The sequence below is a fragment of the Streptomyces sp. NPDC005574 genome (genome assembly GCF_040605435.1).
Taxonomy (GTDB): Bacteria; Actinomycetota; Actinomycetes; order Streptomycetales; family Streptomycetaceae; genus Streptomyces.
In genome coordinates this window covers 1-52730 of record NZ_JBEXCW010000058.1, presented here as the reverse complement: position 1 = coordinate 52730, position 52730 = coordinate 1, and the positions used below count along the sequence as shown (strand labels likewise).

The 52730-nt window shown below is 70.8% G+C and carries 44 protein-coding genes and 5 pseudogenes; 23 read left to right on the top strand and 26 right to left on the bottom strand.

What is annotated here, in order from left to right; all coding sequences use genetic code 11:
- The coding region (locus ABZT03_RS29355) for a hypothetical protein (protein ID WP_356044765.1) at positions 1-663 on the bottom strand (663 nt) is incomplete at its 3' end.
- Here ABZT03_RS29355 and ABZT03_RS29350 point away from each other — a divergent pair.
- The gene (locus tag ABZT03_RS29350) at positions 556-1743 is read left to right on the top strand and encodes a hypothetical protein (protein ID WP_356044763.1); all 1188 of its coding nucleotides are present in this window, start codon (positions 556-558) and stop codon (positions 1741-1743) included. The two genes, ABZT03_RS29355 and ABZT03_RS29350, sit on opposite strands and share 108 nt — an antisense overlap.
- A 341-nt stretch (positions 1744-2084) precedes the next feature.
- Here ABZT03_RS29350 and ABZT03_RS29345 read toward each other — a convergent pair whose 3' ends face one another.
- The gene (locus ABZT03_RS29345) at positions 2085-2321 is read right to left on the bottom strand and encodes a hypothetical protein (protein ID WP_356044757.1); all 237 of its coding nucleotides are present in this window, start codon (positions 2319-2321) and stop codon (positions 2085-2087) included.
- Positions 2322-2641: 320 nt separating this feature from the next.
- Positions 2642-3511, bottom strand: coding sequence for an SDR family oxidoreductase (locus tag ABZT03_RS29340; RefSeq protein WP_356044754.1), 870 nt, complete (start codon positions 3509-3511; stop codon positions 2642-2644).
- 104 nt (positions 3512-3615) lie between these two features.
- Here ABZT03_RS29340 and ABZT03_RS29335 point away from each other — a divergent pair, with 104 nt between their 5' ends.
- Entirely contained in the window at positions 3616-4047 is a 432-nt protein-coding gene (locus ABZT03_RS29335) for an Rrf2 family transcriptional regulator (protein WP_356044751.1), read from the top strand.
- 836 nt (positions 4048-4883) lie between these two features.
- Entirely contained in the window at positions 4884-6107 is a 1224-nt protein-coding gene (locus ABZT03_RS29330; RefSeq protein ID WP_356044749.1) for a glycoside hydrolase family 3 N-terminal domain-containing protein, read from the top strand.
- A 268-nt stretch (positions 6108-6375) separates the two neighbouring features.
- Here ABZT03_RS29330 and ABZT03_RS29325 read toward each other — a convergent pair.
- A pseudogene (locus tag ABZT03_RS29325) lies at positions 6376-6518 on the bottom strand (IS5/IS1182 family transposase); the annotation flags it as partial.
- Between the two features lie 255 nt (positions 6519-6773).
- On the opposite strand from ABZT03_RS29325, the pseudogene ABZT03_RS29320 reads away from it, so the two are divergent.
- The 7 genes and pseudogenes from ABZT03_RS29320 to ABZT03_RS29290 form a co-directional block, all read left to right on the top strand.
- Positions 6774-7589, top strand: a pseudogene (locus ABZT03_RS29320) (ABC transporter permease subunit); the annotation flags it as partial.
- A gap of 348 nt (positions 7590-7937) precedes the next feature.
- The gene (locus ABZT03_RS29315) at positions 7938-8726 is read left to right on the top strand and encodes a GntR family transcriptional regulator (RefSeq protein ID WP_356044746.1); all 789 of its coding nucleotides are present in this window, start codon (positions 7938-7940) and stop codon (positions 8724-8726) included.
- 33 nt (positions 8727-8759) lie between these two features.
- A complete protein-coding gene (locus ABZT03_RS29310) occupies positions 8760-8987 on the top strand; it encodes a ferredoxin family protein (RefSeq protein ID WP_356044744.1) in 228 nt (75 codons plus the stop codon).
- A 14-nt stretch (positions 8988-9001) separates the two neighbouring features.
- On the top strand, positions 9002-10345 hold the full coding sequence (locus ABZT03_RS29305; protein WP_356044742.1) for an ABC transporter substrate-binding protein: 1344 nt from the start codon (positions 9002-9004) through the stop codon (positions 10343-10345).
- Positions 10342-11274 (top strand): ABC transporter permease, encoded by a 933-nt coding sequence (locus ABZT03_RS29300; RefSeq protein ID WP_356044739.1) that lies wholly within the window; start codon positions 10342-10344, stop codon positions 11272-11274. Before ABZT03_RS29305 ends, ABZT03_RS29300 begins: the two co-directional genes overlap by 4 nt.
- Positions 11258-12052 carry an ATP-binding cassette domain-containing protein gene (locus ABZT03_RS29295; RefSeq protein WP_356044736.1) on the top strand — a complete coding sequence of 265 codons (795 nt, stop codon included), beginning with the start codon at positions 11258-11260 and terminating at the stop codon, positions 12050-12052. Before ABZT03_RS29300 ends, ABZT03_RS29295 begins: the two co-directional genes overlap by 17 nt.
- Positions 12053-12063: 11 nt before the next feature.
- Complete coding sequence (locus tag ABZT03_RS29290; protein ID WP_356044733.1) at positions 12064-14802, top strand: fumarate reductase/succinate dehydrogenase flavoprotein subunit; 2739 nt, start codon at positions 12064-12066, stop codon at positions 14800-14802.
- 297 nt (positions 14803-15099) lie between these two features.
- Here ABZT03_RS29290 and ABZT03_RS29285 read toward each other — a convergent pair whose 3' ends face one another.
- The 3 genes and pseudogenes from ABZT03_RS29285 to ABZT03_RS29275 all read right to left on the bottom strand — a co-directional run.
- Positions 15100-15558 carry an Rrf2 family transcriptional regulator gene (locus tag ABZT03_RS29285; RefSeq protein WP_356044730.1) on the bottom strand — a complete coding sequence of 153 codons (459 nt, stop codon included), beginning with the start codon at positions 15556-15558 and terminating at the stop codon, positions 15100-15102.
- A gap of 48 nt (positions 15559-15606) precedes the next feature.
- Positions 15607-16824: an acyl-CoA dehydrogenase family protein gene (locus ABZT03_RS29280; protein WP_356044728.1), complete on the bottom strand. Its 1218-nt coding sequence runs from the start codon at positions 16822-16824 to the stop codon at positions 15607-15609.
- 487 nt (positions 16825-17311) lie between these two features.
- Positions 17312-17473 (bottom strand): annotated as a pseudogene (locus tag ABZT03_RS29275) (FMN reductase (NADPH)); the annotation flags it as partial.
- 299 nt (positions 17474-17772) lie between these two features.
- On the opposite strand from ABZT03_RS29275, the gene ABZT03_RS29270 reads away from it, so the two are divergent.
- Complete coding sequence (locus ABZT03_RS29270) at positions 17773-18309, top strand: hypothetical protein (protein ID WP_356044725.1); 537 nt, start codon at positions 17773-17775, stop codon at positions 18307-18309.
- A gap of 356 nt (positions 18310-18665) precedes the next feature.
- On the opposite strand, the gene ABZT03_RS29265 is transcribed toward ABZT03_RS29270, so the two are convergent.
- Together ABZT03_RS29265 and ABZT03_RS29260 are read right to left on the bottom strand one after the other, a co-directional pair.
- Entirely contained in the window at positions 18666-19334 is a 669-nt protein-coding gene (locus ABZT03_RS29265; RefSeq protein ID WP_356044722.1) for a TetR/AcrR family transcriptional regulator, read from the bottom strand.
- A 225-nt stretch (positions 19335-19559) separates the two neighbouring features.
- Positions 19560-23468, bottom strand: a complete 3909-nt coding sequence (locus ABZT03_RS29260; protein WP_356044719.1) for an acyltransferase domain-containing protein — start codon at positions 23466-23468, stop codon at positions 19560-19562.
- A 432-nt stretch (positions 23469-23900) separates the two neighbouring features.
- Between ABZT03_RS29260 and ABZT03_RS29255 the strand changes: the two genes are divergently transcribed.
- The 4 genes from ABZT03_RS29255 (at position 23901) to ABZT03_RS29240 (ending at position 29694) form a co-directional block, all read left to right on the top strand.
- The gene (locus tag ABZT03_RS29255) at positions 23901-25862 is read left to right on the top strand and encodes an FAD/NAD(P)-binding protein (protein ID WP_356044716.1); all 1962 of its coding nucleotides are present in this window, start codon (positions 23901-23903) and stop codon (positions 25860-25862) included.
- A 31-nt stretch (positions 25863-25893) separates the two neighbouring features.
- A complete protein-coding gene (locus ABZT03_RS29250; protein WP_356044713.1) occupies positions 25894-27618 on the top strand; it encodes an AMP-binding protein in 1725 nt (574 codons plus the stop codon).
- A gap of 152 nt (positions 27619-27770) precedes the next feature.
- Positions 27771-28229 carry a cupin domain-containing protein gene (locus tag ABZT03_RS29245; RefSeq protein ID WP_356044710.1) on the top strand — a complete coding sequence of 153 codons (459 nt, stop codon included), beginning with the start codon at positions 27771-27773 and terminating at the stop codon, positions 28227-28229.
- 154 nt (positions 28230-28383) lie between these two features.
- Positions 28384-29694 carry an MFS transporter gene (locus ABZT03_RS29240; RefSeq protein ID WP_356044707.1) on the top strand — a complete coding sequence of 437 codons (1311 nt, stop codon included), beginning with the start codon at positions 28384-28386 and terminating at the stop codon, positions 29692-29694.
- A gap of 364 nt (positions 29695-30058) precedes the next feature.
- On the opposite strand, the gene ABZT03_RS29235 is transcribed toward ABZT03_RS29240, so the two are convergent.
- The gene (locus ABZT03_RS29235) at positions 30059-30901 is read right to left on the bottom strand and encodes an NADP-dependent oxidoreductase (RefSeq protein ID WP_356044704.1); all 843 of its coding nucleotides are present in this window, start codon (positions 30899-30901) and stop codon (positions 30059-30061) included.
- A gap of 209 nt (positions 30902-31110) precedes the next feature.
- Here ABZT03_RS29235 and ABZT03_RS29230 point away from each other — a divergent pair.
- Positions 31111-31239, top strand: a pseudogene (locus ABZT03_RS29230) (IS5/IS1182 family transposase); the annotation flags it as partial.
- 79 nt (positions 31240-31318) lie between these two features.
- Here ABZT03_RS29230 and ABZT03_RS29225 read toward each other — a convergent pair.
- The 3 genes from ABZT03_RS29225 to ABZT03_RS29215 all read right to left on the bottom strand — a co-directional run bounded on the left by ABZT03_RS29225 (position 31319) and on the right by ABZT03_RS29215 (position 33107).
- Entirely contained in the window at positions 31319-31777 is a 459-nt protein-coding gene (locus ABZT03_RS29225; protein ID WP_356044701.1) for a hypothetical protein, read from the bottom strand.
- Between the two features lie 399 nt (positions 31778-32176).
- Positions 32177-32497 carry a hypothetical protein gene (locus ABZT03_RS29220; RefSeq protein ID WP_356044698.1) on the bottom strand — a complete coding sequence of 107 codons (321 nt, stop codon included), beginning with the start codon at positions 32495-32497 and terminating at the stop codon, positions 32177-32179.
- A 457-nt stretch (positions 32498-32954) separates the two neighbouring features.
- The gene (locus tag ABZT03_RS29215; protein WP_356044695.1) at positions 32955-33107 is read right to left on the bottom strand and encodes a hypothetical protein; all 153 of its coding nucleotides are present in this window, start codon (positions 33105-33107) and stop codon (positions 32955-32957) included.
- Between the two features lie 7 nt (positions 33108-33114).
- Between ABZT03_RS29215 and ABZT03_RS29210 the strand changes: the two genes are divergently transcribed.
- Entirely contained in the window at positions 33115-33864 is a 750-nt protein-coding gene (locus ABZT03_RS29210; RefSeq protein WP_356044692.1) for an IclR family transcriptional regulator C-terminal domain-containing protein, read from the top strand.
- Between the two features lie 12 nt (positions 33865-33876).
- Here the strand turns inward: ABZT03_RS29210 and ABZT03_RS29205 are convergent, their stop codons facing one another.
- A complete protein-coding gene (locus tag ABZT03_RS29205; RefSeq protein ID WP_356044689.1) occupies positions 33877-34671 on the bottom strand; it encodes an IclR family transcriptional regulator in 795 nt (264 codons plus the stop codon).
- 170 nt (positions 34672-34841) lie between these two features.
- On the opposite strand from ABZT03_RS29205, the gene ABZT03_RS29200 reads away from it, so the two are divergent.
- The 5 genes from ABZT03_RS29200 to ABZT03_RS29180 all read left to right on the top strand — a co-directional run bounded on the left by ABZT03_RS29200 (position 34842) and on the right by ABZT03_RS29180 (position 39348).
- Positions 34842-35744, top strand: coding sequence for an ABC transporter substrate-binding protein (locus ABZT03_RS29200; protein ID WP_356044687.1), 903 nt, complete (start codon positions 34842-34844; stop codon positions 35742-35744).
- On the top strand, positions 35741-36571 hold the full coding sequence (locus ABZT03_RS29195) for an amino acid ABC transporter permease (RefSeq protein WP_356044684.1): 831 nt from the start codon (positions 35741-35743) through the stop codon (positions 36569-36571). Before ABZT03_RS29200 ends, ABZT03_RS29195 begins: the two co-directional genes overlap by 4 nt.
- Positions 36571-37320 (top strand): amino acid ABC transporter ATP-binding protein, encoded by a 750-nt coding sequence (locus ABZT03_RS29190; RefSeq protein WP_356044760.1) that lies wholly within the window; start codon positions 36571-36573, stop codon positions 37318-37320. The genes ABZT03_RS29195 and ABZT03_RS29190 overlap by 1 nt, the downstream gene beginning before the upstream one ends.
- Positions 37317-38228, top strand: a complete 912-nt coding sequence (gene mmuM / locus ABZT03_RS29185) for a homocysteine S-methyltransferase (RefSeq protein ID WP_356044681.1) — start codon at positions 37317-37319, stop codon at positions 38226-38228. The genes ABZT03_RS29190 and mmuM overlap by 4 nt, the downstream gene beginning before the upstream one ends.
- 136 nt (positions 38229-38364) lie before the next feature.
- Entirely contained in the window at positions 38365-39348 is a 984-nt protein-coding gene (locus ABZT03_RS29180) for a 2-oxoglutarate and iron-dependent oxygenase domain-containing protein (RefSeq protein WP_356044679.1), read from the top strand.
- A 252-nt stretch (positions 39349-39600) separates the two neighbouring features.
- On the opposite strand, the gene ABZT03_RS29175 is transcribed toward ABZT03_RS29180, so the two are convergent.
- The 3 genes from ABZT03_RS29175 to ABZT03_RS29165 form a co-directional block, all read right to left on the bottom strand.
- Positions 39601-40275 carry a LysE family translocator gene (locus tag ABZT03_RS29175; RefSeq protein WP_356044677.1) on the bottom strand — a complete coding sequence of 225 codons (675 nt, stop codon included), beginning with the start codon at positions 40273-40275 and terminating at the stop codon, positions 39601-39603.
- 222 nt (positions 40276-40497) lie between these two features.
- Positions 40498-41082, bottom strand: a complete 585-nt coding sequence (locus ABZT03_RS29170) for an aminotransferase class III-fold pyridoxal phosphate-dependent enzyme (RefSeq protein WP_356044675.1) — start codon at positions 41080-41082, stop codon at positions 40498-40500.
- 263 nt (positions 41083-41345) lie between these two features.
- Positions 41346-41924, bottom strand: coding sequence for a TetR/AcrR family transcriptional regulator (locus tag ABZT03_RS29165; protein WP_356044672.1), 579 nt, complete (start codon positions 41922-41924; stop codon positions 41346-41348).
- 90 nt (positions 41925-42014) lie between these two features.
- Between ABZT03_RS29165 and ABZT03_RS29160 the strand changes: the two genes are divergently transcribed.
- Complete coding sequence (locus ABZT03_RS29160) at positions 42015-42461, top strand: DUF1772 domain-containing protein (protein WP_356044670.1); 447 nt, start codon at positions 42015-42017, stop codon at positions 42459-42461.
- Between the two features lie 202 nt (positions 42462-42663).
- Here ABZT03_RS29160 and ABZT03_RS29155 read toward each other — a convergent pair whose 3' ends face one another.
- The 9 genes and pseudogenes from ABZT03_RS29155 to ABZT03_RS29115 all read right to left on the bottom strand — a co-directional run bounded on the left by ABZT03_RS29155 (position 42664) and on the right by ABZT03_RS29115 (position 52611).
- Positions 42664-43197, bottom strand: coding sequence for an SRPBCC family protein (locus ABZT03_RS29155; RefSeq protein ID WP_356044667.1), 534 nt, complete (start codon positions 43195-43197; stop codon positions 42664-42666).
- A 3-nt stretch (positions 43198-43200) separates the two neighbouring features.
- The gene (locus ABZT03_RS29150; protein ID WP_356044664.1) at positions 43201-44265 is read right to left on the bottom strand and encodes an alkene reductase; all 1065 of its coding nucleotides are present in this window, start codon (positions 44263-44265) and stop codon (positions 43201-43203) included.
- Positions 44266-44291: 26 nt separating this feature from the next.
- Positions 44292-45242, bottom strand: a complete 951-nt coding sequence (locus tag ABZT03_RS29145) for an alpha/beta hydrolase (RefSeq protein WP_356044662.1) — start codon at positions 45240-45242, stop codon at positions 44292-44294.
- Between the two features lie 9 nt (positions 45243-45251).
- Positions 45252-46193 carry an NADP-dependent oxidoreductase gene (locus ABZT03_RS29140; protein WP_356044661.1) on the bottom strand — a complete coding sequence of 314 codons (942 nt, stop codon included), beginning with the start codon at positions 46191-46193 and terminating at the stop codon, positions 45252-45254.
- A gap of 176 nt (positions 46194-46369) precedes the next feature.
- On the bottom strand, positions 46370-47197 hold the full coding sequence (locus ABZT03_RS29135) for a helix-turn-helix transcriptional regulator (protein ID WP_356044659.1): 828 nt from the start codon (positions 47195-47197) through the stop codon (positions 46370-46372).
- A gap of 214 nt (positions 47198-47411) precedes the next feature.
- Positions 47412-47657, bottom strand: a pseudogene (locus ABZT03_RS29130) (hypothetical protein); the annotation flags it as partial.
- Positions 47658-47993: 336 nt separating this feature from the next.
- Positions 47994-49424, bottom strand: a complete 1431-nt coding sequence (locus tag ABZT03_RS29125) for a glycoside hydrolase family 43 protein (protein WP_356044658.1) — start codon at positions 49422-49424, stop codon at positions 47994-47996.
- Between the two features lie 58 nt (positions 49425-49482).
- Positions 49483-51129 carry an RICIN domain-containing protein gene (locus tag ABZT03_RS29120; protein WP_356044657.1) on the bottom strand — a complete coding sequence of 549 codons (1647 nt, stop codon included), beginning with the start codon at positions 51127-51129 and terminating at the stop codon, positions 49483-49485.
- Positions 51130-51273: 144 nt separating this feature from the next.
- Entirely contained in the window at positions 51274-52611 is a 1338-nt protein-coding gene (locus tag ABZT03_RS29115; RefSeq protein ID WP_356044655.1) for a ricin-type beta-trefoil lectin domain protein, read from the bottom strand.
- Positions 52612-52730: the final 119 nt, after the last annotated feature.

The following is a 52730-nucleotide window of genomic DNA, read 5'->3' as shown; positions in this document are numbered from 1 at the left end:
GATGTCTCCCCGGTGGTCCAGGCCGTCCCGCCCGGGGCCGCTCTGGTCGAGCTGAAGGGGGCGCTGCGCTACCACCGCCTCAGCCCCGGACGCCTCGGTGAGCGGGTGCGGGTGCGGTCGGTGGCCCTGCTGGGAGTGGACCTGCGTATCGGGATAGGCCCGAGCATCACGGTCGCGGCCACCGCCTCGGCACAGATCGACCAGCCCGGTGGCGTCCTGCTGGTGACCCCGCACGAGACCGCGGACTGGCTCGGGCCGCTCCCGGTGGAGGCCCTGCACGGCATCGGCCCACGCCAGGGCCAGATCCTCCGGGACTACGGCGTGCACTGCGTGGGACTGCTGGCCGCGATCCCCTCCGCCACCGCGCAGCGCCTCCTCGGCGGCCGCGCGGGACGCCAGGCGGCCGAGCGGGCGCGAGGCAGTGACCCCCGCCCGGTCGTCCCGCGCGAGCTCCCGCCCGCAGTCACCGTCCGCCAGCGGTTCACCGGCCGGCACGCACTCGACGGCCCCGCGGTGCGGGCCACGCTCCTGGACCTGGTCGTGCAGCTCGGCGCCCTGCTGCGCTCCCGCGACCAGGCGGCCGGAGAGCTGACACTCTCCCTGGGATTCGCGGGCGGCACGAAGTGGGAGACGACGCGGCGCCTGCCGGAGGTCTCCGCGCACGACGAGGACCTGCGCACCGTGGCCTACCGGGCGATGGACGCCGCAGGACTCCAGCGGGCACGGCTCGTGTCCATCACGCTGCGCGGCGGTCACCTGGTCGCCGGCGAGCAGGTGACCGAGCAGATCAGCCTGGACCAGGCCCGGGAGAACCGGCTACGCGTCGAGACGGTCGTCGACCGGGTGCGCGGCAAGTACGGGCACCGCGCGATCGGGCCAGCCGCGACCCTGCTTTCACCCTGCGGCGTTCCTCACGCGCCGCCTTGTTGGCGGCGCGGTCCTGGTCGCGGTCCTTGCTGCGATCGGCGAGGTTGGCGGCCTGGTTCGCGCCGCGCCGCTGCTGCCGGGCGGCCTGGCGGGAGGCGGCGCGTTCCTGGCGGCCGCGGGACCGCTCCGCCCGGGGGCTGGAAGCCGGAGAGTCCTTCCGGCGGCTGGAGGCCGGCGAATCCTTCGACTTGCCGCCGTCCCCCTTCCCTTTGCCCGACCCGGAGCCTCCAGAGCCGTTTGGGCGGCCTTTGGAGTCCCCAGATGGCTTATTGCCCTTCGGACCGCCCCTGCCTCCGCCAGCGGAACGATCAGAGCCCTTCCCGGTGCCCTTGGGGGAGTTGCCACCCCCGGAGCCGCGCCCGGAACTGCCGGACCCGTTGTTGCGGCCTGAGCCGCCGGAGCTGCCGCCGCCCCCACGCGTACCGCCCCCACCGCCGGCCTTCGAGCGGCCGCCCTTGTCGGCGCCTGTACCGGAACTGGAGGACCGCGCCGCGTCGGCCTTGCCGCGCGCCGTCGCCTTGTCGGCTTTCGCTTTCATCTGCGCGGTGTGGAGCTTCGCGTTCTGCTCCATCATTGCCGTTTCCTGGGCGGTACGGGCCTCCAAAAGCGCGGCTTTGCGCGCTATTTCAGCCTCACGGAACGGGGCTTCCCCCGCGTGCCGGTCCCGTGCCACTTCGAGCCGGTATTCCAGCCAGTCACCGAGGCGATCGGCGAGGGACCGAGGTTGCCCGTATTCCCCTTCCTCATATTCTTCGTCGTCAGAGTCCGGAACGTCAGGCATTCCCGTTTCACGCAAAGCCATTTCCGGAGAAATAGGCCCGCGTACAGCCGGGAGTTCCATTGTCGTCTCCGCCGGGGACTCCGGTGGGACGACGCTGCCCGGACCACTGTCGGGTGGTTCGGAATAGAAGAGATCCCCGCCGTCGGGAGCATCCGGCATTCCGCCGGAATCACTGCCCCTGGTGGGGAGGTTGATCACGTTGCTGTCGGTGTCGTCGGACACGCGACTCCCTCCTCCTGGGCTTGACAGTCGGCACGCGCCTCGCGTACGCGCGTGCGCGCCACGCGCGACACGCGTCACGCGCGGCACGCGTTGGGATCGCCGAAGGGCCGTCCCCGGGATCGGAGACGGCCCTTCGTGACGAGACGCGAGGTGGCTAGCCGGAGTGACGGCGGTGGACGTTCTGCAGGGCGAGCACGGCGTCACGGATGTACGCCGTGTCTCCGCCGCGGTAAGCCTGCGTGCCCCGGATATTCACAACCCGGAGCCAGGCATAGAAAGTGCCGAGTTCATTTCCGTGCTGCGCAATCAAATCCTGTTTGATTTTCCGCTCGTGTTCCGCACGGTTGAACGCCTTCCGCTCTGCCTTTGTGAGCGGGCGACCTGCACTCACGCCGACTCCTTGCGGTCCAGGTTGTAAATCGACGTGGGGCCACCATAGCCCGTATTCGGGCTCTGCGCACCCTGCTGTCCAGGGTCCGGTGCGCCCTGGAGTGACGGGTTGTTTTTACGCGCCTTGAGCTGCTCCTTTTCCTTTCGACTTTTCTTGACCTCCAAGCTTCACCGGTGAGGCCATGACCTTCTCCTTCTCCGTCTGTTTCTGCCATGCGCACGCTTGTGCGGTCGGTCATGGCGGATTGAGCATGGTCGTGCCGGCTCTTTCCAGGCCCGGGAGCTTCCAGCCCCCAGGACCTGGACGGCAGGCGGCCGGGTCTATGCCGAGAGCTCGGCCCGGTGGGCCTCCAGCACGTCGCGGAGGGAGACCGGCGCGCGGCCGGTGAGGTCCTGGACCGCGGTGCTCGGCTGGTCGAGCCAGCCTTCGCGCGAGGCGACCCCGAAGGACGCGATCCACGGGGCGACCGGCTCGGGCAGTCCGGCTGCGACAAGCCCGGCGATCAGCGCGTCGTCGTCGACCTGGACGACCTCGACCGGTGCGCCGGTGAGCGTCGTGCCGAGTGCGGCGAGGTCGGCGGCGGAGACCGCGGCGGGCCCGGTGATGTCGTAGGCCACTCCGGCGTGCCCCTCGCTCGTCAGTACGGCGGCGGCCGCCGCGGCGCAGTCCTCGCGGGCGACGTAGGCGATGGCGCCGTCCCCCGCGTTGGTCACGAGCCGGCCCGAGGCGACGGCCTGGGCGACGGTCTGGATCTGGTTCTCGGCGTAGAGGTTGTTGCGCAGGAACGTCCACGCGAGCGGGCTCGCACGCAGTGCCTCTTCGGTCTCCCGGTGCGCGTCGGCGGCGGCGGCCGGGTTGCCCTTCTCAGGGCGGTACAGCGACGTGTAGATCACGTGTTTGACGCCGGCGGCGACCGCGGCGTCGATGGCCGACCGGTGCTGCGCCACGCTCTGGCCGACCGCGTCGGTGCTGATGAGCAGCAGGCGCTCGACGCCGGCGAGCGCCACGGCCAGCCCGGCCGGATCGTTGAAATCGGCCGGCCGGACGTCGGCACCGCGGGCAGCGGCGTCGGCCAGCCCGTCCGGGCTGCGCGTGAGCAGGACGACGTCGGCGGGCGAGACCTGGTCGAACAGAAGGGCGGTGACCTGACGGCCGAGGTGGCCCGAGGCGCCGGAGACAGCGAGCTTCACTGGGTGCTCCTATTTGTAGCCAACATGAGTGCGAATATTTGTAGCCGCCTTGACTACGAATAGAACTGTAGCAGGTGCGGATGCGAATCTGAGAGAATGGCTGGATGAGCCGCCCCACCAACACCCAGTTCGCCGTCGGCGTGCACGTCCTCACGCTCCTCGCGGGCCGGCCCGACCAGCCGATGAGCTCGGACGCCACGACCGACAGCGTCAACGCCAGCCCCGTGTACGTCCGCCGGGTACTCGGCCAGCTGCGCGAGGCCGGGATCGTCATGTCCCGCTCCGGGCCGCACGGCGGCTGGACACTCGCCCGCGCCGCCGCCGACATCACGCTCGGCGACGTCTGGCGGGCGATCCAGGGAAACGATCCGGTGCTCGCCCTGCACACCCCGGCCCCCGACTGCCGCGTCGGCCGGTCGGTGCAGTCCTCGCTCGCCGACCTCGAGCGCCGCACGGCGCACGCCGTCGAAAACGAGCTGGACAGCGTGACGCTGCAAGATGTGGTCCGCGACGCGATCGCCGCGACGCGGTCCTAGCCCGGCTCGCCGTCCACCGCCGTCCAGGCCACCATCGAGACGCTCCTCGGCAACTGGCACGCCACGCTGCGGCTCTGCCAGTTCGACATCCAGCCGATGGTCAAGCTGTACGGCACTGCTTTCGGCCTGTCCGACGAGGACCTGGCCATCGCCGCCAAGCAGTACAAGGAACTGCTCGCCTCCTTCGCCGCCTGAGCGCACTCTCACGTCGAGAGCGGCCCTCGCCGATCTCGACGCAGCGGTGACGGGCCCTACCAGCCTCCGGTCGCTCTTCGCCGGATCGGCGCCGAGCGACCGGAGACCAGTATCGGCGGCGACCGTGTCGTGAAACAGCGACCGGTCGTCGCCGAGCACCGTCGGCACGGCGACTCTGGAGTCGCAGCGTGAGCACGTCCGCCGACCCGGGCTCCCTATCTCCACCCGGGCCGGTCTTCGTAGCGGATGGGCACATATCAGGAGCGTGACCTCGGCTCGGTGTGTCGGGCTCGTGAGGGCAGGGGCCAGACCCTGCGACAGGGTCCGGCCTGGACGTCAGCGAGACTCACTGCGCTTATGCGCGCTTGTCGCCCGGCGGCGGCCGACAGGTGGTACCTGAACGCGGGCGGTATCGGCTCTCCGGTTACAGCGGCTACCAGCGCCTCAGCGACGGTCCGCGCCTCTGTGCTGCCGTGCTGCCGTGCTGCCGTGCTGCCGTGCTGCCGTGCTGGGACAGACGCGCACATTCAGACGGCGCGGCGTAGCGTATGGGGCGCAGCGGACCGGCCCGCCCCGCGAGGGTCGAACAACGGCCGGCCCCGTGCGCAGCCGTCCACTTCCCCGACGATGGAGCGCCCTCCATGACAGCACGTCTTCGCCAGCTCGGAGGAGGCCGTGCGGCGGCCCTGCGTACCGGTGTCCCGCTCGTCACCATGATGCTGGCCGCACTCACCTGCGCCGAACCGGCCGCCCAGGCGCAGGCCGGACACCTGCCGCCCGCCATCGCGGCGTCTGCCCCGGCCTCCTCGGCCACCACCTGCGCCAATCGGTTCTACGACGGCATGACCCAGGCGCAGCGCATAGGCCAGCTCTTCATGGGCGGGGTGTCCGCAGCCCGTCCCAGCGCGGTCGACCTGCGCACGCTCCGCGATCACCACGTCGGCTCCGTCATGCTGACCGGGCGCAGCAGCGCCGGCACCAGGGCGACGCGCAAGCTGGTGGACGGCTTCCGCGGCCAGGCGGACACCGTCTCCGGCCGACGGGTGGGTCTCCTGGTCGCGACGGACCAGGAGGGCGGCCAGGTGCAGGTGCTGAGCGGCCCCGGCTTCTCGGTCATACCGAACGCCCTGACGCAGGGCAGCTGGTCGACGTCGACGCTGCGCAGCCGGGCCGCGGGCTGGGCGGGCCAGTTGAAGTCCGCCGGGGTCGACCTCGACCTGGCCCCCGTCGCGGACGTGGTGCCGGCGAGCCTCGGCACACGCAACGCGCCCATCGGGCGCTACTACCGCGAATACGGCCACACGCCCGACACCGTCGCCTCGCACAGCGGAGCGTTCGCCTCCGGGTTCAAGCAGGCACGTGTGATGACCACGCTCAAGCATTTCCCCGGACTGGGCCGGGTGATCGGCAACACCGACACCACCGCGAACGTCGTGGACTCGGTGACGTCCGCCACCAGCACCTACCTCACGCCCTTCCGGTCCGGCATCAAGGCCGGTTCGCCGTTCGTGATGGTCTCCTCGGCCACCTACACCAAGATCGACGCACACCACATCGCGGCGTTCTCACCCACGGTCATCCGCAAGCTGCTGCGCACCCAGCTCGGCTTCAAGGGCGTGGTCATCTCCGACGACCTCGGACAGGCCGTCGCTCTACGGTCCTTTACGCCGGCCCAGCGAGCGGTCGACTTCCTCGCCGCGGGCGGCAATCTGATCCTCACTGTGAAGCCGTCCACCGTGCCCGCTATGGCGCACGCCGTCAGCGCCCGGATGCAGAGGGACTCCGCATTCCGCGCCGACGTCGCCGACAGCGTGCACCGGATCCTCATGGCGAAGGCCGGCGCCGGACTGCTCAGCTGCGGCTGAGCAGCCGGACAGCGGCCGGGACGGCGTTCGTCACGCGAGATCACACGGACACCTACTCCGCGCTCCGCAGTCCGGGCGGTGGGAAGAAGCGGCTTCGCGGGTCGGCACGTGGCGTCCAGTGCTCCCGCCGCGCCGCCAGTCGGCCATGGCCCACTGCAGCCAGTGCGGTACCGCTTGGTCCCCGTCTCGGAGTCCTTTTCAAATGTCACGCCCAGATCAGGAGCGATGCGACGGTGAGGGCTGCCTGGAAGGACGCGATACCGCGTCACTGCTTCCGGCGGTAAAGCACCGTTCCACTACGTGGCGACCTTTGTAGAGCTGCCTGTCGAAGGTCGGCGGGCGTCCTCCTCGGCTGCCGCGTCCGAGCCGGTTACGGACCTGGTCGGCCCGCTCGGGGATGGTGTGGCCGATGTTGTGCCGTCGCAGCCAACCGCATCGCCGGCAGCCGCTGGGCGGTGGAGGAATGCGGTCGCCGAACTGTCCGTCGAGATCACCGAGGAACTGCGTGGCGAGATCCGACGCCAGGGCCAGCACTGACGCTGGCGCCGACACCGAGAAGGACGCCTCCCGGCAGCGGCAGACACAGGACGCTCACAGTCAGGCGGGGCTGGAAGCACGCGCGCGGGGAGGCGCTCGAGCTGGCCGCGCGCTTCGACGAGCGCAACGGCAGACCTCGACGCCCTGGATACGGTGCAGGCCGGCCGTACGCCGCTGCGCGAGACTCCGATACGCAAGGTCCTGCCCCCCGTCACCGCCCTGGCAATGGTGCCGGTCGTCTGGCACCTGCTGATGTGAGCGAACTCGCCCCCGACTACGAGCGGTCCGCCCTCTCCGACGTCTGGGGCGAGGCGCGCGATGCCTGGGTTCAGGGCACTCTGCTCGACTACATCCGGACCAGCGTCTCGTGTGGTCTGCTCGGCTTCGTGCTGGCGCTCGCCATCGGCACGCCGCTCGGTCTGCTGGTCGCCCGGGTGGCGTTCGTCCGGGCGGCCATCGGCCCCGTCCTGTCCGGCCTGCAGTCGCTGCCGTCCGTGGCCTGAGTGCCGCCTGCGGTGGTCTGGTTGGGCCTGAGCGACTCGATGACGTACGTCGTGACCCTGTTCGGCGCGGTCCCGTCCATCGCCAACGGCCGTCGCGGACATGGACTCAGATCCCGCCGCTGTTCCTGCGGGCCGGCCGGACGATGGGCGCGACCGGCCTGCGCGGGGCCTGGCACATCGTGATGCCCGGGCGCTGCCCGGCTGTCCGGCGGGACTCGGGCAGGGCTGGGCGTTCTCCTGGTGGTCCCGGACGGCCGCCGAGATCATCGCCTCCTCGCCCGCCCTGGGCGTCGGTCTGGGCCAGTTGCCGGAGAACGGGCGACACCACTCCAGCATGCCGCGGGTGTTCCTGGCCCTCTTCCTGATCCTGCTCGTCGGTACTGCCATCGACCTGCTGATCTTCAGCCCGCTGGAGCGGTGGGTGCTGCGCAGCCGCGCTCTGCCGGCCACCCTCTGGGCGAACGAAGCCGATCGAGAAGGGGCGCGCGCCCGATCCCGTCAGCCATCGAGGCACCACCCCCGGCACCGGCCCGCGCAGGCATCATCGCCTCACAGCGGAGCCTGATGGTGAGCAGGTGGGCCCCGACCACCTGGGGCGCGTGCGGAGAGTCAGCTTCGGCAACTCTCGCGCTGAGCGCGTCGCCGGTTCGCGTGGACCGTAGACCCGCAGCTGGCAGATCTTCCCGTCAGCCCGACACAACACCAGGTCAGCGGGACATCTGGTGATGTGCCAGGTGGCGCAACACTCCGGCAACACCGCTTTCCCTACCGGATGGGTATGGTCCGCAACATGTCTTCCACCGACCGCATCCGAGACCACGCCGGCCAGGGCGCGACCACCGTCGCCGCCCACCGTGCGCGGCGTCGGCTGCGTGCGGACCGGGCACGCCAGCTCGCCGACCTGCTCCGCCACCAACTCCTGGCCGGGCAGTTCCCGGACGGCGCGCTTCCTCACGAGACGACCCTCGCCACGGACTACAGCGCCTCCCGCAACACCGTGCGCGAGGCCCTCGACCTTCTTCGCGCCGAGGGCCTGGTCGAACGCCTCCCCGGCGTCGGCACGGTCGTCGTGGCCCAGAAGTACCCCCACGGACTCGACCGGCTGTTGGGCCTCGCGGAAACGCTGCGCGAACACGGCCACGTCACCAACGAGATCCGCACCATGGGCCCCGTCCCCGCCCCGTCCCCGGTGGCCGACCGCCTGTACCTCCCACCCGGTACCGACGTCCTCTACGTCGAGCGTCTGCGCCGGCTGAACGGTCTGCCCCTGTCCCTCGACCTCACCTACATTCCCCTCGACATCGGCACCGCCCTGCTCGGCGAGGACCTGGAGAACACCGACATCTTCCGGCTCCTGGAATCCCTCACAGGCCAGCGTCTCGGCCACGCCGAGATCAGTCTGGAGGCGGTGAACGCGGACACTCACTCCGCCGCCGTGCTGCAGGCACCGCGTGGTGCGGCCGTCCTGATGCTGGAACGCCTCACATACCTGGCCGACGGCCGACCCGTCGACCTGGAGTTCATCCGCTTCCGCGGCGACCGCATCTCGATGAGCGGTCTGCTGCGCCGGTCCCTGTAAACACCCCGCTCGCGCACATTTCTGGAGACAGCCATGCCCTTGGTGCCCCAGCGGGCCGACGTGCCCGTGACCATCGACCAGTCGAAGTGCATCGACGGCTGCACGCTCTGCGTGGACATGTGCCCGCTGGACTCCCTCGCCATCGACGAGAGCAGCGGCAAGGCCTACATGCACGTCGACGAGTGCTGGTACTGCGGCCCGTGCGCGGCCCGCTGCCCCACCGGAGCCGTCACGGTCAACATGCCCTACCTGCTCCGGTGAAAGGCCGATCTCCCATGAAACGCATCGGGCTTGCCGCTTCCGCTGCCCTGCTCCTCCTTCCCCTGACCGCCTGTGGCGGCAGCGCCGTGGCGGGTGACGGCTCCACGGTCACCGTCACCGTCGGCTACCAGTCCAAGACGATCAACACGGTCACCGCGGGCACCCTGCTGCGCTCCCTCGGTTACTTCGAGAAGGACCTCGACGCCCTCCACGACGGACACACCTACAAGGTCGTCTGGCAGGACTACGCCACCGGTGCCCCCATCACCGCGCAGATGACCGCCGGAAAGATCGACATCGGCTCGATGGGGGACTTCCCGCTCCTCATCAACGCCGCCCGCGGAAAGCAGCTCGGCCGCCCCACCCATCTGGTCTCCGTCACCGGCTACAACCTCCGCGGCGGCCTCAACACCATCGTCACCGCACCGAGCTCCAAGCTGGCCTCCCTGACGGACCTGAAGGGCAAGAAGGTTTCCACGAGCATCGGCTCCGCCGCCGACGGCACACTCGTACGGGCCCTGCAGCGCGCCGGAATCGACCCGAACCAGGGCATCGAGAAGCTCAACCAACAGCCCGCCGTGGGCGCGTCGGCCCTGACCGCCGGCAGCGCTGACGCACTGTCGCAGTTCGTCGCCTGGCCCGGTCTGCTCACCTATCAGGGCAGGGCGAAGGCCCTCTACGACGGCGCCCAGCTGAACCTGCCCACCTTCCACGGTGTCACCGCCCGCGAAGACTTCGCGAAGAGGAGCCCGGCCGTGCTGGAGGCCTTCCTGAAGGCCCAGGCTCAGGCCACCGGATATCTCAACACCCACCCCGTGGCCGCCGCCGAGAAGGTCGCGAACGCCACGGGCCTGCCCGCCGAGGTCGTCTACCTCTACAACGGCGCCCACGGCATCTCCACCTTCGCCCCGGCCGTCAAGCCACAGCTCGTCTCCGCGCTCAAGCAGGACGTGTCGGTCCTGAAGGCGGCGAAGCTGACCGGCGATGTGGACGTGGACTCCTTCGTCGACGACCAGTACGTGAAGAAGGCCCTCGGGGCGTCGTACGCGGAGCAGCTCGCCGCCGCTCCCCCGGCGGCCGCGAGCGAGGCGTGGCCGAAGGGCGCGGAGGAGACCAGGGCCTTCAAGTCGCCGGCGGGGCTGCTGAGGTACGTGGCCGCCCACCGCGACGGCATCCGCGCCGCCTACGTCCCCGACGCCACCACCGGCACCCTCTGGTTCGCCGACAAGGCGGTCTGGGTGGCCGACGGAGATCAGCTCCTGCCGTTCGTCGCCCCGGCGACCGCACAGGCGTACACCTCCGCGCATGGCGGCGCCCGCGTCATCACATACGCCGACGCCCTGGAGCGTGCCGCATGAGCCGACCCGCGCCGCGAGCGGCCGGCCACCGGCGGCCGCTCCCGCCGATCAGCCGGTATGCGCTGCGGGTGGCCGCCCTCGCGGCCGCCCTCGGCCTCTGGCAGCTCCTGACCGCCCTGGACGTCGACCTGTGGCTGCGCTTCTCGCAGTTCCCCACGGTCACCGATGTCACCCACGCCTTCGCCGACCGCCTGGCCGGGGCGGACTACTGGACGGACCTCACCGACAGTCTGACCCGCATCCTCTCCGGCTTCCTGCTGGCCGCGGTGCTGGGCGTGGCGGTGGGCGTGCTCGTGGCCCGCTCCCGTCTCGCCCAGGACCTGCTGGGCCCGCTGCTGGAAGTGGCCCGCCCGATCCCGGCGATCGCCCTGGTCCCCGTCGCGATCCTCCTCTTCCCCTCCAACGAACAGGGCATCGTCTTCATCACCTTCACCGCCGCCTTCTTCCCGGTCCTGGTCTCCACCCGGCACGCGGTGCGCGCGCTGACCCCCGTGTGGGAGGAGGCGGTGCTCACGATGGGCGGCGGCCGGTGGCGGATCCTCGGCTCGGTCGTCCTGCCGGGCGCCCTGCCCGGCATCTTCGGCGGCCTGTCGGTCGGCATCGGCGTCTCGTGGATCTGCGTCATCTCCGCCGAGATGATCTCCGGCCAGTACGGCGTCGGCTACCGCACCTGGCAGGACTACACGATCGTCAACTACCCGGGCGTCTTCGTCGGCATGGTCACCATCGGTGTCCTCGGCTGGCTCACCTCCACCGCGGTGGAACTCCTGGGCCGACGCCTGACCCGGTGGCTGCCGCGTACGTCATACGTCCCCGGAGCCCGGCCGGCGGCACCGCGCACACTCCCGCCCGCCCGGCCGGCCCTCACCGCTGCGGGTACAGACCAGCCCTCCGACGCCGGGGAGGCACGCGATGAGCACCTCGTCTGACACCAAGCCCGACCGCCGTACGGTGGACAACGCGCCGTCCCCGGTACGCGGCACCCGGCTCACCCTCCACGCCGCCACGCTCGGCCGCCCCGGCGCCCCCGTCCTGGATGGCGTCGACCTGGACATCGCACCGGGTGGCATTCTCACCGTCGTCGGCCCGTCAGGCTGCGGCAAGTCGACCCTGCTGCGCACCCTGGCGGGCCTGCTGCCCCCGCTAGCCGGACGGATCACCCAGGACGGGCATCCCCTGGCCGGCCCCACGGCCGAACGCGCCCTGATCTTCCAGGAGGACGCCCTCCTCCCCTGGCGCACCCTGCGCGCCAACGTGGAACTTCCGCTGGCCATCAGCGGATTGTCACGCGCGGAACGCCGCACTCAGGCGGCAGCGTGGCTGGCCCGGGTCGGAATCGCCGAACAGGCACGGCAGTTGCCGCACCGAGTGTCCGGCGGGCAACGTCAGCGCGCCCAGTTGGCCCGCGCCCTGGCAGCGCGTCCGCACGCCGTCCTGATGGACGAACCCTTCGGCGCCCTCGACGCCCAGACCCGGGCCGGCATGCAGGACCTGCTGGTGGAGGTTCTGCACGGAACGGGCGCGACCGTCGTCTTCATCACCCACGACGTGGACGAGGCCCTGTTCCTCGGCGACCGGGTGGCCCTGCTCGGCTCCGGCCGCCTGATCGCGGTACGAGACGTGCCCCGCCCGCGCGACCGCGCCGCCCATGACGATCCGGCGCGTATCGCCCTGCGGCGCGACGTCCTCGCGTCACTCGGTTCTTGAAAGGCACCCCGATGGAGACCCCCCTTCAGATCCCGACCCTCGCCGACGCCGAGGAGATCCGCTGCGACGTCCTCGTCATCGGCGGCGGCACCGCCGGCACCATGGCCGCCCTGACCGCCGCCGAGCACGGCGCGAACGTGCTCCTGCTGGAGAAGGCCCACGTCCGCCACTCCGGCGCGCTCGCCATGGGTATGGACGGTGTCAACAACGCGGTCATCCCGGGCCGCGCCGAACCCGACGACTACGTCGCCGAGATCACCCGCGCCAACGACGGCATCGTGGACCAGTCCACGGTCCGCCAGACCGCCACCCGCGGCTTCGCCATGGTGCGGCGCCTGGAGTCGTACGGTGTGAAGTTCGAGAAGGACGAGCACGGCGACTACGCGGTCCGCCAGGTCCACCGCTCCGGCTCCTACGTGCTGCCGATGCCCGAGGGCAAGGACGTCAAGAAGGTCCTGTACCGGCAGCTGCGGCGGCGCGAGATGCGGGAGCGGATCCGCATCGAGAACCGGGTGATGCCGGTGCGGGTGCTCACGGCTGACGGGCGGGCTGTCGGAGCGGTGGGCTTTCACACCCGCACGGGCGCCTTCGTCACCGTCCGCGCGGGCGCCGTGATCCTGGCGACCGGCGCCTGCGGCCGCCTCGGTCTGCCTGCCTCCGGTTACCTGTACGGCACCTACGAGAACCCGACCAACGCGGGCGACGGCTACGCGATGGCCTACCACGCGGGCGCCCGGCTCACCGGCATCGAGTGCTTCCAGATCAACCCGCTGATCAAGGACTACAACGGCCCCGCCTGCGCCTACGTCGCCAACCCTTTCGGCGGCTACCAGGTCAACCGGCACGGCGAACGCTTCGTCGACTCCGACTACTGGTCGGGCCAGATGATGGCCGAGTTCGCGGCGGAGGTGGCGAGCGACCGGGGGCCGGTGTACCTGAAGCTCAGCCACCTCCCCGAGGAGTCGCTCTCCGCGTTGAAGTCGATCCTTCACTCGACCGAGCGTCCGACCCGGGGCACCTTCCATTCCGGCCGGGGCCACGACTACCGCACCCACGACGTCGAGATGCACATCTCCGAGATCGGCCTGTGCGGCGGTCATTCGGCCTCGGGGGTACGGGTGGACGACCACGCCCGTACGACCGTGCCGCGGCTCTACGCCGCCGGAGACCTGGCCTGCGTGCCGCACAACTACATGATCGGCGCGTTCGTGTTCGGGGACCTGGCGGGAGCCGACGCGGCCCAACATGTACCGTACGAAGGGGAGTTGCCCGCCGAGCAGCTGCGCGAGGCGCACGAGCTGATCTACCGCCCGCTGCGCAACCCGGACGGGCCGCCGCAGCCCCAGGTCGAGTACAAGCTGCGCCGCTTCGTGAACGACTACGTCGCCCCACCGAAGTCCGGCGCCCGTCTCTCCCTCGCCTTGGAGGCCTTCGAGCGGATGCGAACCGAGATCTCCGCGATGGGCGCCCGCACACCGCACGAACTCATGCGCTGCGCCGAGGTCACCTTCATCCGCGACTGCGCGGAGATGGCCGCACGCGCATCGCTGGCCCGCACCGAGTCGCGCTGGGGCCTCTATCACGACCGCATCGACCACCCGCGTCGCGACGACGCGTCCTGGTTCCACCACCTCGACCTGCACAAGTCCACTTCTGGTGCGATGGAGTTCACGGCTCGTCCCGTGGCTCCCTACCTGGTTCCGGTTGACGGCTTCACCCCAGTCGGCGGCCTCTCCCGGCACCTCGGCGAGGTTCACCCGGAACAGGTGGCGACAGCAGGGACCCGGGAAGCGTCGCCGGTGGCGTTGCGAGAGAAGTTGACCGTGGCCGACACAGCCGCCCACCCCCGCGCCGACGCGGACGTGCCGGCCACACCTCGCCTGCTCGAACTCCTCTCTCTCGCAGAGGACGAGCCTGATCTCTCCATGCTCGCCGCCTACTTGACGGACCCCGAGCCCGGCGTGCGCCGGACGGCCGTCACGGTCCTGACAGAGAGTGTGCCGCCGGGTACCGGCCCTGCACTGGCCGCGGCGCTCACCGACCCCGACGCCGGCGTCCGTGCTGCCGCATCCGCCTCACTGCGCGAACTGGTCGAGACGCTTTCGCCGGAACCGGCCCTGCGCGACGGCCTCGCCGCCGCCCTGTCCGAGGCCGACCCCGCCGTCCGTGCCGCCGCGCTGGACGTGCTGCGTGCCCTGCGGCTCGGTGACACCGAGTTGTTCGCGCGCTCCCTGTCGGACTCCGACATCGCCGTACGCATCGCGGCCGTGCGCGCCCTCGTGTCGGTCGACGCCGCCGCGGAGGTGGCCCGCGCGGCCGTCGATCCGTCCCGCGAGGTCCGTGTCACGATCATCAAGGCCCTGGCCACCTTGAGCCCAGGCTCGGCCATGGCCGGCCCGGCCCTCGCCGCGCTCGTCGATGACCCCGACGCCCTGGTGCGCGGGGCCGCCTACGAGGCTCTCGGTACGACGGGCTGCCCTCCGGCCCTGACCGCACGCGCCGAGACAGCCCTGTCCGACCTGGCCTGGCAGGTACGGGCGGGCGCCGCCACCGCTCTGTCCGTCGCGGACTCCGACCTGGCCGTGCCGGCCCTCGCCAAGGCCCTCACCGACCTGAACGCCGACGTCCGCAAGGCGGCCGTACTGGCCCTCACCCGGCATCGTGCCGTCGAGGACGCCCGAGTCGCCCTGACCACCGCGACGACGGACTCGGACGCGGACGTCAGGGCCTATGCGGCGCGGGCGCTGTGACGACGACCTGCCGTGCGCTGAGAAGGCGTCCCGTAGTGGATCCGCCGGAGGCTGTAGTGGTGACTGGTCGGCCGGTGGAGGTTGCCCAAGTCGCGTGGTGCGAGGGAACGAGGGCGGCCGGCGCGTCCGGGGAGTCCACATCGTCCGGGCTGCCGCCGACGGCGGCGGGGAACTCCGCACCGATCACGGTACCGATGTCCGGGACGCCAAGAACGACGCCGGCGAGTCCGGGCCCACGAAACCGACCAGCGGTGAGCTTGCCCGTCTCGGAGATCCGCTCGTTCACCGGACGTCCGGTCAGGGATTCGTCCAGGCCTCGGGGTCCTCCGCGAGGCTCAGGACCTCGTCGGGCAGCTTGGCCGCGGCCACGTGGGCCAGGGTGACCTCGCCGAGGACCTTACGGACGTTGGCGCGAACGGCGACCCACAGCGGCAGGAGCGATTCCGCGGGACCGCAGTAGGAGAGCTCGGGTGGGCGCACTCCCCGCACCGAGACCAGGGGACCGTCCGCCACGCGGATCACGTCCGCGATGGCGATGGAGTCCGCCGGGCGGGCGAGCCGGTAGCCACCCTTGCCGCCCCGCTGGCTGACCACGAGACCGCCCCGGCGCAGATCGCCGAGGATGCCCTCCAGGAATTTGTGCGGGATGCCCTGCGCCGCGGCGATCGCCTCGGCCTTGAGCGAGGCCTCGTCGCCTGCCGCGGCAAGCTCCAGTGCCGCCCGCACCGCATAGTCCGCCCGCGCCGAGATCCGCATGCCCCGATTATCCATCACAGCCGTGTCCACCTGTCACCGGCTGCGCCGTCAGGCAGGGAGGGTGAACGGCGGATGTGCGCCGTTGAGGAAGTAGTCTCCGACCTCGCGCAGCCTGTGAGCGACGGGCTCACGCAGGGTGTGCGTCCGGGCGTTGCGCCAGAAGCGGTCGAAGCCGTGCCTGGCGGACGCGGCGTCGGCGCCGATGACATCCAGGGCGCGGGTGGTGATCTCGTGCGCGGCCCGGGAGGCGACAGACTCGGCCACGCTCGCGAGGACGGCGATCTCCGCGCACTCCTCGTCGTCGAGATCCTCGCCCCGTACGAGGCCGCGCAACAGGGCGTCCACCGCCTGCTCGGCGACGGCGGACGCGGCACGTGCGACGACGGTGAGCTCGCCGTACGCGGTCAGCGCGTGCGGATCTTGCGGCGGGCTGTCCGGCCAGGGCTGAGGCGACAACGGCTGCCAGGGGGACCTCATGCCTCTTCCGTACTCGCGAACCTCGGCCAGCAGGCCCTCGGCCACGCCAAGACAGAACTGCACGGAGACCAGACGCGCGGTCGGCGCGGCCAGGGAGGAGAAGGGTGACAGGACGCCCTCGTCCGGCGAGAGGGAGCCGAACACGTCGTCCGCCGCGACCGGTACGGAGTCGAACTCCACGGCGCCACCCGCTGCCAGCCGCTGGCCGAAGGTGTCCCCGCTGCCGCCGCTCACGACACCCGGGTGGGTGGGGTCGACGAGGACGGCCAGCGGCTCACCGGTGCCGTTCTCGTCGGCTCGGACCACCAGCCGGTCGGCGGTCCCGACCCCGGTGGCATACACCTGGTGGCCGTTCAGCAGATATCCGCTCGCCGTGGGGGTCAGGACGAGGGGTGGTTCGTGCGAGGCGATTCCGCCTCCCCAGCACCACTGCCCCGCTGTCGAAGCCCGCTCGATGCGGGCGGCACGCGCGGGGCCGGCGAAGAAGCGGGCGCTGAAGGACAGGAAGTAGTGGTGGCCCAGCAGTTGGCCGATGGCCCCGTCGGCCGCGGCGACGGTACGAACGACCGCGTAGGCCGTGCGCCAGTCCGCTCCGCCTCCCCCCTGCTCGGCCGGTGCCAGCAAGGTCAGCAGCCCCGACTCGCGCAGCCGTGCGACCTCCTCGCGCGGTGCTTTGCCTGCCTGTTCGCGCTCTGCCGCGTCCGTGGCCAGGTCGTCCGCCGTTTCACGGGCTATGTGCAGCCAGTCGACCTGCCCGGCTCCCGCATCGGTCGCCTCATCCGCCGTCACCGTCATATCCGCACCCGCTTCATGCGACTGCGGCTGTCTCTACGGCTCACTGCTGTGGGCATGGCGTCTTCCTTCAGGGGGCCGAGGACGACGCGGTGCCCGGCGAGGCGGTGTGGGCGTGGAACGGTGCGCGGTGACGCGTCGGCCTAGTCATCCTCACTCTCCTCTGCGCCCACCGTCAACAATTCCCTAGTAATTCGATAGGAAAACTAGGGATACTACAGCGCTCAGGGTGATTCACGCCGCCGGATGGCGAGTTCGCGGTGGTGGGCGGCCGGGTGGTCGGCCCGGCCCCGAGAGCCGCCGGACGGCCCGTGTAGGCGCTCGCTGGGCGTGGCGACGGTGGACGGGGCCGGGAACCTACCGCGGCTGCGCGGTTGTGGGAGGACGAAGTCGGCGAAGGCGCCTCGGGTGGTGGCTCGGCGTCGCAGGCGGCCTCACGGGCGAACCTGGGGCCCGGTGTCATCCGCGATGACGTGCGCGGCGCTCACCCAGTAGCCGCAAGGAGCGCCGTACGGCCGCCCAGCGCGGCCGAGAACTGGTCCGTGACCTGAGCCAGAGCCTCGGCCGAACCCGGCGCGACGGTCAGCGTGCCGTCCTCGCCCACCGTGATGTCCTTGTCCAGCGTGAACCAGCCCGGCGTGATGTGACCCTTTCAGCCCGTCGTTTCCGAACGCGGGGAACCAGCGCAGCCGGAAGGAGAACGTCTCGACGAGCAGCAGTCCCACCCAGAACGTCGGGACGGACACCCCCAGCGGCGGCAGCGATAGCAGTGTCTGCCGCAGCCAGCGCTGTGTGGTGTAGGTCGCCAGCACCGCCAGACCGCCGCCGAGGACCACCGCGAGCAGCAGGGCCGCACCGGTCAGCTGCAGTGTCTGCGGCAGGGCGTCGGCGAGCGTCGACGGCAATATCCAGCGGCCGCGGCTACGGCCGCACAACCCCGGTCTGGTGGAGCGGATCTGGTACGGCCGAGGGAGCCCGCGCTCGGTCCGCTGGGCCGCCGAGAACGGTCTCAACCTGCTGTCCGGCAACATCGTCTCCGGCGAGGACACCGACGACTTCACCACCGCCCAGTTGAACCTGCTCTCCGAGTACCGGCGCGGCCTGGGCGACGCCCGGCCGGCGGCGCGGGTGGCGCTCGGGCGGGTGGTCGTGCCGTTCGACAGCGCCGACGCGGCCACCCGGGCCCGCTACCGGGACTACGCGGCCAGTCGGCACGAGCGCACCCTGAAGCCGCGGACTCTGGCAGCGTCGGGCGGGAAACAGTTCCTGTTCGCGCCTGACGTGATCGGCACCGCGGAGCAGATCCTGGAGCAGCCGGCGGCCGATCCCGTCCTCGCGCAGGTGTCGGAGCTGCGCCTGGAGCTGCCGTACGAGTTCCACCGGGAGGAGTACGAGCAGATCCTGCACGACGTCCGGCACCTGGTCGCCCCCGAGCTGGGCTGGCACCCCGCATCCCCGGCGGTGCAGGAAACGGGCCGGTAACCCTGGTCCGGCGCTGTCGCCACACGTCTCCGGCGCCGGCCGGCTCGGCGCCGAGCGCTTCACCAACCAAGGTGCTGCACACCCAGACCTCGGCGGAGCACTGTGTGCGCGGCCGGCACTGCGGATGGCCATGCGGCTGCTGGAGGTGCTGCCAGGTGCCGCCCCTTCCCGAACCGGCACCCCCAGCACCAGAAGCCCGCACAGGCAGCAGCCCGCAGCGAGCAGATCCGGTGTGCAGCAGGCGAAGACGAGCCCCGAAGGAACTCGGGGTCTTCGGGAGCCCGCGATCGGTTGCCTGGGGGCGTTGCTGCGCTCCAGGCAACACCGATACGGCCCTGTCGTCAGGTCCTGGGCCGTTAAGGCCGGTTCCCGCCGGCCGCGAGGGGCGTGGCCTGGTCTTCCGGTGCGGTGAGCAGGCCGTACACCACCAGCCGCAGGGCCGCCTGCAGTTCCTCGGTGACGTAGCCGGGCGCGGCGGACGTCTGCTGGCACCAGCGGTAGAGGGTGCCGAGGTAGATGTCGCGCAAGATGTGACCCACCCGCTGCGGGCTGACGTCACCGGCCAGTTCTCCCTTTTCGTAACCTCGGGAGACGATACGGGTGAAGATGTCGGCGACGTAGGGTTCCTCGACCAGGGGACGGCCGGCCTTGACCCAGGCCGTGAGCATGGGCGCCGTGAGGTCGCGTTCATCCTCGTTGATATCGCTCAGGACGGTCATACAGCGCCAGAGTTCGCTGATGGAGGTGCCTGGTGGAACTGGATCGCTGTTGCTCATGGATGACATGAGTTTCTCCCGGCGTCGCTCGCCCCAGGCGCTGATGATGTCTTCCTTGCGCTGGAAGTAGTTGAAGAACGTTCCGCGGGCGACGTCCGCCCGTTCCGCGATCTGGTCGATCGAGGTCCCGTCGTAACCCTGTTCCCGGAACAGGGTGAGGGCCGAGGAGTAGAGACGTTCCTTCACCTTCTGCTTGTTCCTCTCCCGGCGTCCGAGCGAGCCGACCGTCTCTGTCGTCTGGGTGCTCATCGAAAGTCTCCTAGCTCTGTGGACCATCGGCGCTCGATCATGCGCCGACGGGGGCGGCACCGGGAGTGGCGGCATCGGCGTCGCAGGTGCGAACCACGCCCGAAATTTTTATACCACAGTGCAAGAATGCGTTGAAGTCTCGTCTCGCGGACAATTGTGCGGACGGAGTCCCCGAACCGGGCACCCCGTCCGCACAGGTCCGTCCGCCGCTGCGGGCGGCTCGGATCAGGTGTGCTGCCCCCGCTGCAGAAGCAGCTCGATCTTCTCTATGCTCTCGTCGCCGAGCAGGCGTCCCGTCGTGATCTCCCAGCCGCACTCGGTGCGCAGCTGCCGCCGGAGCTGGGCGGCCATCAACGAGTCGAGCCCCAGGTCCCGCAGGGTGCACCGCCGGTCGATGTCGCCGACCGCCATGCCGAGCAGCGCGGCGGCACGGGTGCGCAGTTCCTCGCCGCCGCGCGGGGACCGGCTCGCGGCCATCCCGGCGGCCACCTCACGGGGGGTGGGGATGACCGTGCGGGACTCACGCGGACGGACCGGACGGACCGGCTGCCACTGAGGCGTGCGGATGGCTCCCGGCAGGCCGCGTACCGCGGAGGACAGCATCCAGCCGAGTCCCGCCAGCCTGGACGTGAGGGCGGACGTTCCCGGGTCGGCCTGGGCGAGGGGGCCGGGAAGGCGGCGCAGGTGGATGCCGGTGAAGCGAGCGAGCTCCCGCCCGTCGGCGGCGAGCAGCAGGACATGGGCGCGGGCGGTGCGGGCGTTCTGGGACTGGAAGGAGCACACGGACCAGAATTCGTCGGAGGGCTCGTCCAGGAAGCGGACCCGGTCGAATCCGGTCGGCACGTACGGTGCCGAGTGATCGCCGGCCGGCCATGCGGCGATGAGGGGCAGCAGTCCCGACTCCCACGCGGCGGGCAGGGGTGCCTTGGGCAGCCGTAGGCGCGCCACCGCTCGGCCGTCCTCGCGCCACAGCTGTTCCACCGCACGGAAGGGTTCGCCGATCTCGATGCCCCGCCGCCTCGCGAGGTCCTCGAAGTCCGCAGCCGGGAGATACCGGCGGCACCGGGCCAGGGCGGCGTCGATGATCCCCGCGCCCCGGGCGGCGGGGTCGTCCCGCACCGGTGCGAGGTGTCCGGAGGCGAACAGGATGCGGCCCGCCGTGTCCGGGCCGACCACCTCCGCCCGCACGGGGCGTGTGCCGTCGGCGCGCGGCTGGTCGACCGTGACCCGGAGGGCGCTGTCGACAGGGTTCTCGCCGTCGACGGGTTCGTCGCCGAGCCGGACGTTCTCCAGGGCGAGGGCACTGCCCGGGACCGCCTGCCTGCCGGCCTCCAGCATCAGCGCGAGGGGAACGACGGGTGGCACGGCGGCCAGTCCGCCCACCCGCACACCGCCGGCCCAGTCGGCGGCGCCCAGCTGGCCCAGGCTCGCGCCGAGCACGCGGGTGCCGGCGGGCACGGGTGCCATCTCCGTCCGGTACTGGGAGGTGTCCCAGGAGTAAGGGGGCAGGGCCACAGGTGGCCTTCGTGTCCCGTACCAGCGGCCGAAGTCGATCCTGCCGCCGGCCGCGAAGAAGCGGCCCGCGGAGCGGATCAGTTCAGAGTGCTCGTCCTGGCCGCGCCGTACGGACGCCACCGCGGAGCCCTCCAGCCCGTGGGCGAGCAGCGTCTCCTCGACGGCTGCGGACAGCACCGGGTGGGGGCTGATCTCGACGAAGACGCTCGGGTCGCGCTCGGCCACCGTACGGACGGTGTCGGTGAAGCGGACGGGCCGGCGGAGGTTGTCCATCCAGTAGGGGGCGGTGAGTTCGGAGCCGGCGACGGGCCGGCCGGTCACCGTGGAGACCATGGCGCAGCTGGTGTCGGCAGGGGTGAGGCCGCTCAGGAGGTCGCCCAGGTCGGCGCGCAGGCACTCCATGTCCGGTGAGTGGGAGGCGACGTCGACCTTCACCCGTCGGCACAGGATGTCCCGGGCGCGCAGCCGTTCCTCAAGGGCGGACAGTGCGGTGCGGTCGCCGGCGACGACCGTGGTGGTCGGCGAGTTCTCCGCGGCGACGCAGACCTTGTCGGCGTAGGGGGCGATGGCCTGGCGGGCCTCGGCGGGGCCGAGTTCGACGACGAGCATGGCGCCGTGTCCCTCGCGGCGCCGCATGAGCCGGCTGCGGCGGCAGATGACAGCCGCGGCGTCGGCGGGAGACATCGCGTCGCTGATGCGGGCCGCGGCCACCTCCCCCATGCTGTGGCCGATCACGACGTCGGGTTCCACCCCCTTCTCCCGCCAGGCGGCGGCCAGAGCGACCTCCATCGCCCACAACGCGGGCTGCACGACGTCCACTTCGGTGGGCAGCGCGTCGGCGTCCCGGGTGAGCAGGTCCAGCACCGACCATCCCGTCTCGCGGCGCACGGCCCGGTCGCAGATCTCCAGGGTCTCCTTGAAAGCGGGGGACGAGGCCAACAGACCGCGGCCCATGCCGAGCCACTGCGAACCCTGTCCCGGCAGGACGAACACGGTTTGCCGGGCGGTGCCCGTGCCCGCGTGGGAGATGCCTCCGTCCGGGTGGCTGCCGCCCTCGGCGAGGCTCCGCAGTACCGCTGCCAGCTCGTCGTGGGTGCTGCCTACGGCCCACAGGCGGTGCGGCTGCGCGTCCCTGCGCAGTGCGGCCGTCGCGCAGACATCGTCCAGGGGTAGGTCCCGGCCGGCGCCGGCGGGCTCCAGCCAGGAGGCGAAGGAGGCTGCCTGCCGCAGCAGCGAGCCGCGGCTGCGGGCGCTCAGGACCAGCAACCGCGGCCCGGTCGCGGGCTCGGGCCGGGGCGGCCGGTCTGCCGCCGGGAGGTGTTCGGCGAGTACGACATGGGCGTTGGTGCCGGTCAGTCCGAAGCTGCTCACGCCCACCAGTGCCCGGCGGCCCGCCTTGTCGAGCGGCGTGTTGGTGCCCACCACCTCGACGGGTATGCGCTTCTGCGCCAGCAGGGGGTGGGGTTCCTCCAGGTGGAGGGAGGCGGGAATGACGCCGTGCCGGGCGATGAGCGCTGCCTTGATCAGTCCGGCAAGTCCCGCGGCGGCCTCGCTGTGGCCGATGTTCGTCTTCACCGACCCCGTTCGCAGGGGTGCGCTGGCGTCGCGTCCGGGGCCGGTCGCCCGGGCCAGCGCCTGGAGCTCGACGGCGTCTCCGACCGGGGTGCCGGTGCCGTGCGCTTCGACGTAGTCGAGGCGGGCTGGGTCGACGTTCGCGCTGCGGCACGCCTCCCGCAGCATCTCCGCCTGCCCGGCGACCGAGGGGTGCAGCAGGAGTCCGCTGCCTCTGCCGTCGTTGGTGACGGCGCTGCCCAGGACGAGGGCCACCACGTTGTCACCGTCGCGCAGCGCGTCGGGGAGGCGCTTGAGAACCACCGCCGCCACTCCCTCGCTGCGCACGAAGCCGTCGGCGCGGGCGTCGCCGAATCGGCAGCGGCCCCGCGCGGAGAGCATGCCGCCCTGGGAGTAGGCGATGGAGTCGGCCGGGGAAAGGATGACGCTGACGGCGCCGGCGATGGCCAGGTCGCTCTCGCCGGTCAGCAGGCTCTGCCGGGCGGCGTGCACCGCCACCAGCGACGAGGAGCACGCCGTGTCCAGGACGACGCTGGGGCCGCGGAGGTCCAGCGCGTAGGAGACCCGGCCGGCCGTCGCGGCCCTCAGCCGGCTGCCGACCATCTCGCGCACGCCGCGCTCCAGTGGGCCGGGACCGACCTCGGCGTACTCGGTGGTCGCCTGCCCGACGAACACACCGCCGCGGGTGCCGGCCAGGCTGGAGGGCAGGACTCCGGCGTCCTCGACCGCCTCCCAGACGACCTGGAGCAGGATGCGCTGCTGCGGGTCCATGCCGCGGGCTTCCACCGGGGAGATCCCGAAGAACGCGGCGTCGAAGCCGAACACGTCGTCCAGGAAACCGCCGTGGCGCGAGACGGTCTTGCCCGGTGTGCCCGACTCCGGGGCCAAGTGATCTGTGATGTCGAAGCGGTCCTGCGGTACGGGGCCGACCGCATCGGTCCCGGCGATGAGTCCCTTCCAGAACTCGTCCACCCCGCCGGCGCGCGGAAACCGGCATCCCATGCCGACGATCGCGACAGCATTGTCCAGCTCTTCCGAGTGCTCCATTGTCCGTTGACCACCTTTGGGTGCGGAGAAAGGCAAGGGCGACGACGCGTCGAACGACGGCCACCGTCACACACGGGCTGCAAGTGCCGTACAGATATACACCAGAGACCAACTTTGTACCTAGGACTTGAAAGAGATCCACAAGAACACGCCTGAAGAGATGCGTTTTGTCCGCATATATGCAACAGAACCAAACTCGGGCGTCAGCCCATGTGACGTGGATCACAGTAATTTTGGACTTGCGTTTATCTATCTATTGGCATCTATTCTTGCGTCGCGATCGAAACTTACATGGCGGTACCCAAGTGGTCCGGGCTCGGCGACACGCCGCCCCCGCTTGGCGGCATCCGGCTCCGGGTGGACCAGCGACTCGGTTCGACCCGGTTCCAGCCCTTCGAAACGTCGGCTGATCATGAATAAGGAGACGCACCGATGACCGACCGGACGCTCCACGTCGCAATCATCGGGATGGGCCCGCGCGGCCTGTCCGTCCTGGAACGCCTTGTCGCACGCCTGACAGCCAGTCGCCCTCCGCGGCCGGTACGGATACACACGATCGACCCCGGCGAGGCGGGTGCCGGCCGCATCTGGCGCACCGACCAACCGGACACCCTGCTGATGAACACGGCCGCCGGCGAGGTGAGCCTCTACTCGGGCGAGCCCGACGACGGCCCCTGGCGAGCCGGTGCGGGACCATCCCTCCACCAGTGGCTGGAAGCGGTGCCTCAGCCGGATGTGGAGACCCCGACAGCCAACACCTACGCGCCCCGCCGGGTCTACGGCCGCTACCTGCACGACGTGTTCGACCGGATCACCGCCGCTCTGCCCCCGGACGTGACCGTCTCCCCGGTGGCGGCGCGGGCCAGGAGCCTGCGCCGGGACGGCGACGGCCGCTACACGATCACCACCAGCCAGGGCCGGCACATCAGCGTCGACAAGGCCGTTCTCACCACCGGACACCCCCACCACATCGCCGGGACCGCCGACCGCGACCTGCTGGACTTCGCCTCCCGCCACCGCGGCACCCGGTACCTGCGCGGCTCGTCCGCCGCCGACATGGAGCTCGACGAGCTCACGGCCGGAACCCCGGTGGGCATCCTCGGCCTCGGGCTGACGTTCTACGACATCGCGGCGGAGCTGACCGTCGGCCGTGGCGGACGCTTCGTGCGGCGCTCCGACGGCAGCCTGGAGTACGCGCCTTCCGGACACGAGCCGCACATCGTCGCCGGCTCGCGCAGCGGACTGCCCATGCTGGCCCGCGGACACAACCAGAAAGGCCCCCACTACCGCTACCAGCCGGTGTTCTTCACCCCCGAGGCCCTCGCCGACCTGCGCCGGGCGAACCGCTCGGCTACGGGCGACGGCCAGTTACGTTTCCGCTCGCAGGTCCTGCCGCTGATGCTCCGCGAGGTCGAGCACGTCTACTACACGACCCACGTGCGCCGGCGGGACGGCCGGCGCGCGGCGGAGGTCTTCGGGAACTGGCACCGCTCCGTGGCCGGGGACGCCGAGGCCACCGCGACCCTGCTGAAGGAGGCCGGCCTCGCCGACCTGCCCGCGATCGACCTGGAGACCATGGCCCGTCCTTTCACGGGCCAGACCTTCACCGGCCCGGGCGCCTTCCACGAACGGCTGGTCTCCCTGCTGCGGGAGGACGCCCGCGAGGCCGAGGAGGGCAACGTCGACAACCCGCTCAAGGCGGCCCTGGACATCCTGCGTGACATCCGCGGAGTGGTGCGCGACGCGGTGGAGTTCTCCAGCCTTCACCCCGACTCGCACCGCGACGAGTTCCTCGGCTGGTTCAACCCGATCAACACCATGGTGTCCGCGGGCCCCCCGGCCGTGCGGGTCTCCCAGGCGGTCGCCCTCATCGAGGCCGGCGTCCTGACCGTGGTCGGCCCGAACCTGCGTATCGGGACGGACGAGGACACCGGCCGCTTCACACTGGAGTCACCGCAGGTCAGCGGGTCACACGTAGAGACCAAGATCCTCATCGACGCCCGTATTCCGCGCGCCGACGCCCGTGTCGACTCCTCCCCGCTGATGCGCCAGCTCATCGACGACGGCCTGGCGTCCGTACATGTCAACATCAACGCGCGGGACGGAGCCCGGTTCGCCACCGGCGCGCTGGCGGTGACCGAGAAGCCCTACCGCCTGGTCGACGCGACCGGCCGGCCCTCGCGGGGTCTGTACGCGCTGGGCATCCCGACCGAGGACCTGCGGTGGTTCACCCAGATCGGCAACGGACGGCCGGGCCCCATGGTCGGTTTCCACACCGACGCCGACGCCATCGCGGCCGACGTCCTCGGCCTCAAGCCGCCTGTCGGCGCGCACCCCGTGCGGCACTCGCTGCCGACCACCAAGCTGTCCCGTCCCATCGGCGCCGACCGCTGACCCGGCCTCCCCTCTCCGAAGGAGCACCGCAGTGACAGGCCACAACCCTGCCGCCACCGAGGAGTTCCGCACGGCACGCGACCTCCTCCTCTCCCTCCGCACCGACCACGACACCGCCGCCGCCCGCTTCACCTGGCCCCGCCCCACGCACTTCAACTGGGCCTTCGACTGGTTCGACCACATCGCCCGCGGCAACGACCGCGTCGCCGTGAAGATCATCAGCCCCGGCCGCCCGTCCGAATCCGTCACCTACGCACAGCTCTCCGAGCGCTCCTCCCGCGTCGCCAACTGGCTGCGCCGCCTCGGGGTGCGACCCGGTGAACGCCTCCTGCTCATGCTCGACAACCAGGTCGCCGTCTGGGAGGCACTGCTCGCGGCGATGAAGGTCGGCGCAGTCGTCATCCCGACCTACACCACCGTCTCGCAGGCCGACCTCCACGACCGTCTCACCCGCGGCGAGGTGGCGCACATCATCACGGCCGACCATCTCACCGGCGCCTTCGCCGACGCGCCGGCCCACCTCACCCGCATCGCCGTGGGGTCCGGCACCCCCGGCTGGACGCCCTACTCCGATGCCTACGCCGAGTCCCCCGAGTTCCGCCCCGACCGACTCACCCACGCCGACGACCCGCTGTTCGTCTACTTCACTTCCGGTACGACGTCCCGGCCCAAGATGGTCTCCCACACCCACAGCAGCTACCCCATCGGCCATCTGACCGGCATGTACTGGAACGGCCTCGTCCCCGGCGACATCCACGTCAACATCTCCGCGCCGGGCTGGGCCAAGCACGCCTGGTCGAGCTTCTTCGGCCCCTTCAACGCAGAGGCGAGCGTCCTGTCGGTCAATCTCCCCGCCGGGGGCGACCCGAGGGTCCTGCTGGACATCCTCCGCGAGGAACACGCCACCAGCCTCTGCGCCCCGCCCACCGCATGGCGCACCCTCCTCCAGTACGACCTGGGCGAACGCCCGCCCACCCTGAGGGAGGCGTCGTCGGTCGGCGAGCCGCTCAACCCCGAGGTCATCGACCGGGTCCGCGGCGCCTGGGGCCTGACCGTGCGCGACGGGTACGGCCAGACCGAGACCACCGCGCAGATAGGCAACACCACCGCCCTGCCCGTCCGCCCGGGCTCGATGGGCAAGCCCCTGCCGGGATACCCCGTCGTGCTCGTCGACCCCCGTACCAAGGAGCGGGGCGACGAGGGCGAGATCTGCATCGACCTGGCCGAACGTCCCGTCGGCATCATGACGGGATACCTCGGCGACGCCGAGAAGACCGCCCGCACCCTCGCCGACGGCCTCTACCACACCGGTGACATCGCCCGGCGCGACAGCGACGGCTACCTCACCTACATCGGCCGCACGGACGACGTCTTCAAGTCCTACGACCACCGGATCTCGCCGTTCGAGCTGGAGAGCGTCCTGCTGCGCCACCCCGCGGTCGCCGAGGCCGCGGTGATCCCGGTGCCGCACACCGTCGGATACCAGGTTCCCAAGGCGTACGTGTCGCTCGCCGCCGGCCACCCGCCCACGACGGACACCGCCCGGTCCGTGCTGGCCTTCGCGGCCGAGAACCTCGCCCCTCACCAGCAGATCTCCTGCCTCGAATTCGGCGGGCTGCCCAAGACGACGTCGGGCAAGATCCGCCGGGCCGAACTGCGCGCCGCCCGGGAGTCCGCCGACACGACGTCCGCGCGGGAGTACCACGCCCACGACCTGCTCGAAGGCCAGGTCGTACACAGCGCTCCGGGTCTGTGACCCGCTCCCTCCGGCCGCGCCCGCCGCCCCGCGTCCCTCCTTCCCCCTCACTCCTCTCCCCTCACCCCTTCCAGGAACGGCGCCACCCATCGCACGTCCCACACGCGCAGATTCGCGGCGGCACAGCCCGCCCCTCACACGAAGGACATCCCATGACGGACACCGCGTACGCACCGCAGCAGCGCCACATCGAGGTCATCGGTGACCTGTTCGGCGGCGGCCTGACGGACGGCCGCATCCTGTGGCGGCCCTACGTCCAGCCCGGCCGGGAGGCCGTCGACGTGCACTGGCTCTACACCGGGGAGGAGACCGGCCCGGACGGGGCGGAGGCGTACATCGCCCACTTCCGGCCCGGCGCGCACGGCGACCTCCACCGCCACCTGGGATTCGAGCTCCTGCTGATCCTGGAGGGGGAGCTCGTCAACGACAACGGTGACGTCTACCCCGCCGGCACCCTCGTAGTGGAACGCCCCGACAGCGTTCACCGCGTCTCCAGCCCCGGCGGCTGCAAGATGCTCGTCATCCGCGAGAAGCGCACCCTGCCCCTCCGGCCGGGTGAGCTGCCCGACACCGGACTCGCCCTCGACGGCGCCCAGCTGATCTCGGGCTGACGCCCCGAGGCCGCCGCACGCAGCGGCAGACCGCCGTCACACCACGCCTCCCCGGCGACGGACCGCCGGGTGCCGGCGGGCCCGGCCCGCCGGCACCCGGCCACCGCGCTGTCGCCCCGTGCCGTCCCGTACACACCACACCAGGAGCCCCACGGTGCCCGACCAACTGCAGAAGACAGCCCCCCTCACACCCTCTGCCGCCCCTCTGCCCACGGCCGCCCCGTCGGAAGACATCCGGGTGGGCAGGTCCGGCAGGACCCACTCCCCCCGCTACATGTGGGGAATTCTCGGCGTAGGCATCGGCGCCCAGGCCGCGTTCAGCGCCGCGTTCCAGGGAATCCCCACCTCCGGCTCCATCATGCAGAGCGCCTACCGCCTCTCCACAGCCCAGCTCGGACTCGTCATGGCAGCCGTGACCTGCGGCATCGCGGTCACCGACGTGTTCTGGGGCATCCTGTCCGACCGGATCGGCGAACGAAAGGTCCTGATCACCGGACTCTCCGGAACCACGCTCTCGCTGGCCGCCGTGACCGCGTTCCTCGTGCCGTCCGGGGGGAACATGCCCACCTACTGGGCCCTCGCCGTCGTCCTGTTCATGGCCGGGGCCCTCGGCGGCTGCGTCAACGGCGCCTCGGGCCGGGCCGTGATGGGCTGGTTCCCACCCGCCAAGCGCGGCTTCGCGATCAGCCTGCGCGTCGCCGCGGTTCCCCTGGGCGGCGCGATCGGCGCGGCGGTGCTCCCGCCGCTGGCGCTCGGAGCAGGGTTCCGCTGGGTCTTCGCCTTCCTCACCGCCATCACCCTGCTCGCCACCGTCGCGGTCGTGGTCTGGCTGGACGAACCGCCGCTGGCCAAGACCAGGAAGGACGGGGACCAGGCCGCCACGACCGTACCCAACCCCCTCACCCGCTGGGACATCTGGCGGGTCGCCATCACCGCCTTCCTGCTGGACCTCCCGCAGTTCACGGTGCTCACCTTCGGCTCCGTCTTCCTGCACACCGTCAAGCACATGTCCATCCCGCGCATCGCCGTCCTGTTGGTCGTCGTCCAGGTACTCGGCGCCGTCTCACGCGTCTGGGGCGGGCGGTGGACCGACAACCGCGGCGGCCGGTACCGCAGGAGTTTGGTGACCACTTACAGCTGGATCATCGCCGCCGCCTTCACCGCGATCGCCGTCTTCGAGTCCGGTCCCGCCTGGACCGTGGCAGCGCTACTCGTGATCGCCGGCTTCCTCTCCTGCGGCTGGCACGGCGTCCACTACGCGGAGATCGCCACCATGGCCGGCGCCGAACGCTCGGGCACCGCGCTCGGCCTGGAGAACACGATGGTCTTCGGCGGGGCGTTCGTCACCCCGCTGCTGATCCCGCCGCTGCTGGCGCTCTCGAACTGGCCGACCGTCATGCTCCTCGTCGGCGCCCTCCCCGCCGTCCTCTCCGCGCTCCTGATGCCCTCCGAGAACGCTCCCTGACCTCGTACGACACCACTTGGGCCCGGCCGCCCCGGGCTGCTCCCTCCTGTCGAGCAGCCCGGGGCGGTCCGCAAGACTCGCCGATGCCAAACGTGTGGGACGGCTACCGAAAGGGCCACGCGTAAGGCCGGTCAGGACGCGGCCGCACCGAAGTTCCGTCGTTGCCGGGTGTGGGCCTTGTGTGAAGAGCTTCGGTCTCGACCGGACCCACCGGATCATCGGACTGCACGGGCCACCGTGCGCCCAGTACGGGGCAGGGCGCGTTCCCGGGCCCGCCCCCACGTGATGCCGTAGGCGGCAGCGTCCACGTAGTTGCCGGCCTGGGGCACAGAGTCCGGCTCGTGCTGGTGGGTATGCGTGACAACTACTTCTGTTGCGTGCGGTCTCGCACGATGGTCTTGCCGGTGTTCTGGCCGCGCAGCATTCCCAAGAAAGCGCCCACGATGTTCTCGAACCCGTCGATCACCGTCTCGTCCGGAGCGAGCCGGCCGCTCTGCAGGTGCGGCACCGCGAACTCGTACAACTCCTGCTGTAGCTCACGGTAGTTGCTGACCAGGAAGCCCTCCATGCGGAGGCTCTTCTCCACGATGTCCGCGTGGTTGATGCGCGGCTGCGGCGCGTCGGGGGTGTTGTACTGGCTGATCGTGCCGATGCGGACGAGGCGCCCGAACTGGCGCAGCACCCCTACCGCCGCGGCCAGTTGCTCGCCGCCCACATTGTCGACGAACACGTCGATGCCGTCCGGTACGGCCTTGCCGAGCAGGTCGGCGGCGGTCCCGTCGTGGTAGTCGAAGACGGCGTCATAGCCGACCTCGTGCGTGAGGTGTGCGGCCTTCGCCGCGGAGCCCGTGCTGCCCACGAGCCGTCCGGCGCCGAGCAGCCGGGCGAACCGCCCCGTCGCCGTGCCGACCCCGCCCGCCGCGGCCGACACGAACAGGTCCTCGCCCTCCCGGAGCCGGGCGATACGGGTCAGGCCCACATAGGCGGTCAGGCCGGTGCCGCCGAGGATGCTCAAGTACGCGGTCAGGGGCACCCCGTCGAAGCGGGGCAGTCGGCGGATCTCCTCGGGCGCCACCACCGCGTGCGTGCGCCAGCCCTGCCGGTGGAAGACGAGCTCGCCCTCGGCCAGCCGGGGTGTGCGCGAGGCGATGACCCGCCCGACAGTGCGGCCCTCCAGCGGGGCGTCGAGCACGAAGCCGCCGGGCACGTAAGCCGATCAGCCGGGGAACCGACACAGCGCGGCGGCCACGCGGACGAGGTCCACGGCGCGGCGACGGGTCAGAGGCTCCGGCAGCGGCATGACGGGATGGAAGCACGCAGTTCGGCCCGCTGTCAACGAACCTGCTCTGCGGGGCAGTTGGGGCGCCCGGGACCCGGTCGGTCCCGGGCGTGCCGGACGCCGTCGACGCCCAGGAGACACTGTGCCGCGCCCATCAGCATGCGGCCGAGGCTCGAAGACAGGGCGCCCTGGAGAAGGAGCCGCCGGGTGGCGTGGTCACCGAGCCGGGTGATCACCGGCTGGGACGCCCGCGCGGTGGGTGCAGCAGATCCCGCGGCGACGCGGGTAGGCACGGTTCTCGCGGGAGGCGAAGCGACAGTGCTGTTCGCAGCTATCAACGAACGCCTACGACACGGGCTTGCGCGTCATCACGTACGCGTTCCCGGTGTCGGGATCGCCGTAGAAGAAGAAGAGCTGCAACTCGTCGTGCGGATCGCGGTCCACGTAGAAGGACCACGCGTATGCCGATGGAGGTTCCGGAACCGCGGCATCGGTCGCCGTCACGGGGAAACGTCTCTCCACTCGTGTCCGGGTTGTCAGCGCGAGCCGGACGACCTGCCCGCCCTCTTCGTCGGTCAGTTGCCAGGTTCCCGTACCGGAGAGGCGCCAGCCGTCCTCGAAGTCGAAGTCCTTCCCATCGAGTCTTTCGAGAAGAGCCGTTCCGTCTTCGCGAAGCACTACCTGGGTGCCCTCGACGTTTTCCCAGCCCCCGGCGACTTCGGCCGTCGTGGCGTCGTGGAGCCCTGTTCCCCCGTAGTACTGATAGGGGCCGGCGCACGCGGTCAGAACGGTCAACGCCAGCATCAGGCCGCCGAGGGTCGCCCATCGCGCCCGCGGCCTTTTCCCACCCGCCACCAGGTCCTCCCACCCTCGGCCCGCATCGGCCTACCGACAGGAACGGGCCGCGGAAGACAACTTGCCAGATTTGTTGAACGCGTTCAACTCTGAGAGCGAGGGGGCGGCCCGCGTCACCCTCGGCTCGCCTGTACAACAGCGTCTGCAGTCACCGACGAGCACTGCGAACAGCGCTTGCGATGCACGGCCAAGCGCCGTCAGACCCGGACAGGTTCGGCGTCGCGGGTCGGCAGCTCGAGTCCGAGGTTCTCGCGCAACGTGGTGCTGGTGTAGCCGGCGGCGACGATGTTCCGTCTGCGCAGCTCGCGCAGGAGGCCGTTGACGATGAAGTCGTGCTTGCGATGCCGCTCAGCGAGATGACGTCCAGGACGCCCGCACGGAAGCGTTCTCGACGGCGTCGGCGAGTTGCTCGGGTGTTCCCGCGGCGGCCCAGTGCCCGGTGTCCTGTGCCGCGACGATGAGCTCGCGCAGCGTGTAGCCCTGCCGCGCATATCCGGTGAAGATGTCGACTCGGCCGCGGCGGCGGTTCACCGAGGTCACGGCGGGCAGCAGGCTCTCCGGCAGCGTCGCGTCGAGCGGGAGTTCGGACAGGTCGACTTGACCGCCGAGCATGTCGGCCAGCTGGGAACGGCCGCGATCGAAGTCGATCGACTCGCGCTTCTCACGCACGAGCCGCTTTGCCTCCTCCTCGGTGGCGCCGTAGGTGGCACCGGCCGGGCATCACGGGTGCGCACGGGGTCGGGGACAGGGGGCCCGGACGTACGGTCAGCGACAGAGCGCGTCGCGGGTCCGGCACAGGTCGACGTGCCGCCGCTTCGTCCAGACCGGCGCACGGCCGCTACCGGTCCGACGTGCGATGCCCTCACCATGACTCCCGTCGAACCTGGCGCAAGTACCCGACTGTGCGCGGATCACGGCCGCAGCCGGCGCGGCGTCGACAAGCCGGATCGCTCGGCACGGCAACTGATCAACGGCCTCATGATGTGTCGCTGGAGCACGGGAGGCAAGGCCGCCTGCCGAAGGCCGAGGACGGTGACACCACCCAGGAAGCCGTCGCCGGTCTGTTCAGGGGCGCGATAAGGGACTTCCCCAAAAGCGCTCGCGGTGTGGAGTGTTCAGCCAGCGTTCACAGTTCGCGTTCCAGGAGTGCGGCGAACGCTTCGAGGTTGCGGTCCGTGCCGGCGCCGGCCGGTACCCTCGCCGCCGGGCGGACAGGATCGGTCTCTTCGGCGATCGCCGCGGACCTGGTGCCGGCGGTCTTCCCCGGACTCTGTAGCATCCGGCGCATGGACGTGGCGACGGGTGCACTGCCTCGAGGGCTCGGGCTGGTGGAGCGGGTCGTCCGCGGGGAGCTCGACAGCCGGGGGGGACCCGGTGTGGTCCGGCTGGCGGAGGAGAGCGGGCTGGACAAGGGGCAGGCGTCGCGGCTGCTGCGGGATCTGGTCGGCGCCGGGACACTCGCCAGGGACGGTCACGAGTTCCGTGCCGGGGCGGATCTGCTGGCCGTGGCGGCCGGGGCCGGCCCGTGGGGGGTGGAGAGCCGGGCGCTGCTGCGGGGGTTGGTGGTCCGGTTCGGGGCGTGTGCGTACGTGGACGTGCTCTGTGGGGCGATGGTGCTCTCGGTGCGGGCCGAGCTGGCGGCCTGGGCCGAGTTCTCCTGGGCGCGGGCGGGGCGGCTGACGCCGGTCTGGTGCACCGGGGCGGGGCGGGCGCTGCTCTTCGACCACTCGCGGCAGGAGGTCGCGCAACTCCTCGGCGGCGAGGACTTCATCGGGGCGGGCGGCCCCTTGGCGCCGCGGTCCGTGGACGAGTTGCTGGCGCGGGTCGCCGCGGACGCCGGGCGCGGGGTCGCGGTGTGCGAGAGCGAGTACGACGAGGACGTGCTGGAGGTGGCGGCGCCAGTGCGGGATCCGCACGGGGACGTCGTGGCGGCGGTCAGCGCGGTCGTACCGCACGCGGCGGCCAGGGACGACCGGGAGGAGATCGTCGCCGCGATCGGTGACGCGGCGGCGCGACTGGCCTTCCTGCTCCGCTGAACCGGCGCGCGCTCAGCTTCGGTCCGCCCTTTCGTCCGTCTCCCCGACCGTCGAGCGCAGTGCGGCGCTCAGCCAGTGGCTCCAGCGGACCACCGAGTCCGCGCAGGCCGCCGTCGCCGGCTCCAGACGGCGGCGGGGGCCGACGACCTGCACGGCGGCCACGATCTCCCCGCGGAAGTCCCTGACCGGAGCGGCGAGCGAGTACAGGCCGGGCTCGGCCTCCTGGTCGACGACCGAGTAGCCCCGCTCGCGGGCCGCGTCCAGCCGGGCCAGGAAGTCGTCCAGGTCGGCCGGGGTGTTGGGACCGTGCCGGACGAAGGCGGTGCGGGCGAGAACGGCCGCGACCTCGGTGTCGCCGGCGTCGAACAGCAGGGCCTGTCCGGCGTCGCTGCAGTAGGCGGGATAGGCGCGGCCCACCCAGGACACGAACGAGGACAGCGCCGGCGGCATCGACTCGAGGATCGTCACCGAACTGGCGCCCCGCAGGACTCCGAGGTAGGCGCACTCCCCCGTGTCGGCGGCGACACTCTCCAGCGCGGTGCGACCCTCCCGGCGCAGTCGTGCCTCGGTGATCTGCTGGGCGCGCGCGTACAGCTCCCAGGCGACGGAGTAGCGCAGCGACGCGGGATCACGGCGCAGGAAGCGGGCTGTCTCAAGGCTCCGCAGGATGCGGGAGACCTGACTGCGTTCGCGGCCCAGCAGTGCGGCGACCTCGCCGACGGTGTGGCCGCGCGGGTCCCGCGGCGGGTGCTGTTCGAAGAGTCGGAGCACGGCCAGGCCGCGTTTCAGGCTGCTGTCTGTGGTCATCGCGGGCCGAGCATAGCGCCAGGCCGCAGTACCGCCTCGCGCCAACGTTGCGCGCACATTGCAGGTTCATTGCAGGGTGCGTGCACCATGAGCAACTGGACTTGTTTATTACGCATCCGTGGATAGTCTCCAGCCAATACCTCGCACATCAGGCTCATCAGGAGTTCGTCTTGTCCGCTCTGCGCCCGCTCATACTCCTCGGCTCCGCGACGCTCCTCCTGGCGGGCTGCGCCGACCCCTCCGAGCCGGCCGGAGCCTCCTCCGGCACGTCGTCCGGCACCTCTTCCGCCGCCGCCCCGATCGCGAGGAACGCCGCGCTCGCCGCCAAGGTCCCGGCCGCCTTGAAGGCGAGCGGGATCACGGTCGCCAGCGATGTCAGCTACCCGCCGATGGACTTCTTCGCCTCCGACAACAAGACGGTCACCGGCGCCGAGGCCGACCTCGACAAGGCCCTCGGCGCTGTCCTCGGCGTCAAGGTCACCATCGTGAACGTGCCCTTCGACTCGATCCTGCCCGGCCTGCAGTCGGGGAAGTACCAGCTCGGCGTCTCGTCCTTCACGGACACCGCCGAGCGGGAGAAGGTCGTCGACTTCGTCACCTACTTCGACGCGGGCACGTCCCTGCTGGTCCCGGCCGAAAACCCGCAGGCGCTCAAGCCCGAAGGCGACTCCCTGTGCGGTCGTGCCGTCGCCGTGGCGAAGGGCTCCACGCAGGCGCTCGTGGACCTGCCGGCCCGTGCCAAGACCTGCAAGACGCCGATCAAGGTCAGCACCTTCCCGGACGGCACCGGTGTGAACCTCGCCGTCACCAGCGGCCGCGCCGACGCCGCCCTGGCCGACTCGCCGGTCGCCGCCTATGCCGCCCAGCAGTCCGGCGGCAAGCTCGAGGTCGCCGGCGACTCCTACGGCAACGCGCCCTTCGGTATCGCCGTACAGAAGAACAGCGAGCTGACCGGGCTGCTCAAGTCCGCTCTGGAGGACCTGAAGGCGAACGGCGGGTACGAGCAGGTCCTCGCCAAGTGGGGCCTGGAGTCCGGCGCCCTGGACACGTTCGAGATCAACGCGGCCTCATGAGCGCGGAGTTGCCGGTCTACCGCCGCCGCAGACCGGGCCAGTGGGGCCTGACCCTCGTGGTCGTGCTCCTGGCCGCGTCCCTGGCCCAGTCGCTGATCACCAACCGGCGCTTCGGCTGGGACACTGTCGGCGCCTGGCTGTTCAGCCGCACAGTGCTGCGGGGCCTGCTGACCACCCTGGAACTCACCGCCGCCGCCATGGCGATCGGGCTCGTGCTCGGCATCGCGCTGGCGCTCATGCGACTGTCGGACAACCCCGTCGCCCGATCCGTCAGCTGGGCGTACATCTGGCTCTTCCGGGGTACCCCGCTGCTGGTCCAACTGCTGTTCTGGGGCTTCATCTCCGCGCTGTACCCGACGCTTTCACTTCACCTGCCCCTCCTGCCGGCGATCGGTGCCGTACCCGCGAACTCCGTCATCACGACCCTGACCGCGGCCCTGCTCGGTCTCGGCCTCAACGAAGCCGCCTATCTCGCCGAGATCATCCGGGCCGGGATCGTCTCGGTCGACGGCGGGCAGGTGGAGGCCGCGGACGCGCTGGGCCTGTCCCGGGCCAGGATCCTGCGCCGGATCATCCTCCCCCAGGCGATGCGGGTGATCATCCCGCCGGTCGGCAACGAAGCCATCTCCATGCTCAAGACGACGTCCCTGGTGAGTGTGCTGGCCTACGCGGAACTGCTGTACTCCGTGCAGATCGTGTACTCGCGCACCTACCAGACGATCCCGCTGCTGATCGTCGCCAGCATCTGGTATCTGGCCGTCACGACGCTGCTGAACCTCGGCCAGCACTACCTCGAACGTCACTTCGCGAAGGGCAGCAGCCGATGATGATCGAGGCCACCGGCGTCCGCAAGTCCTTCGCCGGGCATGAGGTGCTGCGCGGCATCGACCTTTCCGTACCGCGCGGGACGGTGACCTGTGTGATCGGACCCTCCGGGTCGGGGAAGTCCACCTTCCTGCGGTGCGTGAACCATCTGGAGCGACCCGACGGCGGCCGGATCCTGGTGGACGGCGCACCGATCGGTTTCGAGCCGTACCGGGACGGGCTGCGCGAACTACGCCGGCGTGACCTGGCCCGGCAGCGTCGGAACATCGGCATGGTCTTCCAGCGCTTCCACCTCTTCCCGCACCTGACGGCACTCGCCAACGTCGCCGAGGGGCCGCTCGGCGCGGGCCACCCCCGCGCCGAGGCCGCCGACGGGGCATTGGCACTCCTCGACCGGGTCGGTCTGGCCGACCGGCGCGACGCCTACCCCGCCCAGCTGTCCGGAGGCCAGCAGCAACGGGTCGCCATCGCTCGCGCGCTGGCCATGCGGCCCAAGCTCATGTTGTTCGACGAGCCGACCTCGGCACTCGACCCGGAACTGGTCGGCGAGGTGCTGGACGTCATGCGCGGCCTCGCCGCCGACGGCATGACGATGCTCGTCGTCACCCACGAACTGGGCTTCGCCCGCGAGGTCGCCGATGAAGTCGTCTTCTTCGACGACGGCCGGATCCTGGAGTCCGGACCGCCCACCCGCATCCTGACCGCCCCGGACCACCCCCGAACCCGCGACTTCGTGACGAGAGTGCTGTGACGACCTTCCACGACGCCCTGGCCGCCGGCCCCCTCGTCCTGGACGGCGGCATGTCCAACGAGTTGGAGGCTCAGGGGCACGACCTCAGCGGCACCCTCTGGTCCGCCCGCCTGCTCCGAGACGACCCCGACGCGATCGCCGCCGTCCACCGCGCCTACTTCACGGCAGGCGCGCAGGTCGCCATCACGGCCAGTTACCAGGCCACCTACGAAGGCTTCGCCCGCCTGGGCATCTCCCGCACCGACACCACGGCACTGCTGCAGCGCAGCGTGTACCTGGCCCGTGATGCCGCCGAGGCCGCCGAGGCCGAGAACGGCGGGACGCGCTGGGTCGCGGCGTCCGTGGGCCCGTACGGCGCGATGCTCGCCGACGGCTCGGAGTACCGCGGCGACTACGGCCTCACCGTGGCCGAGCTCACCCGCTTCCACCGCCCCCGGCTGGAGGCACTGGCCGCGGCGGCCCCCGACGTCTTCGCCGTCGAGACCATTCCCGACCTGCGAGAAGCCGAGGCCGTGCTGATCGCCCTGGACGGCCTGGGCATCCCGGCCTGGCTCTCGTACAGCATCCGCGGGACGACCACCAGCGCGGGCCAGCCGCTGACCGAGGCCTTCGAGCTGGCCCGAGGCGGCGATGCCGTCGTCGCCACCGGAGCGAACTGCGCCCCCGCCGCCGACGCTGCCGCCGCACTGGACCTGAACACCGGACTGCCCGGCGTCGTCTATCCGAACGGCGGAGGCGTCTGGAACGCCACCACCCGGAGGTGGGTGGGCGCCCAGGACGAGATCGCGGACCTGGCACCCTCCTGGCTCGCCGCCGGCGCGGCACTCGTCGGCGGCTGCTGCCGCGTCGGCCCCGCCGAGATCAAAGAGCTGGCCGACCGCCTCACCCCTCGGGCGGCGGACCGCTGAGCGGCGATCCAGGGCCGACGCCAACCACCCCTCCACACACGTCGCGTGTGCCACACCCCCGACGCGGCGCGCCGGGAACCGCCGATCCCCGCCTGCCTCCTCCTCGTACACGCACCACTCGCAAGGAACGCCACCCATGTCCCAGCCCGTCCCCCTCCCGGTGATCGACCTCTCGGCCCTCGACCGTGCCGCGCTCCACCGGGCCGCCCGCGACGTCGGCTTCTTCCATCTGGTCGGTCACGGCATCACCCCCGCCGAACAGCACCGGCTGCTCGGTACCGCCCGTGACTTCTTCGCCCTGCCCGAGGCCGACCGGCACGCGGTCGACAACCTCAACTCGCCCCATTTCCGCGGCTACACACGGATCGGAAACGAGCACACCCAGGGCCGCCGCGACTGGCGCGACCAACTCGACATCAGCAACGAGCTTCCCGTTCATGTGCCGGCCCCGGGCGAGCCCCCCTACTGGTGGCTCGAAGGACCGAACCAGTGGCCCGGGGCCCTGCCCGTGCTCCAGGAGGTCTCGCTGGAGTGGATGGCCCGGCTCAGCACGGTCGCCCACCGGCTGCTGCACGAACTCCTCGCGGCCATCGGGGGTCCCGAGGACTTCTACGACGACGCCTTCTCCGGCCGCCCGCGCAACCACCTCAAGCTGGTCCGCTACCCGGGACGGGCCCCGGTGGGCGACGACCAGGGCGTGGGCGTGCACAAGGACTACGGCTTCCTGACCCTGCTGCTGACCGACGAGGTGCCCGGGCTCCAGGTCGAGACGCCGGACGGGCAGGGGTTCATCGACGTGCCGTATCTGCCCGGGGCGTTCGTGGTGAATCTGGGCGAGCTGCTGGAGGTCGCGACGAACGGCTATCTGAAGGCGACGAACCACCGTGTGGTCTCTCCTCCGGGATCACGCGAGCGTTTTTCCGCACCGTTCTTCTACAACCCCCGGCTCGACGCCCGGATCGCCCCGCTCCCCTTCCCCGGCGCGTCGATCGCGACAGGCGTGACGGAGGACCCGGACAACCCGCTGTTCGCCGAGTTCGGCTGGAACGAGCTCAAGGGCTGGATCCGCGCCCACCCCGCGGTGGTGAGGAAGCACCATCCGGAACTGACCCTCACATGACCGGCGGCACGCACCTCTTCGGGCCGCCTCGGACGCCGTGCCGCGTGGTCAGCGCAGCCGGGGCCGCGACTGGTCTCCGATACGGCTGATCTCCTGTCGGCAGGGGGTGTCGGAGAGTACGGGGTGGGTGATGCCGAGCCTGCGGTGGTTGTCCAGCGCCGCGGCGACGTCGGCTGCGGAGCCGACCAGCCGTGTGGTCCCCGCTCCCCCGCCGCCGAACCTGCCGGGCGTGGTGTCACTCGGAGAACGGGGTCAGGCTGCCACGGCGACGCCGATTCCGATGGCGATGAACAGCCAGCCGGTTGTCAGTTCCCAGCGGTGGCGGATCTTCGGGCGAGCCAGGACCGCGCGCAGCCGGGCGGCGACAGTGACCAGGGCGAACCAGTAGGCGACACCGATCAAGACGTCCAGGGTGCCGAGAAAGAAGATCTGCCGCGTCATCGAACCGCCGCCGTGGACGAACTGCGGCAGGATGCTGAGGAAGAACAGCGCCGCCTTGGGATTGAGTACGTTGGTGAGGACGCCCTGGGTGAAGCCGGACCGCCATCGGCCATGCGCCGAGGAGTCCTTCGCCGCGTTTTCCGGCGTCGGACCGTCCGCGGGGCCGTCGGCCGCCTCCCGCCCGGCGGCCCGCTCGCGGGCGGCCCGTCGGGCGGCCAGCACCGCTCGGATCCCCAGGTGGACGAGGTAGGCAGCGCCCACCAGTTTGATGGCGTCGTAGACCGCCGGCGAGCGCGCGGCGATCAGTGACAGGCCGACGGCGGCGGCAAGCATGTGCACGCACAGCCCGGCCTGGGCGCCCAGCGCCGCAGCCCGCCCCTTGGCCGGATGCTCGGTGGCCGATCTCACCACCACGAGCCAGTCCGGGCCGGGCACGAGATAGGCCACCAGTACTACGCCGAGGAAGCCGACGAGGTCGACCGACATCCGTTCTCCCTTTCGTTGACCCCGTGGCCGGTTCGCCGCGCGAGGGGGTTGCGTGCCAAAAGCAGGGCGGCCGGGCCCGGTCGGTCAGGCTGCGATGGTGCGCCTGCCGACGAGCGAGGCGACGGACTCGTCGGGTGTTCCCAGCCCCTGGTCCAGCTGCTCGTCCGCGAAGGTCAGAGGCGGCAGCATTTGGCCACCTCGTCCTGGGGCCGACCGTCTCCATCAGCAGGCCACTACGGTATGCGGCTTCGCACACCCCGCGCGCCGCACCCGGACGGCCGAAGGGCAACCCCCAGACCAGGCCGCGCCCGCGCGGGACGGGGCAGTCCGTGCCGGCGGGCCGTCACGGTGAGGGGGCGGCCCCTGCGCTCTCCCAACGCGGCTGTCCGGGCCTGCAGCGCGCCGTCGGACCAGAACAGCTCCAGAGTCCAAGCACCGGTGGCGAACGCCGGGTTGTAGTCGCGGGGGGTGCCGTTGTGCTCGCCGGGTTTCCACACGTCGTACTCGGAGCGCATCCGCGTGAGGACCATGGGTGTCCCGTACCCGCTGATGGACTTGGACAGGCAGACGATGTCGGGGGCGATTCCGGCCAGTGAAGGAGAAGAAGGGTCCGGTGCGCCCGCAGCCCGTGCGGATGTCGTCCACCACCAGCAAGGTGCCGTGCTCACGTGCCCAGGGGGACAACGCGCGCAGACGGGCCGGACAAGCGGGGTTGACCCCGCCCTCGCCCTGAACGGTCTCCAGGATCACGTCCGCGAGTGGCTCGCCGGCGGCGGCGCTGGCCAGTGAGCGGACGGGGCGGGTCACCGCCTGTCCGTGGTCCTTGGGGCCCCCTCCGACACCACCAGCCCATGACCGGCCCCTTTCCGCGGGACCGAGATTCTGCGAACCTGCGCGCTTCGCTGTTCGATCTACTGCGGCTGTCGGAGACCGACACGACCAGCTGGACGTCTCGGCGCCGCCGGGCCGCGCTGGAGTCGGTGTCCACCGACCGCCGCAGGCTCACCCTCGTGCCGCGATGGCTTACGCACGGCGATCTGCGGCTGCGCCGCGCCTGCTGGGATGGCGTGTCAGACCACGGCGAGCCGGTCCACCAGCAGCTCCACCCGTGACTCGGCGTCCTCCGGCAGCAGCCGTCGCGACCTGGTCAGGGTCGCCACCCCGTGCAGGGACGCCCAGAACACCTCGGTGAACAGCCCCGGGGCGACGCCGTCCCCGGCGACCTCGCCGAGGCACTCCAGCAGCGCGGCGAAAGCATCCTTGAGCGGTTCCGGAGTTTCCTCCTGTGCGAACGCGAGGCCGCCGTCGAGCTGGAAGATGGCGTCGTAGACCGCCGGGTTGCGTTCGGCGAAGTCGAGGTAGGCGCGGGCGAGGGCGTACACCCGGGCGCGCGGACCGTCCGCGGCGGCGGTCGCGGCCCGCACCGCCGCGGCCAGCTCGGTGGCGCCCTGAAGGGCGACGGCGCCGATGATCTCGCGCTTGCCGCGGAAGTGGCTGTAGAGGACGGGCTGGCTGTATTCGATGCTCTCAGCGAGTCGGCGGGTGGTGACCGCGTCCCAGCCCTGCTGCTCGGCGAGTTCGCGGGCTGTCGCCACGATGAGGCGCTCACGCTCCGCCCGTTCGCGTTCCTTGCGTTCCTGTACCGACATAATTCGATCCTAGCACCGCTAGACAAGTGAGCGACGACAGTACTAGCGTTGCCTTGTCACCTAGCAACGCTAGATATCGAAAGGGTCATCATGCTCAACGCACTCGAAATCCTCACCACCGTGACCGTCGGCTTGATGGTGGGGGTGGAGTTCTCCGTCGCCTTCGTCATGAACCCGATCCTCAACGCCCTCCCCGAGGACAGCAGCCAACGCGGACACACCCATGCAGGCCGGATGCTCGGTGCCGTGATGCCGGTCTGGTACATCGGCTCACTCGTCCTCGTCGGCATCTGGGCTGTCGCCGGACGACACCACGACGCCGCCGGCCTCGTCGCCGTCGCCGGCGCCCTTCTGATCCTCAGCATTGTCATGTCGCTCCTGCTGCTGGTCCCGATCAACAACCGGAACAAGACGTGGACCCCCGAGAACCGGCCCGAGAACTGGAAGCAGCAGCTGAACCGCTGGGAGCGCCTCCACTACGTCCGCGTCGCCGTCATCGTCGCCGCCTTCGCCCTGGTGGTCACGGCCCTCACCTGAGCCGACGGGCTCACCTGCGCCCGGTCGTCCGCCGCAACGGCTCGGCCGTGCGCCCGAAGCTCGCCACCGGCGCCGGCACCGGCACCGGCATCCATATCCAGGACCCGGCCACCAGCGCCCTCCCTCGCACTCCGCCGGTATTCCACCGGGGATGACGCGGGCGTCGGCGCGAAGCCGGCCGAGCGCGCCATCCCCCAGCAGGTCACCGCGTCAGGTGGACCGGCCGGCTGCCGCGGCTCTCTTCCGCTTCGATCACCTCGACGCATCGAGCGAGGGCGGCCACCATGTAGCGACGCCAGAGCGGGGCGAAGGGGCCGCCGAGGATCCAGCGGCGGCCGGGCAGCGCCTTGAACTCGTAGGTCCAGCGGATGAGCGTGCCGTCACCGTCGGGGTTGACGTTGAACTCGCCTCGGACTCCGGCCGCGAGGCGGGACAGGACGTTGGTGAAAGCGGTCAGCTGATAGGCGAAGCTGGACCCTGCCGTGTATTCGGTGAGTTCCTCGTCGGCTTGTGATCCGTCGTCGAACTGCGGGTTCCTTCGCGGGCCTACGTGGTCCCAGGCCTCGGTCTGGTTCGCCACACTGGAGATTCCGGGAAATGGCGCCACCGGGCGGAAAACGGTGGGGAGGTCGATGGGGACCAGCAGCCGGAAGGTCTCCTGGGGTGTCTGCCAGGTTCGCTGCTGGACAGTGATCGTGACGGTCTTGTCGGCCGGGCCGATGAGCAGTGTGGTCATGGTTCAGCCCGCCACGGTGGCGAGAACGGGATAGTCCGTGTAGCCACGGTGGTCGCCGCCGTAGAAGGTGGCCGGGTCGGGCTCGTTGAGCGGGGCACCTGTACGGATGCGGTCGGGCAGGTCCGGATTGGCGAGTGCCATCGTGCCGACCGTGATGACGTCGGCCAGGCCCGTGTCGAGATCGGCGACGCGCGTCTCGATCGGTGCGCCCGCGCGGTTGAGGAGCAGGGCCGTAGGCCATTGCCGGCGCAGTCGTCGCAGCAGTTCCTCGTCACGGCCCTGGATCACGTGCAGGTAGGCGAGGTTCAGTGGCGCGACGGCGCCGAGCAGCGCCGGGTACAGGTCGTGGGTGTCGTGCTCGGTGATGTCGTTGTAGGGGTTGGCCGGTGAGATGCGCAGGCCCGTACGGTCGGCGCCGATCTCGTCGGCCACCGCGGATGCCACCTCGACGGCGAAGCGGACGCGGTTGGTGATCGATCCGCCGTATCGGTCGGCACGTCGGTTGGCGTTGTTCGACAGGAACTGGTGGATCAGGTAGCCGTTGGCGCCGTGGATCTCGACCCCGTCGAAGCCGGCGGCGACGGCTGCTGAGGCCGCGCGGCGGAACTCGTCGACCACACCGGCGACTTCGTCGGTGGCGAGCGCCCGCGGAGTGGGCATGTCCTGCGGGCCCGAGGCGGTGAACATGACGCCCTGGGGCCGGATGGCCGACGGGGCGAGGGGCCGACGGTGGTGCGGGGTGTTGTCCGGGTGGGAGATGCGGCCGGTGTGCATGAGCTGGACGACGATGCGGCCACCGGCGGCGTGCACCGCGCTGGTGACCTCCCGCCAGCCGGCGATGTGCGCCTCGGTGTGGATGCCGGGGGTCAGCAGGTAGCCCTGTCCGTCGTCGGAGGGCTGGGTGCCCTCGGTGATGATCAGGGCCATCGAGGCGCGCTGCCGGTAGTACTCACGGTTGAGGTCGCTGGGGACACCGTCCGTCCGCGAGCGGTCGCGGGTCATCGGTGCCATGGCAAGGCGGTGGGGAAGGTTGAGGGCGCCGACGGCGATGGGGGTCCAAATAGTCACGTTGTGTCGCTTTCTGGAGGGGCTTGCTAAAGGGACTTGAGTACGCGGACGCGGTCGGCGACGGCGCGGCGGGCAACCGCGCTCGTGAAGGCGATGGAGTCGAACTCGTGCGGGACGCCGGAGTGCAGGTGGAACTCCACGGGCACGCCGGCCCGGCTGAGCTTGGTCGCGTAGGCGAGGTCCTCGTCGCGGAAGGCGTCGAGCTGGCCGACCTCGATGTAGGCGGGGGGCAGCCCCGTCGCGTCGTCGAGCCGGGCGGGAGCCGCCGTGGCGGGTACGTCGGGCCCTCCCGCGGCCTCGCCGAGCAGCGCCGGCCAGGCGGTGCGGCTGTCGTCGTAGGACCACAGCAGGAACGGCTCGATGTGCGGGTCGGGTGTGGTCGTGCGGTCGTCGAGCATCGGCATGAGCAGGATCTGCCGGGCGATCGCCGGGCCGCCGCGCTCCCGGGCGAGGATCGACAGCGCTGCGGCCAGTCCGCCGCCGGCGCTGTCGCCCATCACCGCGATCCGGCCCGGGTCGACGCCCAGTTCGTCGGCATGCCCGTGCAGCCAGCACAGGGCCGTGTACGCGTCCTCGAGCGGTGTGGGGAAGGGGTGCTCGGGGGCCCGGCGGTATTCGACGGACAGCATCGGCACGCCGCTGGCGGAGACATAGCGGGAGACCGGTCCGTCGAACAGGTCGATGTGGCCGAAGATGTAGCCGCCGCCGTGGAAGAACAGCACCGCCGGACCAGGTTCGGCGTCGGACTTCGTGTACCAGCGCAGGGGGATGCGTGTGCCGTCGTCGGCCGTCGCGTGGTGCTCGCCGGTCGTCACGTCGGCGGGGATGGGCTGGGCCGCCGACGAGGCACCGATGATCGGCTCCCACATGGCGCGGCGTGCGGGAACGTCGCCCACCGCGGGGGGCGTGGCGCCCGCCATGGCCAGGGCCATGGGGGCGAACACCTCGGTGAACTCCGGGTCGTAGCTGAGTGGCACGACTGCCTCCTAGTCGAGAGGGTTGGTGGAGGGAAGGACGATGACCTTGCCGGAGATCGCGCCTTCGGCGGCCTCGGCGTGCAGGGCCGGCAGGTCCGCCAACGGCACCCGGCGGGCGATGTGGACGCGCAGCTCACCGGAGTCGACCAGCGCCACCAGTCGCGCCAGCTGGGCGGCGTCGCTGTTGACGAAGAGGTCGACGCCGCGTACGCCGCGCTCCTCGTCGAACGGCGCGGGCATCCACACCGTCGTGTTCACCACGACACCGCCGTCGCGCACCACGGAGGTCAGCGCGGCCAGTTCCATCGGATCGACGGGCGCGAGGTTGAGTACGACGTCGACGAGCGCGGACAGCTCGGGGACCCCGTGGCCGAGAACCTCGTCGGCGCCCGCCGTCCTGACCCGTTCCTTGCTGCGCGGCCCGGCCGTGGCGATCACGTGGGCGCCGGCGTGCTTGGCCAGCTGTACGGCGTAGTCGCCGACCGCGCCGCCCGCGCCGTTGATCAGCACGCGCTGACCGGCGGTCAGTTCGGCGTGGTCGAAGAGCGCCTGCCAGGCGGTGAGTCCGACCAGGGGCAGCCCGCCGGCATCGGCCAGCGGGATGCTCGTGGGTGCCGGCGTGAGAATCCCGGCAGGTGCGACGACGTACTCCGCGGACGCGCCGACGCCGGTCATCGGCAGGAAGCCGACGACCCGGTCACCTGCCCTGACCCCATCCACGCCCTCGCCCAGCGCGTCGACCCTGCCTGCGACGTCGATGCCGGGGGTGTGGGGCAGGACCACCGGAATGGGGCCCTGCATGAAGCCCGCGCGGATGTTGCCGTCGACCGCGTTGAACGATGTCGCGGCCACCCGGATCAGAACCTCTCCCGCGGCGGGGACCGGCTGTTCCACGTCTTCGTGGCGCAGGACGTCCGGCGTGCCGTACTCGTGGAAACGCACTGCCTTCATGGCAGACCTCACCTTTCACGATGAAAAAAATGCTTGGATTTTGAAGCACTTCGAGGTCGGAGCATGCTCCGACTGCGAGCGATGCATACGGGTCAAGAAGGGCGACGACCGCTGGCCACCGGCGACCCTGGTCACCACGACCCCTGGTCACCACGACCGCTGGTCGCCGAAGACCGCTAGTTGCCGACGGCGGCCAGGAGCCGGAGTTTGCCGTGGCTGGCGGAACCCGGCACGGCGGTGAAGACCAGCAGCGTCTGGCACTGCTCCGGATCAAGCAGCATCTCGGCGTACAGCTCCAGTTCCCCCAACTCGGGGTGCAGGTAGCGCTTGAGGTCGTGATGGTGGGTCACGCCCACCTCGTGCAACCGCCAGATGTTCGCGAACTCGGGACTGACCTCCAGGAGTGCCGCGACGATCTCGCCGGCCCTCCCCGTGGGGTCGGCCGTGTACGCGTCACGGATCTCCGCGGCGAAGACCCTGCCGCGCACCGGATGGTCCTCGACGGGGTAGAGGCCACGGATCCGCGGATCTCCGGTGAACCAGCGGTAGACCAAATAGCGGGACAGGCCCGAGTACTTGGTGTAGTCGCCGAGGAGCGCGACCGCCGGACGCGTCTGCAACAACGCCTCGCCGAACCGTGACAGCACGATCGCGGGCACGTCCGAGAGGCCGGCGACGACCCTCATCATCGTGGGACCGACGTGATCGTCACGCAGGACCCGCTGTGGCGCCGGGATGCCGCCGAGGACGAAGAGGTGGTCACGCTCGTGCAGGTTGAGACGCAACGCCTGGGCGAGCGCGACGAGCATCCGCTCCGACGGCGCGGGACCGCGCTGCTGCTCGATCCTGCTGTAGTAGTCGGCCGACATGCCGGCCAGCGCGGCCACCTCCTCGCGCCGCAACCCGCTGGTGCGGCGACGCTGCCCGCGGGGAAGCCCGACGTCCTCCGGCTGCAACGCCTCACGACGTGCGCGGAGAAAATCCGCCAGCAACGCCCGGTCCATCGTCCGACCTCCTCTGTTCGACAGGACCACCTTGACTCGAACCGGAGGCGAGGTGAAGGGCGACCTTATCCGCGGACAAGTTGTCCCTGGCTGACCTCCGGTGTGCGGGAGGCCGGGCCCGCCGGACGTGGGCGGCCTCGGTCGGCGCCTCTCGCCGGTGCGGTGCGCGGCTGTTCCTCATCAGCGTCCGCCGCAAAACCGACCAATGCGTGCTTCAGAACGTGCGGGCGGCCAGCCATGTGGTGGGATCGAGCGCGATCCGATCGACGCGGTTTCCGGTGGTGACGTGGTGCTCGCGGCGGGTGCCGTCGCGGCGGGTGGCGTCGCGGCGGACGACCTCGTATCCGCCCTCGTCAAGGACGGTGACGGAGGCGCACCATGCCGGATCGTCCTGGTCGGGCTGGATGACGACGAACGTGTTGCCCGTGTCGTTGAGCTCGCCGATTGGCTCGAACAATGCGAGCACCCGACGGCGAGCTTGTCATGGCGGGTGGCGACCGCCCGGTGCTGCTTGAGGCGGCTGATCCCGCCTTCGACGGCATGCCGGGGCTTGGAGTCCTGCCGGCCGAAGGCTCGCGGACGGCCCTCCCGCGCTGCCCCGGCGTGGCGGTCGCGGACCTGGTCGGCCGGCGCGGGGATCGTGCACCGGATCCCGCGTGGGCGCGGACAAGCCGGGTGTGATCTGGCCGGCCGCATCCGCGCGGGCCTGCAGCACGGTCAGGATCCGGGCCAACACACCCTCGCGCTGCCGGAGCCGACAGTGTGCAGGATCGCGAGGGTGTGCCTCTCCGCCGGACTACCGGGGTGGGGTCGCGGTGGCAGCAGGGGTGAACTGCCACCAGTTCATATTGAGCAGGTAACCGCTGCCGCCGGTGAACCGCAGGTAGAGGTCCTGGGTTCCCGTCGCGCCGTTGACCGGGCAGGTCACGGTCGTCCAGGTCTGCCAGCCGCCGGTGTTCGGCACACCGCACCGGCTCACGACCGTCCCGTTCGGACCGCCCAGGCGCAGTTCGACGGTGCCGCCGCCGTTGGCCGAGGCCGCGCGCGCGGTGAAGGAGGCCGCGCCGGACCCGAAGGCCACGCCCTTCACTTTGATGTAGTCGCCGTTGTCGATCCAGCCGACGTTCATTCCGCCCTCGGTGGACGGTTCGGTCTCGATCCCGGAACCCTGGGCGATCGTCTCGGCCTCCTGGCGTACGTACGGGTCGAGCGTGCCGGCCTGGGGGGCGCCCGTGTTCGTCATGTTGATCGTCGGGATCGTTCCGTCGGCGTTGTAGGAGAACCTCTCCACCGCGACCGAGCGGGTGAAGCCGCCGCCGCCCGGCAAGGCGCCGTTGTGGTAGAAGAAGTACGAGTTGCCCTTGAAGTCCACGATCCCGGGGTGGTTGGTGAAGCTGCTGCCCTGTGTGGGCATGACCGTCCCGCGGTAGGTCCACGGCCCGGTCGGGCCGGGCGCCGTCGAGTAGGCGATGAACTCCGAGCAGCACTTGGCGGCGAAGACCAGGTAGTACAGGCCGTTCCGCTTGTAGACCCACGGTCCCTCTTCGTACAGGGTGGGGCGGTTGGGGTCGCCCGTGCGGGTGCCGAACCCGGCGGTTGTGAGGGGGATCCTGGTGGGGCTGCCCGCATAGGAGGTCATGTCGGTGTTCAGCCTGACGTACCACAGGTTCGGGTTGCCCCAGTACAGATAGGCCTGGCCGTCGTCGTCGATGAAGACAGTCGGATCGAACTCACCGTTCTCCACCAGGGGGTGGCCGAGGGCGTCCCGGAAGGGTCCGGTGGGGCTGTCCGACACCGCCACGCCTATGGCCATCCGGCCGGTCGCCCGGTTCGTCACCGGCACGTACCAGTAGAACCGGCCGTTGCGCTGCACGGCTTGTCCCGCCCACGCGTCGGAGGACGCCCAGCTGAAGGTGGTCAGGCTGAGCGGAGAACCGTGGTCGGTCCAGTTGACCATGTCGGCGGAGGACCACACCCGCCAGTCCTTCATGGTGAAGTAGGTGGAACCGTCCTCGTCGTGCCCGGTGTAGAGGTAGACCCGCCCGTTGTGCACCAGCGGGGCAGGATCGGCGGTGTAGATGTGCTGCACGATCGGGTTGTCGGCCCGGGCCGCGGTGGGCTGCACCGCGGCGGGAACGGCGGCGAACGCCAGCAGGAGGCCCACCATCCAGACGGCTGCCCGGGTGAGCCGCGTGCCGGTGGTGGGTATCGGCCGAGCCGTCATCATCGTGGCCTCCGGGGGATGCTGGCTGGTGGGTGAGGTGCAGGCCGGTGCGCGACGCCCCTCACGCTCGGGTCCACTTCTGGCCGGCCTGGCCGTTGCAGCTCCACAGGACCAGCGGGGTTCCGTTGGTGGTGCCGGCTGCGTCGACGTTGAGGCACAGTCCGGAGTGGAGGTTGCGGATCGACCCGTCGGCGCCGATGGTCCACTTCTGGTTGTCCTGGCCGTTGCAGGGCCAGGTGATGACCCGCGTGCCGTTGGCGGTGCCCTGGTCGTAGGCGTCCAGGCACTTGTCGCCGAAGACGCGGATCTCACCGCCGGCCCATGTGGTCCACAGCTGGTTGGCGGCCGTGTGGCAGTCCCAGATCAGTGCCGTGGCCCCGGCCGCGGTGGAGGCGTTGTCCACGTCCAGACAGCGGCCGGAGGCGCTGCCGCGCAGACGCGAGGTGGTGGCGGTCAGCGGGCTGCCACCGCTGATCCGGAACACAGCCACGCCGTGCGCGGGGATGCTCGCCGAGATCTGTCCGGACGTGCTCGATGTGCCGCCGGTCCACAGGTCCGTGAGGGTGAACTGCCCGCCGGACAGGCCGACTTGCGCCGCCGTAGTGGCGACCGTCGCGGTGCCTGCTCCCCGGTTGAACAGGCCCACCGCGACCGAGCCGTCGGACAGAGGCTTGGCGAAAACCTCGGTGTTGCCGTCGTCGCGCACCCTGCGTCCGCCCACGCCCAGCGCATCCTGGTTCACCGCCAGCAGGCGGGAGTTGCGCAGGATCGCGCTCACGTCCGCGGACATGGTGCGGATGTCGTTTCCGGCCATGAGCGGGGAACCCATCAGGGCCCAGAGGGCGAAGTGGGAGCGGGACTCGGTCAGTGACAGGCCGGGGCGCCCGACGACCAGCATGTCGGGGTCGTTCCAGTGGCCCGGGCCCGACTGTGCCGCCAGGGGCGCGGTGACGTCCAGGACGTTGCCGACGCCCATCGGATAGCTGTTGGTGTTGCCGTTCTGCCAGATGTCGAGCAGATCCTCGGTCGTCCGCCACAGGTCGGCGACCTCGCCCCAGTTGTAGGTGGCGCCGGTGATGGCGTGGAAGCTGTTGGGGTTGATGCTGTAGACGATCGGCCGCCCGGTGGCGCGCAGGGCATCGCGCATGAGCGTGAACCGGGTGACCTGCTCGTCGCGGGTACCGCTGGAGGAGCACCAGTCGTACTTGAGGTAGTCGACGCCCCACGCGGCGAACGTGGTCGCGTCCTGGGTCTCGTGCCCCCTGCTGCCCGTCGACCCGGGATAGCCTCCGCTGGCCTGCGCGCAGGTGCGGTCGCCCGGCACCTGGTAGATCCCGAACTTCAGGCCCTTGCTGTGGATGTAGTCCCCGAGGGCCTTCATCCCGCTCGGGAACTTGGTCGGATTGGCCCGCAGGTTGCCCGCCGCGTCGCGCTGCGGGTCGAACCAGCAGTCGTCGACCACCACATACCGGTAGCCGGCCTCCCGCATGCCCGAGGACACCATCGCGTCGGCGGCCTGACGGACCTGCGCCTCAGTGACCCCGCACCCGAAGCTGTTCCAGCTGTTCCAGCCCAGCGGCGGCGTGAGCGCCGGACTGCCGGGCGCGGCCGAAGCGGTGGAGTGGACCGCGGCAGTGAAGGACGCGGTGACCGCCAGCGCGGCAGCTGCGAAGAGACGAAGCAGTCGTCTGCTTGATCGTTTGGGCACGGTGGGCTCCTTTTCGTGGGCAGGCCGGTGGGCGTCCCGCCCAGGTACCGCCGGTCGCCGCAGGGCGCCTGCGCGGATCCGGCTCGGCGTGCATCGAGGTCTGGGGGGCCAGGCCCGCACGGTGTCGTGCCTGGCCCCGGCCTGTCAGTTCTCCAGGCGCCAGTGCTGGTTGGCACCGCCCGAGCAACTCCACAACTGGATCTTCGTCCCGTTGGCGGTCCCCTGACCGCTCGCGTCGAGGCAGAGACCCGACTGCACCGCCGCGATCGTGCCGTCGGCATTGACGTTCCACTGCTGGTCCGCCTGCCCGCTGCAGTCCCAGATCGCCGCCGGGGCGCCGTTGCCCGCCGACTGGCCGACGCCCAGGCACTTGTTGCCGTAGACGACGAGCTGCTTTGCGGCGGTGTAGGTCCAGCGTTGGTTGGAGCCACCGTTGCAGTCCCACAGTTGTGCCTGTGTGCCGTTGGCCGTGGTGGAGTTGTTGATGTCGAGGCAGCGTCCCGACCCCTGGCCGATGATCGCCTGGTTGCCGGACGGGGGCGGCGGCTGCGTGTTCGAGCCGAACTGGCTGAAGAACTGCCACACCGCTGCCGACGTCCAGGTGCGCCAGCCGTCACCGGTGGAACCGTCGATGGGACCGGGGTCGTGGCCCGCTCCGTCGAACGCGGCCCAGACGACGGGGTATCCGGACCTGCATCCGGAGTAGGTGGTGATGATGTGCGTCAGGCTTCCGTTGGCCGGCTCGGGCGGGTTCTGCCGCGTGCAGCCGTTGGCCCGGACGAAGGTGTCGCGCAGTTCCCGTCCCGACGAGATGGGCAGCACGTTGTCCCTGAGGCCGTGCAGACCCATGTAGGCGATGGGCTGGCTGCCGCCGTTGCACCCGCTGAGGTTCGCTCCGGAGTAGACCGCGACCGCGCGGAACACCGTCGCTCGGGAGCAGGCGAGGGCGTACGACATCGCGCCGCCGTAGCTGAAGCCGGCGGAGAACAACTGGGTGGTGTCGACGCACAGACCTGCTTCGAGCTGGCTGACCATGGCGTCGACGAAGGCCACGTCCTGACCGCCGGGGTTGGCCCAGCCGTTGCCGTTGCCCTGCGGGGCGACGAAGATCGTGCTGTTGTTCGCGTTGTCCGCCAGGCGCCGCAGGCCGTAGTAGGACCAGTTGTAGCCGTCCGTTCCGCCCGAGTCGACGTCGTTGGCGGTGCCACCCCGCCAGTGGAAGCCGAAGATCAGCCGGTAGGGGTGGTTGCTGTCGTAGCCGGTCGGGACCCGCAGGATGTAACTGCGGTTCTGGCCGCCGCTCTGAACCGTGTGGTTGCCGCTCGTCAGCGCCGGGGCCTTGCCGCACCCGCCACTCGGCGCGGCCGCGGTCTTCGCGGTCGACGGGGACGCGCCGAGGCCACTGCTGAACGAGGTGCCCGCGGCTGACAGGACGAGAAGTACCGCAGCCACGATGGAGAGTAAGAACGGTTTGCGATTCATGCACTCCTTCTTCCGTTGGTCGGGGAAAAGGTGCCTCTATGGTTTTCGTCAAGCCGTAGCGGGTGTGGGTGGTTGGTAGAAGGTGCCGTCGCGGAGCATGGCGAACAGGACGTCGATGC

What these genes read in the sequence shown, in the direction of transcription:
- ABZT03_RS29175 (WP_356044677.1), bottom strand. Translation starts at nt 40,275, where the DNA reads ATGTCGGTCGACCTCGTCGGCTTCCTCGGCGTAGTACTGGTGGCCTAT.
- ABZT03_RS29255 (WP_356044716.1), top strand. Translation starts at nt 23,901, where the DNA reads ATGACCGACCGGACGCTCCACGTCGCAATCATCGGGATGGGCCCGCGC.
- ABZT03_RS29205 (WP_356044689.1), bottom strand. Translation starts at nt 34,671, where the DNA reads ATGACCACAGACAGCAGCCTGAAACGCGGCCTGGCCGTGCTCCGACTC.
- ABZT03_RS29245 (WP_356044710.1), top strand. Translation starts at nt 27,771, where the DNA reads ATGACGGACACCGCGTACGCACCGCAGCAGCGCCACATCGAGGTCATC.
- ABZT03_RS29295 (WP_356044736.1), top strand. Translation starts at nt 11,258, where the DNA reads ATGAGCACCTCGTCTGACACCAAGCCCGACCGCCGTACGGTGGACAAC.
- ABZT03_RS29195 (WP_356044684.1), top strand. Translation starts at nt 35,741, where the DNA reads ATGAGCGCGGAGTTGCCGGTCTACCGCCGCCGCAGACCGGGCCAGTGG.
- ABZT03_RS29125 (WP_356044658.1), bottom strand. Translation starts at nt 49,424, where the DNA reads ATGATGACGGCTCGGCCGATACCCACCACCGGCACGCGGCTCACCCGG.
- ABZT03_RS29115 (WP_356044655.1), bottom strand. Translation starts at nt 52,611, where the DNA reads ATGAATCGCAAACCGTTCTTACTCTCCATCGTGGCTGCGGTACTTCTC.
- ABZT03_RS29305 (WP_356044742.1), top strand. Translation starts at nt 9,002, where the DNA reads ATGAAACGCATCGGGCTTGCCGCTTCCGCTGCCCTGCTCCTCCTTCCC.
- ABZT03_RS29265 (WP_356044722.1), bottom strand. Translation starts at nt 19,334, where the DNA reads ATGAGCACCCAGACGACAGAGACGGTCGGCTCGCTCGGACGCCGGGAG.
- ABZT03_RS29285 (WP_356044730.1), bottom strand. Translation starts at nt 15,558, where the DNA reads ATGCGGATCTCGGCGCGGGCGGACTATGCGGTGCGGGCGGCACTGGAG.
- ABZT03_RS29160 (WP_356044670.1), top strand. Translation starts at nt 42,015, where the DNA reads ATGCTCAACGCACTCGAAATCCTCACCACCGTGACCGTCGGCTTGATG.
- ABZT03_RS29310 (WP_356044744.1), top strand. Translation starts at nt 8,760, where the DNA reads ATGCCCTTGGTGCCCCAGCGGGCCGACGTGCCCGTGACCATCGACCAG.
- ABZT03_RS29180 (WP_356044679.1), top strand. Translation starts at nt 38,365, where the DNA reads ATGTCCCAGCCCGTCCCCCTCCCGGTGATCGACCTCTCGGCCCTCGAC.
- ABZT03_RS29135 (WP_356044659.1), bottom strand. Translation starts at nt 47,197, where the DNA reads ATGGACCGGGCGTTGCTGGCGGATTTTCTCCGCGCACGTCGTGAGGCG.
- ABZT03_RS29300 (WP_356044739.1), top strand. Translation starts at nt 10,342, where the DNA reads ATGAGCCGACCCGCGCCGCGAGCGGCCGGCCACCGGCGGCCGCTCCCG.
- ABZT03_RS29330 (WP_356044749.1), top strand. Translation starts at nt 4,884, where the DNA reads ATGACAGCACGTCTTCGCCAGCTCGGAGGAGGCCGTGCGGCGGCCCTG.
- ABZT03_RS29140 (WP_356044661.1), bottom strand. Translation starts at nt 46,193, where the DNA reads ATGAAGGCAGTGCGTTTCCACGAGTACGGCACGCCGGACGTCCTGCGC.
- ABZT03_RS29155 (WP_356044667.1), bottom strand. Translation starts at nt 43,197, where the DNA reads ATGACCACACTGCTCATCGGCCCGGCCGACAAGACCGTCACGATCACT.
- ABZT03_RS29165 (WP_356044672.1), bottom strand. Translation starts at nt 41,924, where the DNA reads ATGTCGGTACAGGAACGCAAGGAACGCGAACGGGCGGAGCGTGAGCGC.
- ABZT03_RS29315 (WP_356044746.1), top strand. Translation starts at nt 7,938, where the DNA reads ATGTCTTCCACCGACCGCATCCGAGACCACGCCGGCCAGGGCGCGACC.
- ABZT03_RS29290 (WP_356044733.1), top strand. Translation starts at nt 12,064, where the DNA reads ATGGAGACCCCCCTTCAGATCCCGACCCTCGCCGACGCCGAGGAGATC.
- ABZT03_RS29210 (WP_356044692.1), top strand. Translation starts at nt 33,115, where the DNA reads ATGGACGTGGCGACGGGTGCACTGCCTCGAGGGCTCGGGCTGGTGGAG.
- ABZT03_RS29335 (WP_356044751.1), top strand. Translation starts at nt 3,616, where the DNA reads ATGAGCCGCCCCACCAACACCCAGTTCGCCGTCGGCGTGCACGTCCTC.
- ABZT03_RS29225 (WP_356044701.1), bottom strand. Translation starts at nt 31,777, where the DNA reads ATGCTGGCGTTGACCGTTCTGACCGCGTGCGCCGGCCCCTATCAGTAC.
- ABZT03_RS29190 (WP_356044760.1), top strand. Translation starts at nt 36,571, where the DNA reads ATGATCGAGGCCACCGGCGTCCGCAAGTCCTTCGCCGGGCATGAGGTG.
- ABZT03_RS29215 (WP_356044695.1), bottom strand. Translation starts at nt 33,107, where the DNA reads ATGCTACAGAGTCCGGGGAAGACCGCCGGCACCAGGTCCGCGGCGATC.
- ABZT03_RS29260 (WP_356044719.1), bottom strand. Translation starts at nt 23,468, where the DNA reads ATGGAGCACTCGGAAGAGCTGGACAATGCTGTCGCGATCGTCGGCATG.